The organism is Mesorhizobium sp. WSM4809, assembly GCF_055811655.1.
Genome location: NZ_JBVVQW010000006.1, coordinates 425152 through 479721, shown reverse-complemented (window position 1 = coordinate 479721; position 54570 = coordinate 425152). Strand labels below are relative to the sequence as shown.

General features: G+C 63.2%; 50 protein-coding genes and 1 pseudogene (1 of these 51 only partly in view). 30 read left to right on the top strand and 21 right to left on the bottom strand.

The genetic code is table 11. The annotated features are described in order from the left end of the window. The first annotated feature begins 377 nt into the window (after positions 1-377). The 8 genes from AC0L24_RS18885 to AC0L24_RS18850 all read left to right on the top strand — a co-directional run bounded on the left by AC0L24_RS18885 (position 378) and on the right by AC0L24_RS18850 (position 8220). Positions 378-881 carry an RrF2 family transcriptional regulator gene (locus tag AC0L24_RS18885; protein WP_473564048.1) on the top strand — a complete coding sequence of 168 codons (504 nt, stop codon included), beginning with the start codon at positions 378-380 and terminating at the stop codon, positions 879-881. Positions 882-923: 42 nt separating this feature from the next. Then, complete coding sequence (locus AC0L24_RS18880) at positions 924-1382, top strand: carboxymuconolactone decarboxylase family protein (RefSeq protein ID WP_127269912.1); 459 nt, start codon at positions 924-926, stop codon at positions 1380-1382. Positions 1383-1444: 62 nt separating this feature from the next. Beyond that, positions 1445-1822 carry a DoxX family protein gene (locus AC0L24_RS18875; RefSeq protein WP_127382848.1) on the top strand — a complete coding sequence of 126 codons (378 nt, stop codon included), beginning with the start codon at positions 1445-1447 and terminating at the stop codon, positions 1820-1822. 114 nt (positions 1823-1936) lie between these two features. Next, entirely contained in the window at positions 1937-2998 is a 1062-nt protein-coding gene (locus AC0L24_RS18870) for a glycosyltransferase family 4 protein (protein WP_127809957.1), read from the top strand. Between the two features lie 50 nt (positions 2999-3048). Continuing rightward, positions 3049-5211 carry an amylo-alpha-1,6-glucosidase gene (locus AC0L24_RS18865; RefSeq protein WP_127809958.1) on the top strand — a complete coding sequence of 721 codons (2163 nt, stop codon included), beginning with the start codon at positions 3049-3051 and terminating at the stop codon, positions 5209-5211. 139 nt (positions 5212-5350) lie between these two features. Next, positions 5351-7132, top strand: a complete 1782-nt coding sequence (locus AC0L24_RS18860; protein WP_127382850.1) for an alpha,alpha-trehalose-phosphate synthase (UDP-forming) — start codon at positions 5351-5353, stop codon at positions 7130-7132. Positions 7133-7185: 53 nt separating this feature from the next. Further along, positions 7186-7911, top strand: coding sequence for a trehalose-phosphatase (gene otsB, locus AC0L24_RS18855; protein WP_164873974.1), 726 nt, complete (start codon positions 7186-7188; stop codon positions 7909-7911). Positions 7912-7971: 60 nt separating this feature from the next. Then, positions 7972-8220: a hypothetical protein gene (locus AC0L24_RS18850; protein ID WP_127809960.1), complete on the top strand. Its 249-nt coding sequence runs from the start codon at positions 7972-7974 to the stop codon at positions 8218-8220. A gap of 30 nt (positions 8221-8250) precedes the next feature. Here AC0L24_RS18850 and AC0L24_RS18845 read toward each other — a convergent pair whose 3' ends face one another. Further along, the gene (locus AC0L24_RS18845) at positions 8251-8973 is read right to left on the bottom strand and encodes an SDR family oxidoreductase (RefSeq protein ID WP_127809961.1); all 723 of its coding nucleotides are present in this window, start codon (positions 8971-8973) and stop codon (positions 8251-8253) included. Beyond that, positions 8970-9815, bottom strand: coding sequence for an SDR family NAD(P)-dependent oxidoreductase (locus tag AC0L24_RS18840; protein WP_473564047.1), 846 nt, complete (start codon positions 9813-9815; stop codon positions 8970-8972). The genes AC0L24_RS18845 and AC0L24_RS18840 overlap by 4 nt, the downstream gene beginning before the upstream one ends. Before the next feature lie 103 nt (positions 9816-9918). Here AC0L24_RS18840 and AC0L24_RS18835 point away from each other — a divergent pair, with 103 nt between their 5' ends. Continuing rightward, complete coding sequence (locus AC0L24_RS18835) at positions 9919-10806, top strand: helix-turn-helix transcriptional regulator (RefSeq protein WP_127809963.1); 888 nt, start codon at positions 9919-9921, stop codon at positions 10804-10806. Between the two features lie 4 nt (positions 10807-10810). On the opposite strand, the gene AC0L24_RS18830 is transcribed toward AC0L24_RS18835, so the two are convergent. Next, positions 10811-11440: a TetR family transcriptional regulator C-terminal domain-containing protein gene (locus tag AC0L24_RS18830; RefSeq protein WP_127331170.1), complete on the bottom strand. Its 630-nt coding sequence runs from the start codon at positions 11438-11440 to the stop codon at positions 10811-10813. Positions 11441-11667: 227 nt separating this feature from the next. Between AC0L24_RS18830 and aptA the strand changes: the two genes are divergently transcribed. From aptA to hydA, 4 genes are all read left to right on the top strand, one after another. Beyond that, complete coding sequence (gene aptA, locus AC0L24_RS18825) at positions 11668-12996, top strand: omega-aminotransferase AptA (protein WP_127398930.1); 1329 nt, start codon at positions 11668-11670, stop codon at positions 12994-12996. Between the two features lie 139 nt (positions 12997-13135). Then, positions 13136-13555: a DUF559 domain-containing protein gene (locus AC0L24_RS18820; protein ID WP_292634670.1), complete on the top strand. Its 420-nt coding sequence runs from the start codon at positions 13136-13138 to the stop codon at positions 13553-13555. A gap of 3 nt (positions 13556-13558) precedes the next feature. Then, on the top strand, positions 13559-14809 hold the full coding sequence (locus AC0L24_RS18815; protein ID WP_127809965.1) for a Zn-dependent hydrolase: 1251 nt from the start codon (positions 13559-13561) through the stop codon (positions 14807-14809). 61 nt (positions 14810-14870) lie between these two features. Further along, entirely contained in the window at positions 14871-16322 is a 1452-nt protein-coding gene (gene hydA, locus AC0L24_RS18810; RefSeq protein WP_127321629.1) for a dihydropyrimidinase, read from the top strand. A gap of 326 nt (positions 16323-16648) precedes the next feature. Here hydA and AC0L24_RS18805 read toward each other — a convergent pair whose 3' ends face one another. Then, the gene (locus AC0L24_RS18805) at positions 16649-17053 is read right to left on the bottom strand and encodes a cupin domain-containing protein (RefSeq protein ID WP_127270638.1); all 405 of its coding nucleotides are present in this window, start codon (positions 17051-17053) and stop codon (positions 16649-16651) included. Positions 17054-17210: 157 nt separating this feature from the next. On the opposite strand from AC0L24_RS18805, the gene AC0L24_RS18800 reads away from it, so the two are divergent. The 4 genes from AC0L24_RS18800 to AC0L24_RS18785 all read left to right on the top strand — a co-directional run bounded on the left by AC0L24_RS18800 (position 17211) and on the right by AC0L24_RS18785 (position 21453). After that, positions 17211-18002, top strand: coding sequence for an ABC transporter ATP-binding protein (locus AC0L24_RS18800; protein ID WP_127272369.1), 792 nt, complete (start codon positions 17211-17213; stop codon positions 18000-18002). Between the two features lie 409 nt (positions 18003-18411). After that, on the top strand, positions 18412-19290 hold the full coding sequence (locus AC0L24_RS18795) for an ABC transporter permease (RefSeq protein ID WP_127809966.1): 879 nt from the start codon (positions 18412-18414) through the stop codon (positions 19288-19290). Next, entirely contained in the window at positions 19287-20441 is a 1155-nt protein-coding gene (locus AC0L24_RS18790) for an ABC transporter permease (RefSeq protein ID WP_127809967.1), read from the top strand. Before AC0L24_RS18795 ends, AC0L24_RS18790 begins: the two co-directional genes overlap by 4 nt. A 40-nt stretch (positions 20442-20481) precedes the next feature. Beyond that, complete coding sequence (locus AC0L24_RS18785) at positions 20482-21453, top strand: ABC transporter substrate-binding protein (protein ID WP_013894623.1); 972 nt, start codon at positions 20482-20484, stop codon at positions 21451-21453. A gap of 45 nt (positions 21454-21498) precedes the next feature. On the opposite strand, the gene AC0L24_RS18780 is transcribed toward AC0L24_RS18785, so the two are convergent. Beyond that, positions 21499-21957, bottom strand: coding sequence for an Lrp/AsnC family transcriptional regulator (locus tag AC0L24_RS18780; RefSeq protein ID WP_127809968.1), 459 nt, complete (start codon positions 21955-21957; stop codon positions 21499-21501). Positions 21958-22082: 125 nt separating this feature from the next. Between AC0L24_RS18780 and AC0L24_RS18775 the strand changes: the two genes are divergently transcribed. Next, positions 22083-23366: a cystathionine gamma-synthase family protein gene (locus tag AC0L24_RS18775; protein WP_127809969.1), complete on the top strand. Its 1284-nt coding sequence runs from the start codon at positions 22083-22085 to the stop codon at positions 23364-23366. Positions 23367-23504: 138 nt separating this feature from the next. Further along, on the top strand, positions 23505-23948 hold the full coding sequence (locus tag AC0L24_RS18770; protein ID WP_473564046.1) for a CHRD domain-containing protein: 444 nt from the start codon (positions 23505-23507) through the stop codon (positions 23946-23948). 52 nt (positions 23949-24000) lie between these two features. Here the strand turns inward: AC0L24_RS18770 and AC0L24_RS18765 are convergent, their stop codons facing one another. From AC0L24_RS18765 to AC0L24_RS18755, 3 genes are all read right to left on the bottom strand, one after another. Next, positions 24001-25650, bottom strand: a complete 1650-nt coding sequence (locus AC0L24_RS18765; protein WP_473564045.1) for a thiamine pyrophosphate-binding protein — start codon at positions 25648-25650, stop codon at positions 24001-24003. Beyond that, the gene (locus tag AC0L24_RS18760) at positions 25647-26822 is read right to left on the bottom strand and encodes a CaiB/BaiF CoA transferase family protein (protein WP_127272545.1); all 1176 of its coding nucleotides are present in this window, start codon (positions 26820-26822) and stop codon (positions 25647-25649) included. Before AC0L24_RS18760 ends, AC0L24_RS18765 begins: the two co-directional genes overlap by 4 nt. Before the next feature lie 99 nt (positions 26823-26921). Further along, entirely contained in the window at positions 26922-27854 is a 933-nt protein-coding gene (locus AC0L24_RS18755; protein ID WP_127809971.1) for an alpha/beta fold hydrolase, read from the bottom strand. Positions 27855-28036: 182 nt separating this feature from the next. On the opposite strand from AC0L24_RS18755, the gene AC0L24_RS18750 reads away from it, so the two are divergent. Together AC0L24_RS18750 and AC0L24_RS18745 are read left to right on the top strand one after the other, a co-directional pair. Then, entirely contained in the window at positions 28037-29044 is a 1008-nt protein-coding gene (locus tag AC0L24_RS18750; protein ID WP_127809972.1) for a ribonuclease T2 family protein, read from the top strand. Positions 29045-29124: 80 nt separating this feature from the next. After that, entirely contained in the window at positions 29125-29736 is a 612-nt protein-coding gene (locus AC0L24_RS18745; RefSeq protein WP_127809973.1) for a hypothetical protein, read from the top strand. 4 nt (positions 29737-29740) lie between these two features. Here the strand turns inward: AC0L24_RS18745 and AC0L24_RS18740 are convergent, their stop codons facing one another. Beyond that, positions 29741-31027 (bottom strand): GGDEF domain-containing protein, encoded by a 1287-nt coding sequence (locus AC0L24_RS18740; RefSeq protein ID WP_473564054.1) that lies wholly within the window; start codon positions 31025-31027, stop codon positions 29741-29743. Between the two features lie 274 nt (positions 31028-31301). Between AC0L24_RS18740 and ettA the strand changes: the two genes are divergently transcribed. From ettA to AC0L24_RS18720, 4 genes are all read left to right on the top strand, one after another. Further along, positions 31302-32951 (top strand): energy-dependent translational throttle protein EttA, encoded by a 1650-nt coding sequence (ettA, locus tag AC0L24_RS18735; RefSeq protein ID WP_027034974.1) that lies wholly within the window; start codon positions 31302-31304, stop codon positions 32949-32951. A gap of 42 nt (positions 32952-32993) precedes the next feature. Next, complete coding sequence (tam, locus tag AC0L24_RS18730; RefSeq protein ID WP_127398949.1) at positions 32994-33761, top strand: trans-aconitate 2-methyltransferase; 768 nt, start codon at positions 32994-32996, stop codon at positions 33759-33761. Positions 33762-33947: 186 nt separating this feature from the next. After that, on the top strand, positions 33948-35069 hold the full coding sequence (locus AC0L24_RS18725) for a beta-ketoacyl-ACP synthase III (protein ID WP_473564044.1): 1122 nt from the start codon (positions 33948-33950) through the stop codon (positions 35067-35069). A gap of 273 nt (positions 35070-35342) precedes the next feature. Then, entirely contained in the window at positions 35343-35960 is a 618-nt protein-coding gene (locus tag AC0L24_RS18720; protein WP_127809974.1) for an MOSC domain-containing protein, read from the top strand. 56 nt (positions 35961-36016) lie between these two features. On the opposite strand, the gene AC0L24_RS18715 is transcribed toward AC0L24_RS18720, so the two are convergent. After that, positions 36017-36862 carry an SDR family oxidoreductase gene (locus tag AC0L24_RS18715; protein ID WP_127272444.1) on the bottom strand — a complete coding sequence of 282 codons (846 nt, stop codon included), beginning with the start codon at positions 36860-36862 and terminating at the stop codon, positions 36017-36019. A 132-nt stretch (positions 36863-36994) separates the two neighbouring features. Next, positions 36995-37957, bottom strand: a complete 963-nt coding sequence (locus tag AC0L24_RS18710) for a D-amino acid aminotransferase (RefSeq protein ID WP_473564043.1) — start codon at positions 37955-37957, stop codon at positions 36995-36997. 150 nt (positions 37958-38107) lie between these two features. On the opposite strand from AC0L24_RS18710, the gene AC0L24_RS18705 reads away from it, so the two are divergent. Beyond that, positions 38108-38611, top strand: a complete 504-nt coding sequence (locus tag AC0L24_RS18705) for a hypothetical protein (RefSeq protein ID WP_128288481.1) — start codon at positions 38108-38110, stop codon at positions 38609-38611. Between the two features lie 6 nt (positions 38612-38617). Here the strand turns inward: AC0L24_RS18705 and AC0L24_RS18700 are convergent, their stop codons facing one another. Next, positions 38618-38932, bottom strand: coding sequence for a DUF2293 domain-containing protein (locus AC0L24_RS18700; RefSeq protein WP_127322835.1), 315 nt, complete (start codon positions 38930-38932; stop codon positions 38618-38620). Beyond that, positions 38929-39468, bottom strand: coding sequence for a tRNA (N6-threonylcarbamoyladenosine(37)-N6)-methyltransferase TrmO (gene tsaA, locus AC0L24_RS18695; protein ID WP_128288480.1), 540 nt, complete (start codon positions 39466-39468; stop codon positions 38929-38931). The genes AC0L24_RS18700 and tsaA overlap by 4 nt, the downstream gene beginning before the upstream one ends. Positions 39469-39590: 122 nt before the next feature. On the opposite strand from tsaA, the gene AC0L24_RS18690 reads away from it, so the two are divergent. Both AC0L24_RS18690 and metF read left to right on the top strand, forming a co-directional pair. After that, positions 39591-40598: an ArsR/SmtB family transcription factor gene (locus AC0L24_RS18690; RefSeq protein WP_023813166.1), complete on the top strand. Its 1008-nt coding sequence runs from the start codon at positions 39591-39593 to the stop codon at positions 40596-40598. After that, positions 40598-41515: a methylenetetrahydrofolate reductase [NAD(P)H] gene (metF, locus tag AC0L24_RS18685; RefSeq protein ID WP_023813165.1), complete on the top strand. Its 918-nt coding sequence runs from the start codon at positions 40598-40600 to the stop codon at positions 41513-41515. The genes AC0L24_RS18690 and metF overlap by 1 nt, the downstream gene beginning before the upstream one ends. 474 nt (positions 41516-41989) lie before the next feature. On the opposite strand, the gene AC0L24_RS18680 is transcribed toward metF, so the two are convergent. Then, positions 41990-42907, bottom strand: coding sequence for a DMT family transporter (locus AC0L24_RS18680; protein WP_128288479.1), 918 nt, complete (start codon positions 42905-42907; stop codon positions 41990-41992). A gap of 200 nt (positions 42908-43107) precedes the next feature. Between AC0L24_RS18680 and AC0L24_RS18675 the strand changes: the two genes are divergently transcribed. Next, positions 43108-44328, top strand: a complete 1221-nt coding sequence (locus AC0L24_RS18675) for an alanine racemase (RefSeq protein WP_013530936.1) — start codon at positions 43108-43110, stop codon at positions 44326-44328. Positions 44329-44492: 164 nt separating this feature from the next. Here the strand turns inward: AC0L24_RS18675 and AC0L24_RS18670 are convergent, their stop codons facing one another. Further along, positions 44493-45674: a lytic murein transglycosylase gene (locus tag AC0L24_RS18670; protein ID WP_127809978.1), complete on the bottom strand. Its 1182-nt coding sequence runs from the start codon at positions 45672-45674 to the stop codon at positions 44493-44495. Between the two features lie 240 nt (positions 45675-45914). Further along, on the bottom strand, positions 45915-46715 hold the full coding sequence (locus tag AC0L24_RS18665; protein WP_127809979.1) for a glycoside hydrolase family 25 protein: 801 nt from the start codon (positions 46713-46715) through the stop codon (positions 45915-45917). Between the two features lie 228 nt (positions 46716-46943). Between AC0L24_RS18665 and AC0L24_RS18660 the strand changes: the two genes are divergently transcribed. Next, positions 46944-48323 carry a serine hydrolase domain-containing protein gene (locus AC0L24_RS18660; protein WP_127809980.1) on the top strand — a complete coding sequence of 460 codons (1380 nt, stop codon included), beginning with the start codon at positions 46944-46946 and terminating at the stop codon, positions 48321-48323. Positions 48324-48340: 17 nt separating this feature from the next. On the opposite strand, the gene AC0L24_RS18655 is transcribed toward AC0L24_RS18660, so the two are convergent. From AC0L24_RS18655 to AC0L24_RS18635, 5 genes and pseudogenes are all read right to left on the bottom strand, one after another. Continuing rightward, positions 48341-48649, bottom strand: coding sequence for a HigA family addiction module antitoxin (locus AC0L24_RS18655; RefSeq protein WP_023813159.1), 309 nt, complete (start codon positions 48647-48649; stop codon positions 48341-48343). Positions 48650-48658: 9 nt separating this feature from the next. After that, positions 48659-48954: pseudogene (locus AC0L24_RS18650) on the bottom strand (type II toxin-antitoxin system RelE/ParE family toxin). A gap of 107 nt (positions 48955-49061) precedes the next feature. Beyond that, the gene (locus tag AC0L24_RS18645) at positions 49062-49727 is read right to left on the bottom strand and encodes a class I SAM-dependent methyltransferase (protein WP_127809981.1); all 666 of its coding nucleotides are present in this window, start codon (positions 49725-49727) and stop codon (positions 49062-49064) included. Then, positions 49724-51022, bottom strand: a complete 1299-nt coding sequence (locus tag AC0L24_RS18640) for a BtaA family protein (RefSeq protein ID WP_473564042.1) — start codon at positions 51020-51022, stop codon at positions 49724-49726. The genes AC0L24_RS18645 and AC0L24_RS18640 overlap by 4 nt, the downstream gene beginning before the upstream one ends. Before the next feature lie 31 nt (positions 51023-51053). Further along, positions 51054-54570 carry the 3' portion of a hydantoinase B/oxoprolinase family protein gene (locus tag AC0L24_RS18635; RefSeq protein ID WP_473564041.1) on the bottom strand. Its footprint extends 434 nt past the window's final position, so the window shows 3517 of its 3951 coding nt (coding positions 435-3951); its start codon lies beyond the right edge, outside the window — the gene reads right to left on this strand; the stop codon is at positions 51054-51056.

Genomic DNA, 54570 nt, shown 5'->3' with positions numbered 1-54570 from the left:
GTTCGCCGCAGCGCCGCGCCAACCCAACCGCTTGGCGCTGCCGCGAACCCATCATAAGGGGGAAAACTGTTACCTATGTATCCGGTTCAAACTGTTACCCATCTATCGGCTGGACACCGGCAGGCGGATGAGGGGCAGCGCGACCTTTGGGATGATCTGCCCACCAGTCGCCCGCACCTCATATCAAAGTTGGCGCCGCCCCTCATTGCCCTGCCGGGCATTTCTCCCCGTATAGTGACGGGGAGAAAGACGCTGTCATCGCCGATTTCGCCAATCACCAACGTATTCCTTTTTCGAAAGCGGACGGCTCTGCATTTTCCTATTGCCGATAAGAATTATCCACGATACTATGTATCCACGATATAGGAGCCGATCCAATGAAGCTGGGCGAGGGCGTTGAGGCAGCCATCCATTGCGCTGCCACGCTGGCGAGTGTGGAGGGGAACAGCACCATGCCTGGCGCTGCTCTCGCCGAGGCCTTTGGCCTGTCGGCTAGCTATCTGCTGAAGCATCTCAACATGCTGAGCGCCGCGCGCATCCTGGAATCGGTGCCCGGGCCTGCCGGTGGCTATCGGCTGGCACGGCCGGCCGAGCGCATCACGCTGCTCGACATCGTGCTGGCCGTCGAGGGCCGCGAGCCGGCCTTCCGTTGCGGCGAGATCCGCCAGCGCAGTCCGGTGAAGCTCGATGCTTCAGCCTATGTCAAACCCTGCGGCATCAACGCGGCGATGCTGAAGGCCGAGCGCGCCTATCGCGCCGCGCTCGCCGAGACCAAGCTGTCCGATATCGTGGCCACCTATGCGGCAGAAGGCGATCCCAGGTCGCTTGCCGCGAGCTGCGCCTTCGTCGAGCGCCACCAGCGGCCGCAGAAATCCAGTTAACCCCGCCGACCCAAACCCAGGCAGATTTGAAAGGACAAGAAGATGAAACAGAGGCTGCAATTTTTCGCCAAGGCGCCGGAGATCATGAAGGCCGTGTCGGCGCTCAACAAGGCGGTGGACGAATGCGGGCTCGAGGTGAGCCTGCTGCACCTGATCAAGCTCAGAGCGTCGCAGATCAATGGCTGCTCGTACTGCGTCGAGATGCATAGCCGCGAGGCGAGGCGCGACGGCGAGACCGAGCAGCGGCTCTACCTGGTTTCAGCCTGGAAGGAATCGCCGCTGTTTTCCGAGCGCGAACGCGCCGCCTTGGCCTGGACCGAGGCCGTCACCCTGATCGCCAACAATGGCGTGCCGGACGAGCTCTATGCAAAGACGCTCGAGCATTTCTCGGAAGAGGAATTGGTCAAGCTGTCCGTTGCGCTCGGCATGATCAACACCTGGAACCGGCTGTGCATTCCGTTCCAGGCCATTCACCCGATGCCGGCGGCCAAGGCCGCCTGATTGTCCATTTATGTTGGGAGCGCCGTCGAAAGACGGCGCTCCACTTTCCAAGGGAGCGTTTGATGCCTGCCGATTTGCCTTCGACCTTGTTGTTTCTCGCTCGCCTGTTGCTCGGCGGCGCCTTCGTCTTCGCCGGCCTGCGCAACATCCAGAACGCGGCCTTCCTGACCCATATGATGGCCGCGCGCGGTGTGCCGCAGGCAAGATTGGCGCTGTGGCTCGGCATCGTGCTTCAGATCGCCGCCGGCGTGCTGGTCATCGCAGGATTGTGGACGGCACTCGCGGCCGCGGTGCTGCTGCTGTTCCTCATCGTCGCCACGCCGATGTTCCACAATTTCTGGGACCATCAGGGTCCGGACCGTGCGTCCCGCATCAATGGCTTCGTCGGCAATGTCGCCCTGAGCGGTGGCTTTCTGACCCTGATCGCGCAATCCGTTTGACGCACAGTTGCATGCCGACTGCGGCCTCTGGTGCCGACGGCTCGATCATAAAATCGGAACCAATCGAGGCGTTGACGCATTTCACACCTGCATGCCCAGCATCCAGGATGGAATATGAAAATCGCCCATGTCGCGCCGCTTTATGAATCGGTGCCGCCAAGGCTCTATGGCGGCACCGAGCGCATCGTCTCGTATCTAACCGAAGCGCTGGTCGATCTGGGCCATGAGGTGACGCTGTTCGCCAGTGGCGACAGCCAGACTTCCGCGACGCTGGTAGCCAGCCGGGAACGCGCGCTGCGCCTCGATCCGCGTCCGCTCAAATCCGAGATCGCTGCGCATCTTTCGATGCTTGCGCAGGTGAGGGACCGGGCGTCGGAGTTCGATGTCATCCACTTCCACCTCAGCCATTTCCTGCACTTTTCCTTCTTCGAGGATCTCGCCGACCGCACGGTGACGACGCCGCATGGCAGGCTGGATTATGTGGACCTGGCGCCGGCCTATGAACGGTTTCCGCGTTTTCCCCTGATTTCCATTTCGCACAGCCAGAAGGCGGGCCTTGCCAAGGCCAATTGGCTGGCGACGATCCATCACGGGCTGCCGACCACTCTCTACGAACCGACTTTCGAGACGACGGCGGAAGAACCCTACCTTGCCTTCCTCGGCCGGTTCTCACGCGACAAGCGCCCGGACCGCGCCATCGAGATCGCCTTGCGGTCGGGGCTCAAGCTGAAGCTTGCGGCAAAGATCGGCGACGACGACCGCGCCTATTTCCACGAGGTGGTCGAACCGTTGATCGACGGCGATCGCATCGTCTATGTCGGCGAGATCGAGGAGGACCAGAAGGTGGAATTTCTCGGCAAGGCGGCCGGCCTGCTGTTCCCGATCGACTGGCCGGAGCCGTTCGGGCTCGCCGCCATCGAGGCCATGGCCTGCGGGACGCCGGTGATCGCCTGGAATTGCGGTGCGCTGCCCGAGATCATCGATCAAGGCGTGACCGGTTTCATCGCTGACACGCTGGATGGCGCGGTCGCCGCGGTGCCTGCTTTGCTGCAGCTCGACAGGCGCAAGGTGAGGGCCGTTTTTGAAAAGCGTTTTTCCGCTCGAAGAATGGCCGGCGACTATCTGGCCGCCTATGCGCGCCTGATCGGCGTCCCGACCGAGGCGAAGGCGTCTTGAGCAACGACGTGCTCGAGCCACGACAACGAAACAACAGGGATCTTTGACGAATGGCCCAACTCGATGAGCGCCAGCTCGATCCCGCGGTTGCGCTTGCATCGCTCGACGCCACCGCCCCTCGCGAGCCGCATCGGCTGTTTGCGCTCAAGCAGGGCGATTGCTTCGCGGTTGCCGACGCCTATGGCGACATACGCGGAGCCGGCGACGGTTTCTTTCGCGACGACACACGGGTTCTTTCCGAGTTCCGGCTGACCGTCGGCGGCAGGCAGACATCGCTGCTTGGCGCCTCACTCAGCCAGGACAATGTGCTGTTCACCACCAATTTGACCAATCTGCCGATACAGAGCGCCGGCGGACGCGACATCCCGCAGGGAGCCATCCACATCGAACGCGTCAGGCTGCTCTGGCAGGACAGGCTGTTCGAACGCATCACCCTTTCCAATTACAGCCGGGAACATTCGACGATCAGCGTCTCCCTGCACTATTCCGCCGATTTCCGCGACATGTTCGAAGTGCGGGGGTCGACACGGCTGAAGCGCGGGCTGGCCCATGCCGCCGAGACAGACGCGACGTCGGTCCTGCTGCGCTATGACGGGCTCGACGGCCTGGCCCGCCTCTCTGCGATATCGTTCTCGCAGGCGCCGGACCAACTGACAGCCAACCGTGCCGATTTCCTGATCGCCGTGACCAAGCGCAGCAGGAAGGTGCTTTATGTCGAGGTCGGTCCCGAGGTGGCCGACAAGCCCGACCGCGACCGGTTCCGCGCCGCTGCCGCCCGCGCCCGCTTTGGCATGCGGGCCAAACGTCGTCATGGCGCGACGGTGCGCAGCTCGGGCCGTGTCTTCAACGATTGGGTCGAGCGCGCCCGCGCCGATGTCGCGCTGCTGACCACCGAACTGGCGACCGGCCCCTATCCCTATGCCGGCATCCCATGGTTCTCGACGGCGTTCGGTCGTGACGGCGTCATCTCGGCGCTGCAGATGCTGTGGCTCAATCCCGGCCTGGCGCGGGGCGTGTTGGCCTTTCTGGCCCAGCATCAGGCGACCGAGACATCGCCGTTCAGCGATTCGCAGCCGGGCAAGATCATGCACGAGACCCGCAAAGGCGAAATGGTGGCGCTGCGGGAGCTTCCCTTCGGCCGCTACTACGGTGGCGTCGATACGACACCGCTCTACATCTATCTTGCTTGCGCCTACGCCGATCGTACCGGTGACATGGCATTCATCGACGGCCTGTGGCCTTCGCTGTGCGCGGCGGCCGAATGGACGGAGGAGGCGGGCCAGGAGACCGGATTCGTGACTTACCAGCGAGCGGCCGAGTCCGGCCTCGCAAACCAGGGATGGAAGGACAGTTTCGATTCGGTCTTCCATGCCGATGGCCGCATTCCCAAGGGCCCGATAGCCCTGGTCGAAGTGCAGGGCTATGTCTTTGCCGCCTTCCGCGGGCTGGCCAAGCTTGCCCGCCGCCGTGGCGAGGACGACAAAGCCGATCACTGGGAGGACCGCGCCGAGGCGATGCGGGTGGCGGTGGAACGCGATTTCTGGCTTGACGATCTCGGCTTCTATGCCCTCGCGATCGACGGTGCCGGCGAGCCCTGCAAGGTGCGGACCTCGAATGCCGGGCATCTGCTCTTTGTCGGATTGCCTGAGCCGGCGCGGGCACAGATGGTCGCCGACCAGCTGCTTTCCGCCTCCTTCCATTCCGGCTGGGGGCTGAGGACGCTTGCCGACGATGCGGTGTTCTTTAACCCGATGTCGTACCACAATGGCGCGATCTGGCCGCACGACACCGCCATATGCGGTGCCGGCCTGGCGCATTATGGCGAGCGTGAAAGCGTGGTTCGCCTGATGAGCGGCACATTCGAATCCGCGGTCCATTTCAACATGCGGCTGCCCGAACTGTTCTGCGGGTTTACACGCGCGCCGGGCGAAGCACCCATCGCCTATCCCGTCGCTTGCCTGCCGCAAGCGTGGTCGGCGGGATCCGCCTTCATGCTGATGCAGGCCTGCCTTGGCCTGGAGATCGACGGCTGGGATGGCGAAATCCGCGTCACCCGCCCGAGACTGCCGATCGGCATCGATACGCTGACACTGCGGCACCTGGGCGTCGGCGACCGGGTCGTCGATCTCACCTTCCAGCGCGTCGGTGACCGGGTCGTCGCTTTCCTTGCCGACCGCCATGAAGGGCTGGTGCCGCTCATCGTAAGGACATGATCCGAACAAAATTGCCGGAACCGATCCGAGCTTTGTGCGTTGCAAAAATAGGTCCGAACGCTGACCACGTGGTCGGCGGACCATTTCAAACGGGAACACGAACAAACGGTCGCCGACGGCCGGGGTGAGTTGACATTCAATGACAAACTACGGTGCGGACCTGCTCTGGGTTCTGATCTTCGCGAGCCTCGGTTTTTCCGCTCTTGCCGTTTTCCTCTCCATATCGCGGCACCGTCGCCGTCATCCACCCGCGGTCGCACATACGGCAGGTGAAGATGTGGCCGCGGAAGCCGCGCGCAAGGTGATACGGGAGTTCGAAAAGAATGGCCAATCGGCCGATGCCGCGCTGGTGACCTGGTCGCCCGAAACATTGCGCAAGATCCTGGCCGACGATCTGCCCGATGCGCAGGTCATCGTGGTGTCCAATCGCGAACCGTACATCCACAATGTGAAGGGCGACGGCGTCGAGTTGCTCGTCCCGGCCAGCGGACTGGTGTCGGCGCTCGAGCCCATTACCCGCGCCTGTGCCGGCACCTGGATCGCCTATGGCGGCGGAACGGCGGACCGCCTCACCGTCGACAACCACGATCGTGTGCAGGTGCCGCCTGGCAACCCGTCCTACACGCTGCGCCGAGTCTGGCTGACGGAGGAAGAGCACCAGGGCTATTATCTCGGTTTCGCCAATGAGGGCCTTTGGCCGCTTTGCCATATCGCCTTCACCCGGCCGATTTTTCGCGCTTCGGACTGGGCTGCCTATGAAGCCGTCAACCGCAAGTTTGCCGATACGGTGGTTGCCGAGGCCCGCAACGAGCGGCCGATCGTGCTGGTCCAGGACTACCATTTCGCGCTGCTGCCGCGCATGATCCGCGAGCGCCTGCCGGAGGCGATCGTCATCACTTTCTGGCATATCCCGTGGCCGAACTCGGAAGTGTACAGCATCTGTCCCTGGCGTGAACGCATCCTCGAAGGGCTGCTCGGCAGTTCGATCATCGGCTTCCACACCCAGTTCCACGCCAACAATTTCACCGAAAGCGTCGATCGCTTCCTGGAAAGCCGCATCGAGCGGGCCGATGCGGCCATCTCCTACGGCGGACGGACCACATTGGTGCACGCCTATCCCATCTCGATAGAATGGCCGGCGGACCTGCTGGCGAAACTTCCCGATGTCGACGATTGCCGCGCTCGCATGCGCGAGAGGTTCGGCCTTAAAGCTGATGTGAAGCTGGCCGTCGGGGTCGAGCGCCTCGATTACACCAAAGGCATTCTTGATCGGTTTCACGCTTTGAACGAATTGTTCAAGCGACAGCCTGAATGGATCGGAAAACTTGTCTTCCTGCAGGTCGCGGCACCCAGCCGCGGCACGCTGCCGGCCTACAAATTGCTCCATGACGAGTGCCACCGTTATGCCGAAGAGCTCAACCGGCGTTATGGCAGCGAGGGCTACAGGCCGGTGATCATGGTGGCCGAACATCACTCGCAGGAACAGGTTTACGAGATCTATCGGGCCGCCGACATATGCATGGTCACCAGCCTGCATGACGGCATGAACCTCGTCGCAAAGGAATTCGTCGCCGCGCGCGACGACGAGCAGGGTGTTTTGATGCTCAGCACATTCGCCGGCGCCTCGCGCGAATTGCTGGAGGCGCTGATCGTCAACCCTTACGATGCCGCCATGATGAGCGGAGCGCTGTTGCAGGCATTGACCATGGCGCCCGAAGAACAGCGCGAGCGCATGCGACCCATGCGCGAGACGATCCGCAACAACAACGTCTATCGCTGGGCCGGCAGCATGCTTCTGGATGCGGCGCGTTTGCGCAAGCGCGGAGACCTCGATCGGGTAACCGGTGCCGCCGGCGACCCGCCGCCCAGCGTCGACAATGTCGTCTCCATCTTTGAGCGCAGACGGATGGCGATGTCATGAGCGATACGCTGCAGAAGATGATCGGCGAGACCCTGCAAAAGCCGCAGGCCGTCATGGAGAAACCGCAGCCTGTGCTGGCCGGCGAATGGGCATTGTTCCTCGACATCGACGGCACGTTGCTGGAACATGCCGAGCACCCGGACGCAGTCTCGGTCAGCGACGAGCTTCGCTCCTTGCTGCAAGGCCTGGACCGCAAGCTGAACGGGGCGTTGGCGTTCATCACGGGCCGGTCCGTTTCGGCCGTCGATCATCTGTTTCAGCCTTTGAAACTGCGCGCCGCCGGGCTCTATGGCCTGGAACATCGGCTCCTGCCGGACGACGACGTCGAGATCGCGGACGAGCCGGCGGATATCGCAGCCCTTGCCGACGAGATCGAGGCCGAGCTCGGTCGTGGGGCGTATATCGAGCGCAAGGGACGGGTGCTGGCCATCCACACGCGCGCCGCCCCGCATCTGCTTCCGCGCGCGACGCAGCTCGTCGAGCAGGCGCTGGCCGGCCTGCCAAAGGGCTACCGGGTGGTTGCCGGCAACGCCGGAGTGGAATTGCTGCCGCTGGAGGCGGCCAAGGGTGCCGCGATCCGGCGTTTCATGGAGATTGCGCCATTCGCAGGTCGCCGCCCGGTCTTCCTGGGCGACGACACGTCGGACGAAAACGGCTTCGAAACGATCAATGATGCCGGCGGCATATCGATACGGGTCAAACCACCGGCGCAAACGACCGCGCAGTACGGGCTGGCCGGCGTTGCCGAGACGCTGGCCTGGCTGAGAGGTCAACTCTAGGTGCAGCCGACGCAACCGTGATCGCGCCTCCTGGAAAGGACAAGGAAAGGAACGGTTTCGATGGGACGCTTTGCACAATTGGTTCGAGAGATCACCCCGAACTGGCTTCACGCTCGCTCCTCCCGCCATGAGATCGCCGACGTTTCACCGTCCGACGCGGACTACAGCTGGCAAGAGGCGATCGACAACAAGATGTATGGGGCGGATACATCTGACTATTCCCATGTGCCGGAAAAGCCTGTTTCGGCAACACCGGCAGGCGACAGGCCCGCGGACGAGAACGACCGCGTTCCAAAGAAGGCCAATTAAGGTCCCGTCGGAGCCCGATAGTCGCTGTTCCTATGCCGCAAATCTCAGGCCGCCGTCGCAGGTCAGCACCTGGCCGGTCATGAAGCCGTTGGAGACGAGGAAGGCGATTGCGTCGGCCACGTCTTCGGCCCGACCGACGCGGCCGACCGGGGTCTTGCCGGCATAGTCGGCAAAGATCGTTTGCCTCTGCTCTTCGGCCAGAAAATCCCACCAGGGCGTGTCGATGACGCCCGGCGCCACGACATTAACGCGCAGCGGCTTCAGTTCCAGGGCCAGGATCGGCACCACAGTCAACAGCATGCCGTTGATGGCGGCGATACCGGCGACGCCGGGCGTCGCGAGTTGCGCCGACACCGCCGAGATAAAGGTGACCGATCCGACCTTGTTCAGCGTCGGCAAGGCGGCCTGCAGGCAGGACAGCTGCGGGCGGACCTTTTCCTCGACGCCGCTGCCGATGTCGCTCAGGTCAAGCGTCGGGAAGGGGCCGAGGCCCTTGCCGCCGCTGGCCGCCAGCACCAGATGGTCGAAAGGACCGAGGCTCTGGAAAAACTGGCGGACCTCATCCGGCTTCGCGGTGTCGAAAGCAGCCTTCCCGGCAGCGCTGCCAAGGCTTTTCCAAGCGCTCTTCAGTTTGTCCTCGTTGCGCCCGGTGATGGTCACCTTCATGCCCGGGCCAAGCAGTTTTCGCGCCGTCGCCAGGCCGATGCCGGACGAGCCGCCGATGATGACGGTGTGTTCGATTGTCTTGGTCATGAATGGTCTTCCTTCGATGTGGGGGAGGCCGTGCCGATGAGATCAAGGCTCAAGGCTCGCAGACGTTGCCTTGCCTTGGCGTCATAGGCCTGGGTATCGGCGCGGGATTCCCGCAGGCCGTCGAAATAGAGGCCGCTTTTCCCGTCGAGCGCGGGTAAGGCGGCGAGGTTGAGGATGGCCTCGGCACCGGTCTCGACCGAGCTCCACGGCGTCACGCCTGCTTGCCGGACCATGGTGGTGTTCAAATAGCTCGCCGGATGCAGCGCGTTGACGGTGACGCCGGTGCCTTTCAGCTGCTCCGCAAGGTCGACGGTGAACAGGATCTGCGCCAGCTTGCTCTGGCAATAGGCACGCACGCCGTCATAGGAGCGGGTCAGCATGACATCGCTGAAATCGATCGCCTGCTGCCCCGCAGAGGCGACATTGACGATGCGGGCCGGCGCACTCGCCTTCAGCAACGACAGAAGCTCCGATGTCAGCAGGAAACCGGCGAGGTAGTTGACCGCGAAGCGCAGTTCGTAGCCGTCGGCGCTGACCTGCCTTTTGGCACCTTGGCCCGCTGTGCCGATTCCGGCATTGTTGACGAGGATGTCGAGCCGATCCGTCCGGGCGCGCACGGCTCCGGCAAGCCGGCGCACTTCGGCCAGCGACGAGAGGTCGGCGACCAGAAGCTCCGCCCTGCCGCCGGTCGCTTCGATCCCGGTGACAACAGCCTTGCCGCGCGTCGCATCGCGGCCATGCACCAGCACACGGGCGCCCGCGGCGCCGAGCCGTTGCGCGACGACCCGGCCGACGCCATCGGTAGAGCCGGTGATGAGGATCGTCTTGTCTTTGAGTTCCATGTTCAGAGCCTCCGTTCTGTTGCTCTGAACCGAAGATGGGACAGTTGGCGCGGGCCAAACAGTTCAAACTTTATCCTGGTATCAATACTGCTATAATACTCGCATGGAGTCCCAACCCCACGCTGCCCCCACACATTCGGCTGAAGACAGCCGCCGGCGCGAACTCGGCGCCTTCCTGCGCTCGCGCCGCGAAAGGCTGACGCCCTCGGCCACCGGCATCGCCACCGGTCTCAGGCGGCGTACGCCGGGCTTGCGCCGCGAGGAGGTGGCGATGATCGCCGGTGTCGGCACCACCTGGTACACATGGCTGGAGCAGGGGCGGGAGGTCAGGCCCTCGGTCGAGGTGCTGACGGCACTTGCCGAAGCACTGCGCCTCGACGCCGCCGAAAAACAGCATCTGTTCATCCTCGCCGACCGCCAGCAGCCGGAGCGCCGTGCCGTGGCGCCGGAAAAAGTCGACGGCCCCTTGCTGCACATGCTGCAGAGCCTGGTGCTGCAGCCGGCCTATGTTGTCGGGCGGCGCTGGGATGTGCTGGCCTGGAACCCGGCTGCCGTCGCGGTGTTCGGCGACTATGGCTTGCTGGAGGGTGACGCCCGCAACATCGTCCACATGGTGTTCACGAGCCCGCACCACCGGCGCCTGCTGGTCGACTGGGAGCAACTGGCGCGCACCGTGCTGGCCTCCTTCCGGGCCGCGAGTGCGCGTTATGTCGGCGATCCGGATTTCGAGCGGCTGATCGAGTTGATGACGCGTTCGAGCCCCGAATTTCGCGCCTGGTGGCCGCAGCGCGACGTCGCGCACCGGTTGTCGGGGGTGAAGCATGTCCGGCACCCGAGCGCGGGCGCCATGATCTTCGAGCATATGAGCCTGTCGATCGGCGATGGCTCCGACATGAAGCTGATCGTCTACACGCCGCTCGCCGAGCAGAACTCGGTCGCCAAGCTGCAGACATTGCTGGACGCGCTGCCGGTTGAGCGGCGCAGCGCCTGAAGCGTCAGGTCTTCGGCTTCAGCCCATCCAAGAACAATTGTTCGAGAAACCTTGCCGCATCCTCGAAGCGGCCGTCGCCGCCGCGGTTCGGCCCGAGCACGGCCCGGACCTGGACGTCGAAATCGGCGTAGTGCTGCGTCGTCGCCCAGATCGAGAAGATCAGGTGCCACGGATCGGTCTTGGCGATCTTGCCGGCGCGCATCCAGCCCTTGATGACGGTCGCCTTCTCGTCGACCAGCGTTTTCAGTTCGCCCGCCAGCAGCGGCATGATGCGCGGCGCGCCTTGCAGGATCTCGTTGGCGAACAGCCGGCTCTCGCGCGGAAAGTCGCGTGCCATCTCCAGCTTGCGCCTGATGTAGCTGCGCAATTCGGTCAAGGGGTCGCCGATGTCATCGAGTTCACGCAGCGGCGCCAGCCAGGTGTCGAGCAGGCGCTGCATCAGCGTCTCGTGGATGTCTTCCTTGCGGCGGAAATAATAGAGCAGGTTCGGCTTCGACATGCCGGCGGCTTCGGCGATCTGGTCAATGGTCGAGCCACGAAAACCGTTGGTCGAGAAAACCTCGAGCGCCGCCTCCAGGATGAGTTCGCGCTTTTCCTGCTGGATGCGGGTGCGACGAGGGGCGTCCGTGGTCACCGTTGCCAGCCCTCGCGTTGAGGGTCATCTGGACCAATTCTCTGGACCAGTTTTTCCCTAGCCTGTGGAACGCACTTCAGGTGCCGCATTTCCGCTAGTAATCCCTTGACCGCCGACAGGGCGGTGCTAACGTTTGTCCAATCGGTCAAAAATTTGCGTAGCATGAAAACGCGGCAAAGACCAAGCGTTGGGCGCACCGAAACAGATTACAAGGGGAAGTCCTGGTCATGTCCAACCGGCTGAAAGTCACGCCGAACGATCTCAGCGCATTTTGGATGCCGTTCACGGCAAACCGGCAGTTCAAGCAGGCGCCGCGCATGATGGTGTCCGCCAAGGACATGCATTACACGACCAGCGACGGCCGCAAGGTTCTCGACGGCACCGCCGGCCTGTGGTGCGTCAATGCCGGCCACTGCCGTCCCAAGATCACCGAGGCGATCCAGCAGCAGGCCGCCGAGCTCGACTATGCGCCCGCCTTCCAGATGGGCCACCCGATCGTGTTCGAACTGGCCAACCGCCTGGTCGACCTCGCGCCCAAGGGCATGGACCATGTCTTCTTCACCAATTCCGGCTCGGAATCGGTCGAGACCGCGCTCAAGATGGCCATCGCCTATCATCGTGTGAAGGGCGAGGGCTCGCGCACCCGGCTGATCGGTCGCGAGCGCGGCTATCACGGCGTCAATTTCGGCGGCATCTCGGTCGGCGGCATCGTCACCAACCGCAAGATGTTCGGCACGCTGCTCGGCGGCGTCGACCATATGCCGCACACGCATCTGCCGGAAAAGAACGCCTTCACCAAGGGCGTACCGGAGTATGGCGCGGAACTCGCCAACGAACTGGAGCGCATCGTCGCCCTGCATGACGCTTCGACCATCGCCGCCGTCATCGTCGAGCCGGTCGCAGGCTCCACCGGCGTCATCCTGCCGCCGAAGGGCTATCTCGAGAAGCTGCGTGAAATCTGCACCAAGCATGGCATCCTGTTGATCTTCGACGAGGTCATCACCGGCTTCGGTCGTCTTGGTACGCCGTTCGCCGCCGATTATTTCGGTGTCACGCCAGACATCATGACCACCGCCAAGGGCGTCTCCAACGGCGTCATCCCGATGGGCGCGGTGTTCGTCAAGAAGGAGATCCACGACGCCTTCATGACCGGCCCCGAGCACATGATCGAGTTCTTCCACGGCTACACCTATTCGGGCAACCCGATCGCCTGCGCGGCCGCACTCGGCACGCTCGACACCTACAAGGAAGAGGGCCTGCTGACCCGCGGCGAGGAGCTGGCGCCGTACTGGGAAGACGCGCTGCATTCGCTGAAAGGCGAGCCGAACGTCATCGATATCAGGAACATCGGCCTGATCGGCGCGATCGAGCTGGCGCCGATCGCCGGCCAGCCGACCAAGCGGGCCTTCTCGGCCTTCGTCAAGGCGTTCGAGCGCGGCGCGCTGATCCGCACCACCGGCGACATCATCGCGCTGTCGCCGCCGCTGATCATCACCAAGGGCCAGATCAACGAATTGATCGACCATGTCAGAGAAGTCTTGCGAGCCATAGATTGACGAACTGGACGCGGATATCCCTCCCCCTCGAGGGGAGGGTGGCCGCGAAGCGGTCGGGTGGGGTCGGTGCGACTGGGTGCCGACCTGATCTTTTGCTGCGTGGCCGCGTCTGATGCCCCGTACCCGCGTGAGCTTCGAAATGCGCCAGAAGGCGCGCGCGCTTCGAGTTCACGCGACCAAGGGCGAATCCCTCCTGTGGTATGAACTGTGGGAGTTGAAATCGGGAGGCATCAAGTTTCGCCGTCAGTGCCCGATTGGGCCTTATATCGTTGACTTCGTTTGCTTGGCGGTGAAGCTGATCGTTGAGGTCGACGGTGATCTGCACGAACACGAGAAGGGTAAACGGCACGATGCTGTTCGTGATGCCTATCTGCGCTCTCTCGGGTTTCACGTCTTCCGTGTTGACGAGCCCGATGTCATAAACAGCGCGTGGCATGTCGCGCAGATGGTCAAGGGGAAGGTTGAGCATATGTCAGCCGACCCCACCCGACCGCTTCGCGGCCACCCTCCCCTCGAGGGGGAGGGGGACGCCGGCGCCCCGCAATCGATGAGGTTTTAGAGCATGGCCGCACCCGGCGAGAATCTGCGAATCAATTCAGATCGTTTGTGGGATTCCATCATGGAGATGGCGAAGATTGGCCCCGGCATCGCCGGCGGCAACAATCGCCAGACGGTGACCGACGAAGACGGCGAAGGGCGGCATCTGTTCAAGCGCTGGTGCGATGCGGCCGGGCTCGAAATGGGCGTCGATGGAATGGGCACGATGTTCGCCCGCCGCGAAGGCACCGATCCCAGCCTGCCGCCGGTCTATGTCGGCAGCCATCTCGATACGCAGCCGACCGGCGGCAAGTACGACGGCGTGCTCGGCGTGCTGGGCGGGCTTGAAGTGGTGCGCTCGCTCAACGATCTCGGCATCAAGACCAAACATCCGATCGTCGTCACCAACTGGACGAACGAGGAGGGCTCGCGCTTTGCGCCGGCTATGATGGCGTCCGGCGTGTTCGCCGGCGTGCTCGACCAGGCCGATGTGTACGGGCATGTCGACAAGCAGGGCAAGAAATTCGGTGAGGAGCTCGAGCGTATCGGTTGGAAAGGCACTGAGAAGGTCGGTGACCGCAAGATCCACGCCTTCTTCGAACTGCATATCGAACAGGGTCCGATCCTCGAGGACGAAGATATCGACATCGGGGTCGTCACTCATGGCCAGGGCCTTAAATGGCTGCAGGTGACGCTGACAGGCAAGGAAGCCCACACCGGCTCGACCCCGATGCCCAAGCGCCGCAATGCCGGGCTCGGCATGGCGCGGGTGATCGAACTGGTGCACGAGATCGCCATGGACTACCAGCCCGATGCCGTCGGCGCGGTCGGCCACATGGAGGTCTATCCCAACTCGCGCAACATCATCGCCGGACGCACCGTCTTCACCGTCGACATCCGCTCGCCGGAAAAGGAAGTGCTGGACGCTATGGATGGCCGCATCCGTGAAGGCATCGACACGATCTGCGACGCGCTCGACATCCGCTACGAGATCGAGCAGGTCGGCGCTTTCGATCCGGTCACCTTCGACGCGGGTTGCGTCAAGGCGATCCGCGATGCCGCCGAACGTCTCGGCTATTCCCACCGCAACATCGTCTCCGGCGCCGGCCATGACGCCTGCTGGATCAACCGCGTCGCGCCCACCGCCATGGTGATGTGCCCCTGCGTCGACGGCTTGAGCCACAACGAGGCCGAGGAGATCACCAAGGAATGGGCTTCGGCAGGTGCCGACGTTTTGTTCCACGCGGTGGTGGAGACGGCTGTCATCGTGGAGTGAGCTTAGATCTACCTTCCAAACGACGCTCGTAAGAAGCGCGGCAAGAACAAGGGAACAGCTAATGACCAAAGTCATCCGAAACGGCACCATCGTCACCGCCGACCGCACCTGGAAGGCCGATGTGCTGATGCAGCACGGCAAGATCGTCGCCATCGGCTCGGGCCTGCATGGCGACCATGAGTTCGACGCCACCGGCTGCTACATCATGCCGGGCGGCATCGACCCGCACACCCATCTCGAAATGCCGTTCATGGGCACCTATTCGGCCGATGATTTCGAATCCGGCACGCGCGCGGCGCTCTCCGGCGGCACGACGATGGTGGTCGATTTCTGCCTGCCGGCGCCGCAGCAGTCGCTGCTCGAAGCCTTGCAGATGTGGGACAACAAGACCTCGAAGGCGTCGTGCGACTATTCCTTCCACATGGCGATCACCTGGTGGGGCAAGCAGGTGTTCGACGAGATGGCCACGGTCGTCGACAAGGGCATCACCTCGTTCAAGCATTTCATGGCCTACAAGGGCGCGCTGATGGTCGACGACGACGAGATGTATGCGTCGTTCCAGCGCTGCGCCGATCTCGGCGCGCTGCCGCTGGTGCATGCCGAGAATGGCGATGTGGTTGCCGCGCTGTCGCAGAAGCTGCTGGCTGCCGGCAACAACGGCCCCGAGGGCCACGCCTATTCACGGCCGCCCGAAGTGGAAGGCGAGGCGACCAACCGCGCCATCATGATCGCCGACATGGCCGGCGTGCCGCTCTATGTCGTGCATGTCTCCTGCGAGCAGAGCCACGAAGCGATCCGTCGGGCGCGCCAGAAGGGCATGCGGGTGTTCGGCGAGCCGCTGATCCAGCACCTGACGCTGGACGAGAGCGAGTATTTCGACAAGGACTGGGACCATGCGGCGCGCCGCGTGATGAGCCCGCCCTTCCGGAACAAATTGCACCAGGATTCGCTGTGGGCGGGCCTGCAGGCGGGCTCGCTGCAGGTGGTGGCGACCGATCATTGCGCTTTCACCACCAAGCAGAAGCGTAACGGCGTCGGCGATTTCACCAAGATCCCGAACGGCACCGGCGGGCTTGAAGACCGCATGCCGGTGCTGTGGACGACGGGCGTCAACACCGGCCGGCTGACGATGAACGAGTTCGTCGCGGTGACCTCGACCAACATCGCCAAGATCCTCAACATGTATCCGAAGAAGGGCGCCATCGTAGAGGGCGCCGACGCCGACATCGTCGTCTGGGATCCCAAGCGCAAGAAAAAGATCACCTCGAAGAAGCAGCAGTCCGTCATCGACTACAACGTGTTCGAAGGGTTCGAGGTGACCGGTCTGCCGCGGTTCGTGTTCTCGCGTGGCGAACTGTCGATCCAGGAGGCCGAAATCAAGGCCAAGCCCGGGCATGGAGAATTCGTCGGCCGCGAGCCGAATGCGGCGGTCAACCGGGCGCTGTCGACGTGGAAGGAAATCTCCGCGCCGCGCAAGGTGGAACGCACCGGCATCCCGGCGACCGGGGTTTGAGCTTGCGCGGCTCGAAGAACGCCAAGAAACGGATGATTGCCGACAAACACGGCGCCGCCTTTGGGGATGTGTCGCAGTGCCTAATTGCCGAACTCGGCGTCGCCCCTCATCCGCCTGCCGGCACCTTCTCCCCGTATACTGACGGGGAGAAGGGAGATGAACGCAACCTCGCCGCCCTTTTTTGTAACGTCGGAGATTGGCGAAATCCTCCGCGAAATCGTCCTTCTCCCCGTCACTATACGGGGAGAAGTGCCCGGCAGGGCGATGAGGGGCAGCGCAAACCTCGGGCAATTGACCGGTGGGATCCTAGCCCGTCGATGCCGGCTTCAGGCGACCAGTGCATCCAGTTCCGGGAGCAGGACGACGCTTTCCTGTTCGTTGGGATCGGTGCGCGCAATGACGGCCGAAGACGGAGCGCTGCTCAGATTGGCCGGCAGATGCGGCACGCCGGCGGGAATATAGAAAAGGTCACCGGCCTTGACGACGATATGATGCTCGAGCCGGTCGCCGTACCAGGTGTGGACTTCGCCGGAGAGCACATAGATCGCCGTCTCGTGGCTCTCATGCATATGTGCCTTGGCGCGGGCGCCGGGCGGCATGGTGAGCATGTGCATGCAGATGCCGGAGGCGCCGACGGTCTCGGCGGCGATGCCGGCGAAATAGGTCAATCCCTGCTTGCCTTCATAAGTGCTTTCAGGGCGGATAAGATGACAAGTGGGTTTGGGCGACATCGGGGAAACTCCGGGCGTCGATCGAGTGGGACAAGGTCAGTGGGACAGGGCCAAATGGGACAGGGCCAAATGGGACAGGGTAAGTGGAAAACAACATCGCGATAAAAGCAATCGGATTCCAGCCGCCGCAGGGACGGAAACAGGCAGGCGGCAGCCGATGACGGGGACTTCGCCAGCCGTCGTCGCGGCAAGCAAACTCGGACTGACCTTCCAGACCAATGACGGGCCGGTGCAGGCGTTGTCAAACGTCGATCTCACCATCGGCAAGGGGGAGTTCGTCTCCTTCATCGGCCCTTCGGGCTGCGGCAAGACCACGCTGCTGCGCGTCATCGCCGATCTGGAGAAGCCAACCTCGGGGACGATTTCCGTCAATGGCATGACAGCAGAGCAGGCGCGCGAGAAACGCGCCTATGGCTATGTTTTCCAGGCCGCCGCGCTGTTTCCGTGGCGGACGATCGAGCGCAATGTCGGGCTGCCGCTGGAGATCATGGGCCTGTCCAAGGCGGAGCAAGGCGAGCGTATCAAGCGCACGCTCGAGCTCGTCAACCTCTCTGGCTTCGAGAAGAAATATCCCTGGCAGCTCTCGGGCGGCATGCAGCAGCGCGCCTCGATTGCCCGTGCGCTGGCCTTCGATGCCGACCTGCTGCTGATGGACGAGCCGTTCGGCGCGCTGGACGAGATCGTGCGCGACCATCTCAACGAGCAATTGCTGGAATTGTGGGGACGCACCAACAAGACCATCTGCTTCGTCACCCACTCCATTCCGGAGGCCGTCTATCTGTCGACGCGCATCGTCGTCATGTCACCGCGGCCGGGCCGCGTCAGCGACATCATCGAATCGACACTGCCGAGAGAGCGGCCGCTCGACATCCGCGAGACGCCGGAGTTTCTGGCAATCGCGGCGCGCGTGCGCGACGGGCTGCGGGCAGGGCACAGCTATGATGATTGAGGGAGCAAACGACGGGCTCCCTCCTCTCCCCAACGGGGAGAGGGTGGCCGGAGCGAAGCGGAGGTCGGGTGAGGAGGCGGCCCACCGTGCCTTCGTCATCCCAGGGCACCGCGAGGCGGCGTGCGCAGGGGGAGCGGCCCACCACGCCTTCGTCATCCTAGGGCGAAGCAAGCGCGAAGCAGCTTGCGCAGACCCTAGGATCCATGCCGTGACGCCGGCCGAAAGGCCAAAGCGGCTGAGAATGCGCAGGGAGGCGCAGGGAGCCTTTTTCCGCACCGTTGTGGAGCACAGAGGTAACGGCATGGATCCTAGGGTCTGCGCCGCGTCGCTTCGCTCCTTGCTCCGCCCTAGGATGACGAAAGATGGGTGTCGTCGCCCTCTCTTGTTGGCGGGAAAAGGGGCCCGCTAGATGGACACCTTCCGCGACAAACTCATCCCCGTCACCTCGATCCTCGCTGGGGTGGTCGTGCTCTGGTATGTCTTCGCTGTCATCCTCAACGCGCCGTTCCAGCGCGATCTCGACCGTCGCGCCGGTGAGACCTCCACGTTCAGCGAACTCGTCGGCAAGACGCTGTCGCAGCCGAAGCCGACATTGCCGGCGCCGCATCAGGTGGCGGTGAATTTCTTCGAGAACACCTTCCTGCGGCCTATCACCTCGAACCGCAGCCTGGTCTACAATGCCTGGGTGACGCTGTCGTCGACGCTGCTCGGCTTTGCCTTCGGCACCGCGCTCGGCATCATCATCGCTGTCGGCATTGTCCATGTGGCGACGCTCGACCGCAGCCTGATGCCGTGGATCATCGCCTCGCAGACCATTCCCATCCTGGCGGTGGCGCCGATGATCATCGTCGTGCTGGGGGCGATCGGCATCAGCGGTCTGATCCCGAAGGCGATGATCTCGACCTATCTGTCATTCTTCCCGGTGACCGTCGGCATGGTGAAGGGGCTGCGCTCACCCGAGATCATGCATCTCGACCTGATGCACACCTACAATGCCAGTCGTGCGCAAACCTTCTGGAGATTGCGCGTGCCGGCCTCGGTGCCGTTCCTGTTCACCTCGATGAAGGTGGCGGTGGCGGCAAGCCTGGTCGGCGCCATCGTCGGCGAACTGCCGACCGGTGCGGTCGCCGGCATCGGCGCCAAGCTGCTCGCCGGCGCCTATTACAGCCAGTCCATCGACATCTGGTCGGCGTTGGTTGCTGGGTCTGTGGTGGCAGCACTTCTCGTCATGGTTGTCGGCATTGCCGGGCGCCTCGTCGACCGCGCCATGGGCGGGAGGCCGGCATGAACTGGCTGAAACCCTCCTGGCAGGCGGTGTTGGCGATCGTGCTGTGCCTGATCGCGGTCGCGCTCGGCCCGATCGCCGCGCCGAAAGTCGACGCGCTGGCGCAGCCCGCAGGGACGTTGATGTATCCCTATGCGGCGACGAACTGGCTGATCTTCGGCGTGCTGCTTCTCGCTGCTTTGATCTCGATGGCCAGAATACCGTCCGTCGTCGAAGCCGTTGTGCTTTTCATCGGCGCGCATCTGGCCGCCTGGCTGCTGATTGGCGGCATCACCGGCTTCGAGGGCCTGGCACGGGCGCCCTATTTCCTGCTGCTCACGGGTGCCTGGCTGCTTGGCTGGCGCTGCGTCGCCGTCCTGTCGGGCCTTCGCCCGATGGCAAGCTGGGCTCGCACCGCGCTGCGCCTGATCATCCCGGCCATCTTCGGCGCCTGGATACTGATCATCTGGGAAGCGGTGACGCGTGGCGCCGGCATTCCCTTCATCCTGTTGCCGCCGCCAAGCGCAATCGGCGCGCGCATCGCCGGTTCGCTGCCGGTGCTCGGCGCGGATGTCCGGCAGACCATCTTCAAGGCGGTGATCTTCGGCTATGTGGTGGGCAGCGGCGCCGGCTTCATCACCGCGATCCTCGCCGACCGTGTGCCGTTCCTGCGGCGCGGCCTCTTGCCTATCGGCAACATGGTCTCGGCGCTGCCGATCATCGGCGTCGCCCCGATCATGGTGATGTGGTTCGGCTTCGACTGGCAGTCCAAGGCGGCTGTTGTCATCATCATGACTTTCTTCCCGATGCTGGTGAACACGGTCGCCGGTCTGGCCGCCTCCGGCCATATGGAGCGCGACCTGATGCGCACCTATGCGTCGGGCTACTGGCCGACGCTGCTGAAGCTTAGGCTGCCGGCCGCTGCTCCCTTCATCTTCAACGCGCTGAAGATCAACTCGACGCTGGCGCTGATCGGCGCCATCGTCGCCGAGTTCTTCGGCACGCCCGTCGTCGGCATGGGCTTCCGCATCTCGACCGAGGTCGGGCGGATGAACATCGACATGGTCTGGGCCGAAATCGCAGTTGCAGCACTTGCGGGTTCGGTCTTTTATGGCGTGGTCGCTCTTGTCGAAAGAGCCGTCACGTTTTGGCATCCCTCTGTCCGTGGTGGATAGGGGCGGTGGGTTTAGGGCACTAACTTCAGAGGGTAAAAAAATGAAAAGACTGATTATTCCCGTTCTGGCCGGCGCGATGTCGCTCGCCGCGTTCCAGGCAATGGCCGCCGACAAGGTGACGTTGCAGCTGAAATGGGTCACGCAGGCTCAGTTTGCCGGCTACTATGTCGCCAAGGCCAAGGGTTTCTATGAGGCCGAAGGTCTCGACGTCGACATCAAGCCGGGCGGTCCCGATATCGCGCCCGAGCAGGTGATCGCCGGCGGCGGCGCCGATGTCATCGTCGACTGGATGGGCGGTGCGCTGGCCGCCCGCGAAAAGGGTGTGCCGCTGGTCAACATCGCCCAGCCGTTCAAGAAGGCAGGCATGGAGCTGGTCTGCCCGAAGGACGGCCCGATCAAGACCGAAGCCGACTTCAAGGGTCACACGCTCGGTGTCTGGTTCTTCGGCAACGAATATCCGTTCTACGCCTGGATGAACAAGCTCGGCCTCAAGACCGACGGCGGCCCGGACGGCGTCACCGTCTTGAAGCAGAGCTTCGACGTGCAACCGCTGATCCAGAAGCAGGCGGATTGTATCTCGGTCATGACCTACAACGAGTACTGGCAGTTGATCGACGCCGGCTACAAGCCCGAACAGCTGACCGTGTTCAACTACTCGGCCATGGGCAACGACCTGCTTGAGGACGGGCTCTATGCGTCGGAAGACAAGCTCAAGGACCCGGCCTTCGAAGACAAGATGGTGCGGTTCGTGCGCGCCTCGATGAAGGGCTGGAAATACGCCATCGACAACAATGACGAAGCCGCTGGCATCGTCATGGACGGCGGTGGCCAGGACGAGAACCACCAGAAGCGCATGATGAGCGAAGTCGCCAAGCTGATCGACAATGCCGACGGCAAGCTCGACCCGGCTACCTACGAGCGCACCGCCAAGGCGTTGCTCGACCAGAAGATCATCACCAAGGAGCCGACTGGCGCCTACACCACCGCCATCACCGACAAGGCGGTCAAGTAAGCCTACTGCGCATGATCTTGAGACGCGGCGCCACCGGCAGAAATGTCAGAGGCGCCGTTCCTTTATGGTGTTCATGACGAGGCTGGTCTCGATCGAGGCGACGCATTTCAGCCGCGCGATCTTTTCCTTGATGAAGCGCTCGTATTGTTCGAGGCTTCCCGTCACTACTTTCAGCACATAGTCGCGCGAACCGGTGACGAGGTGGCATTCCAGCACCTCGTCCCAGCCGCGGATCGCGTCCTCGAACATGACGATCTCGTCCTCGTTCTGGCGGCTGAGCCGGATGGTGGCGATGGCGACCATGTTCCAGCCGAAGGCTGAGGGATCGACCAGCGTGGTGTAGCCCCTGATGACACCGGTTTCCTCCAGCCGCCGCACCCGCCTCAGGCAGGGCGACGGCGACAGGCCGATCCGCTCGGCAAGCTCATTGTTGGTGATGCGGGCGTCGGCCTGCAGTTCACGCAGGATTTTCAGGTCGAAATCGTCGGCTATCTTCTGCTGCACTTTCGGTCTCTCCGGGCAATTTGTTGCGGGAATGCAGCCATGCGAGCCCAAAAATATCAAGGACCGGCGGAACGGGATCGCATAAATTGCCGTTCACTATTTCACTCGAACAGGCAGGAAAGATCATGACCGCGCCACGCCCGTCGAAAACCCATATCGGCAACCACAAGCTCCACCCGGAGACGCTGATGCTGAGCTATGGCTTCGATCCGCAGCTTTCGGAGGGTGCGGTCAAGCCGCCGGTGTTCCTGACCTCGACCTTCGTGTTCAAGTCGGCGGAAGAAGGACGCGACTTCTTCGACTACACCTCCGGCCGCAAGGAGCCGCCGAGCGGCACGGCGTCGGGCCTGGTCTATTCGCGCTTCAACCATCCCAACAGCGAGATCGTCGAGGACCGGCTGGCGATCTATGAGGGGGCGGATGCCTGCATCCTGTTTTCATCCGGCATGTCGGCGATCGCCACCACGCTACTCGCCTATATCAGGCCGGGCGACGTCATCCTTCATTCGCAGCCGCTTTACGGCGGCACGGAGACGCTTCTGACGCGCACGCTCTCCGGCTTCGGTATCGGCGCGGTCGGTTTCGCGGATGGCGTCGATGAGACAGCGGTGCGCACGGCCGCCGACGCGGCCGTCGCGAAAGGCCGCGTGTCAGTCATCCTGATCGAGACGCCGTCAAATCCGACCAACAGCCTGGTCGACGTCGCGCTGATGCGCAAGATCGCCGACGAGATTGGCGCGAGCCAAGGGTCGACGCCGATCGTTATCTGCGACAACACGCTGCTCGGCCCGGTGTTCCAGCGGCCGATCGAACACGGCGCCGATGTCTCTGTTTATTCGCTGACCAAATATGTCGGCGGCCATTCCGACCTGATCGCGGGCGCCGCCATGGGCAGCAAGGCGGTCACCAAGCCGATCAAGGCGCTGCGCGGCGCGATCGGCACGCAGCTCGACCCGCATTCCTGCTGGATGCTTGGCCGCTCACTGGAGACGCTGTCGATCCGCATGGAGCGGGCCAACGACAATGCGCGCCTGGTCGCCGAATTCCTGCGCGACCATGCCAAGGTCGAGAAGGTGCATTACCTTCCGTTCCTGGGCGAGGAAACGCCGGCTGGCCGCACCTACAGGGCGCAATGCACTGGTGCCGGCTCGACCTTCTCCTTCGATATCAAGGGCGGCGAGAAGGCGGCTTTCGCCTTTCTCAACAACCTGCAGATCTTCAAGCTGGCGGTGAGCCTGGGCGGAACGGAATCCTTGGCCAGCCACCCCGCGGCCATGACCCATTCGGGCATACCGTTCGAGGTGCGCGAACGCATCGGCGTGCTGGAGACCACGGTCAGGCTGTCGATCGGCGTGGAGCACCCGGATGATCTGATCGCCGACCTGACCCAGGCGCTGGCAGCCGTCTGACGCCGCCGGTATCGCGCGGTCCATTAGTCTGCACGTAAGTGTTACTCGCGCGCAGCCATTCGCTCTTATAAGCGTTGTGCCGATGCATTCGCGCGCCGGGGAGCCGTGGCTGGATGTCATCAGCAAACGGAGATTCTCATGCGTATCCAATCCTTGGCGCCCATGCTTTCGGCACTGGCCATCTCGGCCTCCTTCCTTACGGCGGCGCCGGCCCTGGCCGAGACGGTGAAGCTGAAAGCGACGCTCGACGGCGCCCAGCAGAACCCGCCGGTGACCACAAAAGGCAAGGGCACCGCAGCTCTTACCTTCGACACGGCCACGAAGAAACTCAGCTGGAACGTCAAATATTCCGGCCTCAGCGGGCCGGCGACCGCCGGGCATATTCACGGCCCAGCCGCGATGGGTGAAAACGCCGGGGTAGCGATCCCGTTCAAGGGCAAGCTCAAGAGCCCGATCAAAGGGTCGGCCGTGCTGACCGACGCGCAGGCCGCCGACCTGATGGGCGGCAAGGACTATGTCAACGTGCACACGGCAGCCAACAAGGACGGCGAAATCCGCGGACAGATCGAGACCGCCAAGTAGCGCAAGCCGCATGACAAAAAGGGGCGGGCGACCGCCTCTTTTTTTGTTTGGACTACGCCTTGTCGCGTATCTGCGTCATCGTCTTGGTCGGCGTGATCGCTTCGGGGTCGAGGCGGATTTCCACGATCGCCGGCTTGCCGCTGGCGCGGGCACGTTCGAAGGCGGGAGCGAAATCGGCGGTCTTGTCGACCGTTTCGCCATGGCCGCCATAGGCGCGGGCGAGGGCCGCGAAATCGGGGTTCTTAAGATCGGTGGCGACGACGCGGCCGGGATATTCGCGCTCCTGATGCATGCGGATGGTGCCGTAGATGCCATTGTTGACGACGACCACAATGATAGGCAGGTCATACTGCACGGCGGTGGCGAATTCCTGCCCGTTCATCAGGAAGCAGCCGTCGCCGGCGAAGGCGACCACGGTGCGCTCCGGGAACAGCTCCTTGGCGGCGACGGCCGCAGGCGTGCCATAGCCCATCGAGCCTGACGTCGGCGCACCTTGAGTGGCGAAGCGGCGGAAGCGGTGGAAACGATGCACCCAGGTGGCGTAATTGCCGGCGCCGTTGGTAAGGATGGCGTCGTCGGGCAACATCTTTTCCAGGTAGTTCATGATCGGCCCCATCTGGACCGAGCCGGGGCCGCCTTCCGGTGGCGTCGACCAGTCCAGATAGGCGGCATGCAGCTTTGGCGTCTCGGCTGCCCAAGTCGGCTCCGAGGCCGGCTTGCGCCTGGCGAAAGCGTCGATGAAGGCGGACGGCGAGGCGTTGATCGCCAGTGTCGGCCGGTAGACGCGGCCGAGTTCGCCGGCGTCGGCATGGATATGCACCAGCGTCTGGTTGGGGTAGGGGCTTTTCAGCAGCGTGTAGTCCGAGGAGGGCATTTCGCCCATGCGGCCGCCGATCAGCAGCACGAGATCGGCCTGCTTGATCGCTGTCGCCAGCTTCGGATTGATGCCGATGCCGACATCGCCGGCATAGTTCGGATGCAGATGATCGAACAGCATCTGGCGGCGGAAGGAGCAGCCGACCGGCAGGGACCAGGCCTCGGCGATCGTGCGCATTTGTGCAACCGCCTCGGCATCCCAGCGCGTGCCGCCGAGGATGACGAACGGCCGCTTGGCCTTAGCCAGCAGCTTTTCCAGCGCATCGAGCTCCGCTTCGCCGGCCCGAGTTTCCACCGGCGTGTGCGGCAAGGCGATGGGCGCCTCGACGATGCTGGTCAGCATGTCTTCCGGCAGTGAAATGACCACCGGGCCGGGGCGGCCCGACGTCGCCACCGCGAAGGCGCGGGTGACGAATTCGGGGATGCGCGAGGCGTCGTCGATCTCGACCACCCATTTGGCGATGTCGCCAAAGAACCTCTTATAGTCCACCTCCTGGAACGCCTCGCGCTCCTTGGCGTGGCTGGCGACCTGGCCGATGAACAGGATGACGGGTATCGAATCCTGCATGGCGATGTGGATGCCGGCCGAGGCGTTGGTGGCGCCGGGGCCGCGGGTGACGAAGCAGATGCCGGGCTTGCCGGTCAGGCGGCCGTGGCAGTCGGCCATCATCGCGGCACCGCCTTCCTGGCGGCAGACGATGGTGCGGATCGCTGAATCGTGCAGCGCGTCGAGCACCGCCAGATAGGATTCACCCGGCACGCAATAGATGCGGTCGGTGCCATTGGCTTCGAGCGCGTCGACGATGAGTTGTCCGCCGGTCTTCATTGTCCAGACTTCTCCAGTTCGGCAAGGATTTCTTGCGTGTGCTCGCCCAGGCGCGGCGAGGGGCGCTCATAGACCAGCGGCGTGCCGGACATCACCATCGGCGCACGCACCGAAGGCAGAAGATTGCCATGGCCGTCGTCGAGATCGAGCCGCATGCCGCGCGCGATGGTCTGCGGGTCGGCGAACATCTGGCCGATCGTGTTGATCGGGCTCGCCGGCACGCCGGCCGCTTCCAGCTTGGCCAGCAGCGGATCGCGGTCAAAAATCTTCAGCGCCTCGATCATGCGCTCGCGCAACTTGACCCGGTTGGCGACCCGGGCGGGATTGGTGGCGAAGTCGGGATTGGCAGGCAGGTCGTCCAGTCCGACAGCGGCGCAGAATTTGGCGAACTGGCCGTCATTGCCGACCGCCAGGATGATGTGCCCATCCCGGACCGGCACAACCTCATACGGGGCGATGTTCATGTGTGCGTTGCCCATCTGCACCGGCGATTGGCCGGAGACGAGATAGTTCAAATTCTGGTTGCCGAGGGCCGAGATCTGGGTGTCGAAAAGCGCCATGTCGACGTGCTGGCCTTCGCCGGTCTGCTCGGCATGGCGCAGTGCTGCCTGGATGGCGATGACCGAATAAAGGCCGGTGAAGATGTCGGAGATGGCGACGCCGGCCTTTTGCGGCTCGCGGCCGACCTCGCCGGTGATCGACATCATGCCGGCCATGGCCTGGATGATGAAGTCGTAGCCGGCGCGCGGCGCATAGGGTCCGTCCTGGCCGAAGCCGGTGATCGAGCAATAGACGAGGCGCGGGTTGATCTGGCGCAGGCTGTCATAGTCGAGGCCGTATTTCTTCAGGCCGCCGAGCTTGAAGTTCTCGATCAGCACGTCCGAGGTGGCGACCAGCCGGCGCACGGTCTCGGCGCCTTCCGGTGTCGAGAAATCGATGGCGATGGAGCGCTTGCCGCGATTGCAGGAATGATAATAGGCGGCCGACAGGTTCTCGCCGTCCTTGCCCATGACGAAGGGTGGCCCCCATTTGCGGGTGTCGTCGCCGCCATCGGGGCTTTCGACCTTGATGACATCGGCGCCGAGATCGGCAAGCAACTGCCCGGCCCATGGCCCGGCAAGGATGCGGGCGAGTTCGACGACGCGGACGCCTTTCAGCGGGGGCTCAGCCATGAATCACCGTGATTGCCGCAATCACCGTGATTGCTGCGAAACCAGAGCCTCTATCAAGCCCTGCAACGGCTGTCACGGCTCTTGCAATGGGCCAATCCGTCACGCTTTGAGGACTTCGTCGGCCCAAATGGCGAAATCATCCATGATGATGTCGCGATTCACCTCGTTCAGGCTTTCGTGGCGGGTGTCGGCGTAAACCTTTGAAACCAGATTCGAAAAGCCCATGGCGCGCATGCGGCTGGCAAGATGCGTGATCCCTTTGCCATAATCCGAGGCGGGATCCTTTTCGCCACCGACGATGCTGACGGGCAGGTCGCGTCGGATACCGGCAAAGCCGGCATCCTTGCCGCCGTTCAGCGCCATGCCGACGACGTCGCGCCACATCGATACCGAGGCATCCCAGCCGCAGAGCGGATCGGCAATGTATTTCGCCACTTCCGCCTCATCTCGCGACAGCCAGTCGAACAATGTGCGGTGATTGGGCACCGCTTTGCCCCAGGCCTGGAAGGTGAGCTTCGGCAACAGACGCGATGGCACGTCGGAGCCGAGCCGCATTCTCTCCCAGGCAAGGACGCCCAGCGCCACCTGCCCGAGCAGGCCTTGGGAGAAATTGCCGTTCCAGATCGCGGCGGCATGGACGCGTGGCGAATGACTTAAAAGGAAATTCAACGCCACGGATGCGCCCATCGAATGACCAAACAGGATGACCGGTCTGTTTGGCTGTTCGCTGGCGATGAGGTCATGGATGGCGCCGACGTCGGCGATCACCTTGGCCGGGCCGTCCCTGTCGGCGAACCTGCCGAGCGGCGTGTTGGGCGCCTTGGTCGCGCCATGGCCGCGATGATCGTGGACATAGACGTGGAAGCCGCGGGAGCCAAGATAATCGGCAAAGCGGGCATAGCGCGCTGCGTGCTCGGCCAGCCCGTGATTGATCTGGACGACGGCGCGTGCCCGGCCATCGGCCTGCCTGACGAAAAGATTGAGATCGGCACCGGTCGGCGAGGCAACCACGCGCTGCTGGCTGAATGACATGCCGCCTGGTCCCGCCCTTGCATTATCGTCGTTGGCTTTGTTTGCGCCGGCCCACATTATGCGTCAATCCGGCAAACCCGCTTTTCGCGACGATGTTTCTTGCGTTTGGCCAGCAAAATATCGCAATTCTGACATGGAGACAGCTTCAGTCTGTCGCCCACTTGTCCAGCCGGGGATTTTCCATGCGTAGTGCTGTCATTTTCGGATTGGCCATGCTGGCGGCGTCGCTGGCCGGGGCGGCGCGTGCCGACGTCAACATGAGCGGCAGCTTTGTCGCCGACGCTGCCTGTCCGGCAACGCAAGCCATCAAGAACGGCAAGAACCCCGGCAATGTCTCGACCGATGCCGGGAAGAGCTACCAGCTGCTTGCTGGCAACAAGGATGCGCCGACGCACTACCTTATCCTGGTTCCGGGCGCCGATCCGGAGCGCCGCTGGGTGAAGGTCAGTTGCGGCCACGTTTCCGGCAGCAGCGCGGCGACCGTGCCGGCCGCACCTGACGACCAAGGCAAGCCGGCGGCGTCGGGAAAACCCGAATACGTCTTCGCGCTGAGCTGGCAGCCGGCGTTTTGCGAGACAAAGTCGAACAAGACGGAATGCAAGGCGCAGAACGCCGGTGATTTCGACGCGACGCATTTCACCTTGCATGGATTGTGGCCGCAGCCGAACGGCAATTTCTATTGCCAGGCGACGGCGAGCGACAAGGCCAACGACAATCCGGCCCACTGGAAAGACCTGCCGCCGGTCAATCTGGACGCCAACACCCGCACGGAGCTCGATCAGGTGATGCCTGGAACGGCCTCCCACCTCGAGCGGCATGAATGGATCAAGCACGGCACCTGCTACGGCAAGAGCCAGCAGGACTATTTCTCCGACGCGCTCAATTTAATGCGTGCGGTGAACAGCTCGCCGGTGCGCGATCTCTTTGCCAAGAACATCGGTGGAAAGCTGACGGCGGACCAGATCCGCGGCGCTTTCGACAGCGCCTTCGGCGCGGGGGCAGGTGACCGGGTGCGCGTGTCCTGCGTCATCGATCCGTCGAGCGGCAGGCGGCTGATCGGCGAACTGACGCTCGGTCTCGCCGGTCCGATCGGCCCGAACAGCGCGCTCAAGGATCTGCTGCTGGCTTCGGTGCCGACCAACAAGGCCGGTTGCCCGACAGGCAATGTCGACGCGATCGGCTTCCAGTAACTCTCAACAGAGGTACCGGACTGTCGCCCTGCCGTGCCCTGGTGCTATGCTGCGAGCGCATCATTCTGGCGGGGGCGGCAATGGATGACATGACGAGCAGCGCGCTGGCGCGGCTGGCTTTCTGGGCCAAGGGCATGGTCTCGATAAACGATGCCCGCATGGAATGGCCGGGCTTTTCGTATACCGACGCCGAATGGGCACGCATGCGAACGCTCTCCGAACCGATCGGCGTCGGCACGTACCAGCTGTTCACGATCGTCAATGCGGTGATCTTCATCATTATCGCGGCGATCGGCATTTTCGGCGCCTTCCTGCCGCTGGCGACGTTGCTGTTTCCGGTGCCGGCGGACACCAGCGCGTTGAAATTCTCCTCGCTGCTGGCCGCTTGCGCTTTCTTGATCATCGGGCTCGGCCTGCCGATCTCGATGCGTCTTTCGGCCATGCTGGTCGGCGGCAAGACGATGCGAGCAGCATTTGTTTCCGCGCCCGGCGACGAGGCGTTGGCGTCGAAAGTCTCGTGGCAGATCAACCGCATCATGCTGATCCTATGCGGCCTGCTGGTGCCGGGCATCCTGCTGTTCATTGCCTACGATATCGAGGCCGGGCCGATTATCACGGCGCTGAAATGGCTGGCGATCGCGCTGATGGCGGTTTCAACCGTGACGGGCTTTCGACGGCAGAGGAAGTCGTAACGAACTAAATCTGTGCGGATTTGGTCCACGCAGCGGCCGTGTCGGCTTCGTGGCCGCCCGGCTCGCCGACGACGCGATCGCGGCCGGTCGACTTCGCCTTGTAGAGACGCTGGTCGGCAAGCGCGAACAGGTCGGCTAGGCAGCGCGTGGTTTCGCTGACGCTGGAAACGCCGGCGCTGACGGTGAGCTCGAAGCGGCTGGTGGCGGCCGAGCCCTTGACCGCGTGGCGAATGCTTTCGCCGAACAGCCTGGCGACCGAGTGCGGACGAGAACTGAGGATGGCGAATTCCTCGCCGCCGATGCGGAACACCTGGTCCTCAGCGCTTGCCGCCTCGCCAAGCAGGGCAGCGACCGACTTCAACACCTTGTCGCCTTCGGCATGGCCGAAACGGTCGTTGATCGACTTGAAATGGTCGACATCGATGATCAGCAGGCTGAGCGGCCTGGCGGTGCGCAGGCTGGTCTGGACGGCGGCTTCACCGTCGGCGTCGAAGCGCCCGCGGTGCAGCAGGCCGGTCAGGCCGTCGCGGCCGACATGTTCCACCAGCGCTTCGTAGCGTTCGCGATAGGTCAGCGTATCGAAGATATCGGTCAGTCCGCGCGGCGCCGTGACCTGGCGCTCCTCGAACCATTTGAGATAGGCGACAAGCATGGTGCTGAAGGTCACCGCCGCCGCCATCTTGGCGAACCAGCCGCCGAAAAAGACGGCCATCGGCGCGCCGGCAACGAAATGCAGGGCGGTGAAAAAACCGGCCTGGTCGAAGGTCAGCACGCAAGCGACGGAAATCAGGATGCGCGCGAACGGCGCCTTGCGAAGATACCGACCAAGCTTTTCGTACAGCAGGATGATCAGGATGGCATCGACGAACAGCAGCGTCGTGCCCCATACCATCAGCCAGCCCATCTGGTCGATGAAGCCGATGTCTGGAAGCCTCCCGTCGGGAAGTGCCGCGATGGTGTGCAGGCGCAGCAGCAGCACCAGCCCGATCATCAGCGCATTGCCGAGCAGCAGGCCGTAGATCGGCTGACGCACGGTTGCAGCGTCCTCCTTCATATAGAGCAGCAAAAGCATGACCAGCTTGCCGGAAAACAGCACCGCCGAGCCAGGCGAGACCATGCCGAACGGCAGAGCGACGTAAAAGACGCTGGCGAGATAGGTCTCGAGGAAGTGCATGACACCGAGCGCGCAGACGAATACGCCGAGGCCGATACGCCGTCTGAAGCGGAAAAGCGTCACCATGACGCTGAAGTAGACGACCGCTTCGGCAAGGAGCAGGAAACTGTTCAGCAATGCCGTCGACCCGATCTCTTTCTCGAAATCGCGGATAGTGAGCGATTCCACTCCGACCCTGTTTTGACGCCGAAGAGTTAACCGGAGATTTCAGCACGCTTCGTGCTGGTGGAAAACTTCGGCGATTGGCGGACACTTCCGCGTGTGACCGGGCAGGTATGGCAAAAGCGATTGCCGTTCGCCGCCGCATCGCCTACATAGCGGCCAACCTCCACTCAATTCGACAGATCCAGTCAGTTTTCTGGGCCAGTCAGTTTTTTCAGGGAAAGCGCGCGTGGCACGCCAGTTCATCTATCACATGGCCGGCCTCAACAAGGCCTATGGCACCAAGAAGGTGCTCGAGAATGTCCATCTCTCCTTTTATCCCGACGCCAAGATCGGCATCCTCGGCCCCAACGGTTCGGGCAAGTCGACGATCCTCAAGATCATGGCCGGGCTCGACAAGGAGTGGAACGGCGAAGCCTGGCTGGCCGAAGGCGCCACTGTCGGCTACCTGGCGCAGGAGCCGGCGCTCGATCCGGACAAGACCGTGTTCGAAAATATCATGGAAGGCGTCGCCGCCAAGACCGCCGTCATCGAACGCTATAACGAATTGATGATGAACTACTCCGACGAGACGGCCGACGAGTCGGCCAAGCTCCAGGACGAAATGGACCGGCTCAACCTTTGGGATCTCGAACAGCAGGTCGAGATGGCGATGGAAGCGCTGGGCTGCCCGCCCAAGGATTCGGAGGTCACCAAGCTTTCGGGCGGCGAACGCCGCCGCGTCGCACTTTGCCAGCTTCTGCTGCGCCAGCCCGACCTTCTGCTGCTCGACGAACCGACCAACCATCTCGACGCCGAGACCACGGCGTGGCTGGAAAAGCATCTGCGTGCCTATCCGGGCGCCGTGATGATCATCACCCACGACCGCTACTTCCTCGACAATGTCACCGGCTGGATCCTCGAACTCGATCGCGGCCGCGGCATTCCCTATGAGGGCAACTACACCAAATACCTCGAAGCCAAGGCCAAGCGCCTCAAGCAGGAAGGCCGCGAGGACGATGCCCGCCAGCGCGCCATCGGCCGCGAGCGCGAATGGATCCAGTCGAGCCCGAAGGCTCGCCAGACCAAGTCCAAGGCGCGTATCCAGGCGTTCCAGGATCTTTTGGATGCAGCCGACAAGCGGCGTCCGAGCGATACGCAGATCGTCATTCCGCATGGCGAGCGGCTCGGCAATGTGGTGATCGAGGCGGAAGGCCTGTCGAAGGGCTTTGGCGACACGCTGCTCATCGACGGCCTGGAATTCAAGCTGCCGCCCGGCGGCATCGTCGGCGTCATCGGCCCGAACGGCGCCGGCAAGACGACGCTGTTTCGCATGATCACCGGCCAGGAAAAGCCGGATGCGGGCTCGGTCCGCGTCGGCGAAACGGTCAAGCTCGGCTATGTCGACCAGAGCCGCGATGCGCTCGATCCGTCAAAGACGGTGTGGGAAGAGATTTCCGGCGGCGCCGAAGTGGTCAAGCTCGGCAAGTTCGAGGCCAACACGCGCGCCTATTGCGCGTCGTTCAACTTCCGTGGCGGCGACCAGCAGCAGAAGGTCGGCAATCTGTCCGGCGGCCAGCGCAACCGCGTGCATCTGGCCAAGATGTTGAAGACCGGCGGCAATGTGCTGCTGCTCGACGAACCGACCAACGATCTCGACACCGAAACGCTGGCGGCACTCGAAGACGCGCTGGAAAACTTCGGCGGCTGCGCCGTCATCATCTCGCACGATCGTATGTTCCTTGATCGCCTGGCGACGCACATCCTCGCCTTCGAGGGCGACAGCCATGTCGAATGGTTCGAAGGCAATTTCGAGGATTACGAGCAGGACAAGATCCGTCGCCTCGGGCCTGATGCCGTCAACCCGCACCGCATGACCTACAAGAGGCTGACGCGGTAAGGGGTTTTAGGGCGGCGATCTCAACCAGCATGAGGAGCTCAAATGGCTGATTGGTCCGCCGCCCAATATCTGAAATTCGAAGACGAGCGCACGCGGCCCGCGCGGGATTTGGTCGCGCAGGTGCCGGTGGACTTCCCGCGCCGGGTCGTCGACATCGGCTGCGGGCCTGGCAACTCGACCGAACTGCTTGTCGAGCGCTGGCCGGATGCCCAGGTGAGCGGCTTCGACACTTCGCCCGACATGATCGAGAAGGCGAGGGCGCGCCTGCCCGAGGTCACCTTTGATCTCGCCGATGCCTCCGAATGGCAGCCGGCGGAGCCGGTCGACGTGATCTTCGCCAATGCTGTGTTCCAATGGCTGCCTACCCATCCGGCGGTGTTCCAGCGGCTGATGGGCTTCCTCGCCCCAGGCGGTGCGCTTGCCGTCCAGATGCCCGACAATCTGGGCGAGGACTCCCACCGCCTGATGCGGGAGACCGCCGCCGAAATGCCATTTGCCGAAAAGCTCAAGGGCGCGGCACGCGGGCCGTTGCCGCCGGTGTCGTTCTACTATGACCTGCTGTCGCCGCTCAGCGACCGGCTTGATATCTGGCACACCATCTACAACCATCCGCTTGCCGACGCGCAGGCGATCGTCGAATGGGTGAAATCGACGGGCCTGAAGCCGTTCCTCGATCCGCTGGATGCCGAGGAGAGGGCGATGTTCCTCGAATGTTACACGGCCAAGATCGCCAAGGCCTATCCAAAGACGGCTGATGGCAAGGTGCTCTTGCCCTTTCCGCGCATTTTCATTGTCGCAAAACGAGCTTGATTATCCATGTCGCGCGGCGCCTTAGGGCCGCTTGGCTTTGGCTGTGGCCATGTCGAGGGATCGGCTTCAGTCGGCCCAGATCTTTGGTTTAAGCCGGCGTAAACCGCCTCGGTGAGAAAACTGTTGCGCCGGAGCGTTCCGGCGCCCACATGAAGCCGCAGCGCCTGCGGATGGGACGGACTGGACATGCATCGCGTCATCATCAGCGGCATCGGCGTTGAAATCCCCGAACCCACAATCACCAATGAAGAACTGGTCGCCAGCTTCAATGCCTGGGTCGACCTGGAAAACGCGCGTCGCCAGGATACTGGCGAGCCGCCGCTGCCGAAATCGGACAGCGACTTCATCGTCCACGCCTCGGGCGTGCGCACCCGTCATGTGATCGAGCGCGAGGGCATCCTCGACCCGACTCGGATGGCGCCGCGCATTCCCGCACGGCCCGACGATGCGCTGTCGCTGGAGGCCGAGTTCGGCATAGCCTCGGCGAAGAAGGCCCTCGACCATGCCGGGCTGCAGCCGTCGGATATAGACCTGGTGATCTGCTCGGCCTCGCATCACCAGCGGCCCTATCCGGCGATCGCCATCGAAATGCAGGAGGCGCTGGGGACGAAGGGCGCGGGCTTTGACATGGGGCTTGGCTGTTCTTCGGCGGCGGCCGCCTTGCACATAGCCGTCAATTTGGTGCGGTCGGGCGCGCACAAGCGCATTCTGGTGACGACGCCCGAGATCATCACCGGCCATCTCAATTTTCGCGACCGGCAGACGCATTTCATCTTCGGCGACGCTTCGGTGTCGATGGTGGTCGAAGGGCTGGCCAAGGGCGACAAGCGGCCGGGGCGCTTCGAAGTGCTCGACACGCGCGTCTGGACGCAGAGGTCGAACAACATCCGCACCAATCTGGGCTATCACACCCGCACCGCCCAGGATGATCCTTACATGATCAATCTGGAAGGCAATCTGATCAAGCAGGTCGGCAACAAGGTGTTCAAGGAAGTCACCGTTGCCGGGCAGAAATTCATCGTCGAATTCCTGGCCGAGCACGGGCTGACGCCGCAGGCGATCAGGCGCTTCTGGCTGCATCAGGCCAATGCACGCATGAATGCGATGATCCTGAAACTGTCGTTCGGCCACGAGGTCGACCACGACCGCGCGCCGATGGTGCTGGAGCGGCTGGGCAACACGGCGGGCGCCGGCGCCATCGTCGCGCTGTCGGAAAACCACGCCGACATGAAGCCTGGCGATTTCGGCCTGATCTGCGCCTTTGGCGCGGGGTATTCGATAGGCGGTGCGCTGCTGCGGATGCTCTAGCTATGTCGATATTCAGGTGAGGCCGCCCGGCGAATGGCTACGCTTCCCCGCGTCGCGGTAGGGCTGAACTCACGTACCCAAAAGTACGCTCCGTTCCTGTGCTCGGAATACACTTTGGCGCTCAATACGCCTTGTTGCGTTAGGCTGGTGCGAACGGCACTCGCCTGGCGATCGCCATCCCATCGGTGACGTTGATCGGACGATCAGCACTTTCGACTGGACGCCGCGAAGTCCGCCCGGCTAATTCGCTGGATGACGAGAGAAAAGAACGCCATGCTGGATCTCTTCCCCGAGGCTGAAAAGCCGATCGAAATCATCCCCGCGCGAAAGCTTGCCGCCAAGGCGGCAGCGCTTTACGTGGCGCCGGCGGATCATTTTCAGACGCGCCCGGTGGACGAATTGCTGCTGGATTTCGATGGCATAGCAGGCGATTTTCATGCCGGACCGACACGCCGCGCGGGCGGGCGCGAGCCCTGGTATCCGCGCGGCACCGAAATGCGCAACGAACGGCAATTGTCCATAGTGGCAGCGGACGAACTGGCGGTTGTTGCCCAACGCATGGGCCTGGCCGAGATCAGGCCGGAGTGGATCGGCGCCAATCTTGTGATCGAAGGGGTGCCGAACCTCTCGATGCTGCCGGCCGGCACGCTGCTGTTCTTCAAGGGCGGCGTCACCATCAAGATTGACGCACAGAACGGACCTTGCCGCATCGCCGGCCGGTCGCTCGCCGAAAACGCCGGAATGGCCGACGTCGAAGCCGGCGCGCTGTTGTTCCCAAAAGTCGCGAAACGGCTGCGCGGCGTCGTCGCCTGGGTCGAGAAGCCCGGAACGGTCAGGGTCCGCGAAGAAATCTCGGTGCGCGTGCCGGAGCAGTGGATCTATTCGGCATAGCTGTGCGGCAACCAGAGGGCAGGAGCTACGCCGCCGTGGCGGCGTAGCCAAGCTCACTAGGCGTTAGCTTTGCGGTTCTTCTTGGCGCCTTGCGCCATAACGGAAACGTGGTCCCACTTGTCCCATGTGGCGAGTCGGTTGGCGTATTCCTGGCGTATCATCGGCAGGCCGCCGTCGCCGAAGAACACCCTGAGCGGTGGCTCGGCGGCGTCGACAATGGCCAGCATCGCCGGCCCGGTGGCCTCTGGATCGCCGGCAACGGAATTGGCGCGGCGCTCTGCCATCTTCGCACGGGCGGGCGCATAGGCCTCGATCGGCTGAGAGATCTTGGCCGACGGGCCGGCCCAGTCGGTGGAGAAGCCGCCCGGTTCGACCAGCGTCACATGGATGCCGAATTCCGCGACCTCGATGCTCAGCGACTGGCTGAAGGCCTCCAGCGCCCATTTCGAGGCGTGGTAGAGGCCGAGCGAGGCAAAGGCATTGACGCCGCCGATCGACGAAATCTGGATGATGTGGCCGGAACGCTGCGCCCGCATGATCGGCAGTGCGGCCTGAGTGACCCACAGCGCGCCGAAGACATTGGTTTCGATCTGGTCGCGAGCTTCCTGTTCGCTGACCTCCTCGATGGCGCCGAAATGGCCGTAGCCGGCATTGTTGACGACGACGTCGAGCCGGCCAAAACGCTTGTGCGCCTCGGCGACTGCGGCATCGACGGCTTTCTTGTCGGTGACGTCGAGCTTTATCGCGGCAATCCTGTCGCCGTATTTCTCGACGAGATCGGCGAGCGTGCCGGCATCGCGGGCGGTGGCCGCGACGCTGTCGCCGCGCGCGAGTGCAGCCTCGGCCCAGACGCGACCAAAGCCCTTCGACGATCCGGTGATGAACCAAACCTTTGATGTCATGATCTTGGAGTCCTTGCCCCTGCGGGCGTGATTTTGCGTGAAAGCGGAGGCTTCTCCGCTTTCGGGCATATACGGTCCGTCCTCTGATTTTCCAGAGGCGACCGGAATCTTTCGAAAAAGACGCCTGAATTATCAGGGATAATTCACCTGAGACGACCACGCCGGATCCTCGTGCTTCTCCCAATAGAGCGCCATCAGCCGGCTGGTGATCGGTCCGACCTTGCCGTTGGCGATCGCCGCGCCGTCGATCTCGGTCACCGGCATGATGCCGCCCGCGGTCGAGGTGATGAAGACCTCGTCGGCCTCGCGCAATGCAGTGACGCTGACATCGGCCGCGGTGGCGGCAAGACCTTGTTCGGCGCAGAGATCGAAGACGGTGCGGCGGGTTATGCCCGGCAGCACGCCAATGGAAGGCGTCGACAGCTTGCCGTCCCTGACGCAGAAGACGTTGAAGCCCGGACCCTCGGCGACATTGCCGTTGAAGTCGAGGATCAACGCGGTCTCGGCGCCGCGATCATAGGCATCGTAGAGGCCGCGCACCAGATCGAGCCAGTGGTAGTTCTTGATCGCCGGGTCGATCGAGGCCGGCGGAATGCGCATCTTGTCGCTGATGGCGACACGCAGGCCGCGCTGCAACTGCTCGGCATTGGCGACCGAGCCGAACGGCACGGCGAACGCCATGAAGCGGTTGACCGCCTGGCGCGGGTCGCGGCTGAAAGTCGGCGAGGCGCCGCGTGTGCACAGCATTTCGACATAGGCGGCGTGATGACCGGACAGCGCCACGCAATTGTGCAGGATTTCTGTCACGCTGTCGCGATCGAAGGGAATGGTCATGCGCAGCTTTTCCAGCCCGCCGAAGAAGCGCTCGAGATGCAAATCGAGGCGGAAGAAGCGGCCATTCCAGACATGCACGGTGTCGTAGGTGGCGTCGGAATGCAGAAAACCCCAGTCCAGCACCGAGATCTTGGCCTGCGACATCGGCAGGTATTGGCCATCGAGGAAGGTGACGCCCTCGGGATAGGAGTGCGGGTCGACATGGCGGTCGCCAACCACGGGCAGTTGCTTCTCGTCCTGTGTTGCCATTGTCCGGCTCATCGGGGCCTCCTGTCACGCAGGCGAGAGGCTAGCGGCGCTGGGCAGAAGGCATAGAGCCACCCGCCCGGCGTTGTTCGGCCTCCATGACGATCTGGCCGATACATTCGATCGCGATTGCCCTATCGTTCCGGGTCTGAAAGGGAGGGGAAAATGGGTAGGTTTGGGGCCGTCACAGCGGCAATGATGATGTTCGCCGCTGCGGGCGACGCCCGCGCCCAGTGCGCGCGCGAAGGCGAGGAATTGTGCCAGAGCGGCCAGACCTATCGCTGCGAGAAAACCGGCGGCGAATTGACGGCGACCTTCCAGAATGTGCCTTGCGCGGTGAACGTGCCGTCGCTGAGCGGCACCTGGGTAGGCAATGGCCACCAGAGCCCGGCTGGCGATGCCGGCGCCGACTGGGCGATTGCCATGACCATCAACGATGGCAGCGCGTCGATCGACTATCCGTCACTCGGCTGCGGCGGATCGCTGTCACAGACGTCCAGGGACGACATTTCAGCGGAATACCACGAGAGCATCACCTACGGTCAGGACAAGTGCATCGACGGCGGCAACATCACCGTAAGGTTTTACAAGGGCAATCTGTCCTGGATTTGGGTCGGCCACGCCGATGGCCAGCCCTACAATGCGGTCGCCGTGCTGAAGCGGAAGTAGCCGTGGTCATTCCTCCTCGTCGTCGGCGTCGAGCAGGCGGGTTGCGCGCCAGCGGGTGAGCACGATGTTGGTCTGCTCGATGACAAAGAAACGCGCCGAGTCGCGGTCATAGCCTTCGCTCAGCAGTTTTTCGTAATCGGTGTGCATGTGGCGGATATGGGCAATCGTCGCCAACCATACGGCGATGCCCGGCGGCAAGGTCTTCATGTGGACCGCGCCGGCGTCGCCGCGGATCTTCTCCATGTCGGCATAGGGCGCCAGCGGCAGAAGAGCGGTCAGCGCCTTGGCGATGGCGCGGCGGCGGCCGGTCGGCGCTGTCATCGCCGGGTCCGATCGGGCTCGTCGCGCCCTTCGATGGTCGCCTCGGCAATAGCGTCGGTCGAGGCGAAATAAGGTTTGATGTCGATGACCGGCGTGCCGTCGAGCACGTCAATGGCGTCGAGATCGATGCGGCCGGTGCGTTGGTCGAGCGCGACGAGCCGGACCACATGCAGCCCGATGGGGTTGGGGCGGGCAGGGGAGCGCAGCGAAAATACGCCTTTCGCTTCAGCGGCATGGCGCGGTTTCTGCACAATCAGGTCTCGCGGCGCATGATGCAGCCAGGACAGGATAATGACGTGGCTGGCGCGCTCCAGCCCCTGCAGGCCACTTCGGTAGGCTGCGTCGATGGTCAGCACCGCCTTCTGCCCGGTCTCGCGCGCGGCGCGCATGTTCTTCGGGCAGGTTTCGCGCGTCGTCCATGGCGAGGCAATGCGGCCGATGAAGACGATCCCGCCATCAGGCGGCATCAAGGCCGGATCGTTCTCCAGCCTCTGCTCGCCTTCGCGCGCCTCGAACATCTCACGCGTTTCAGTCATGGTCCACGTCTCTTAAAGCGCCACACAAACGGCATTTTCTTGTCCGCAAGCGACATTGCGCTTGCAAGGTCTCGAAAATCGACATAAACATATGTTTATATCTTTTCAAAGAGAATACGCTGATGCATGTCTCGCTCGACACTATGGTGGATACGTTAAAGGCGGCGGCCGAATCCAGCCGATTGCGCATACTGGCACTTCTGTCGCGCGGTGACCTCACCGTTTCCGATCTTACCGAAATTCTCGGCCAGTCGCAGCCGCGCGTTTCGCGGCACCTGAAGCTGCTTCTGGAGGCCGGACTGATCGGCCGCTATCAGGAAGGGTCGTGGGCCTTCTTCCGCCTGTCGGATGCGGATTCCGCGCGTGACTTCGTCATGGGGCTGGTTTCCGGCATTCGCGGCGCCGATCCGCAGGTCGAACGCGATCTTGAGCGCCTGGCCTCGGTCAAGCGCAAGCGGCAGGACCGGGCGGTCGCGTATTTTTCCGTGAATGCGGCAAGCTGGGACCATATCCGATCGCTGCATGTGCCGGACCGCGCCGTCGAAGCCGCAATGCTGAAACTGGTCGGCAAGCGGCCGTTCCAGTCGATGCTCGATCTCGGCACCGGCACCGGGCGGCTGCTTGAAATCTTCTCGCCGCTTTATCGGCGTGGTGTCGGCATCGACATGTCGCGCGAGATGCTGACCGTGGCGCGCGCCAATCTGGACAAGGCCGGCGTTTCGAATGCGCAGGTTCGGCAGGGCGACATCTTCGCGCCGCCGGTCGAGCGCGATGCCTTCGATCTCGTCACCATCCATCAGGTGCTGCACTACCTCGACGATCCCGCCCGTGCCATCCACGAGGCGGCGCGGCTTTTGCGTCCGGCCGGACGCCTGGTCATCGTCGATTTCGCGCCGCATGCGCTGGAATTCCTGCGTGAGGAGCACGCGCATATGCGGCTCGGCTTTTCCGACCGGCAGATCGCCGACTGGTTTTCGGAAGCCGGCCTCGATCTTGAAGACAGTCAGGAATTCGAGCCGCGCGGCGGCAACGAGGCCAGGCTCACCGTAAAACTCTGGCTTGGCCGCGACCGGCGCCTCTTGATCGCCGATCCTTCCAACGACACAAGGCAGATAAGGGAAACCGCCTGATGAACCAGTTCCGCTTTTCCCGCCGCCCCGACATTGGCGACAAGGTCAGGGTTTCCTTCGAATTCTTCCCGCCGAAGACCGACGAGATGGAAGCGAGGCTGTGGGAGACGGTGACAAGGCTGGAGCCGCTGAAGCCGAAATTCGTCTCGGTGACCTACGGCGCCGGCGGCTCGACGCGAGAGCGCACCGCGCGCACTGTAAAGCGCATCCTGACGGAAACCGGTATTCCTGCAGCGGCGCATCTGACCTGTGTCGGGGCAACGCGCGACGAGGTCGACGCGGTCATCCAGGATTACAAATCGATCGGCATCAACCGGTTCGTGGCGCTGCGCGGCGATCCGGCTTCCGGCGTCGGCGGACCGTATCGGCCGCATCCCGGTGGATACGAGAACGGCGCGGAGCTGGTCGCCGGGCTCAAAGCGATTGCTGATTTCGACATCTCCGTCGCGGCCTATCCGGAAAAACATCCGCAAAGCCCCGATTTCGCCACCGACATCGAGATGCTGAAGCGCAAGGTCGACAATGGCGCGACGCGTGCCATCACGCAGTTCTTTTTCGACAACGATCTCTACGAGCGCTATGTCGAGCGCGTCCGCCGCGCCGGCATCTACATCCCGATCGTGCCGGGTATCCAGCCGGTTCACAGTTTCAAGCAGGTCGCGAACTTTTCCGCGAGGGCGGGCGCGCATGTGCCCGGCTGGCTGGCGGAGCGTTTCGAAGGCCTCGACCGGGACCCGCAGACGCATGCGCTGGTGGCGTCGGCGGTGGCGGCCGAACAGGTGATGGACCTGGTCGAGCGCGGTGTCGGCGATTTCCACTTCTACACCATGAACCGCGCCGATCTGGTCTTTGCCATCTGTCATATGATCGGCATCCGCTCGCACGAGGCGGCGGCCGCCGGATCAGCTGCGGCATGAGAGTGGGTTGAACGACAAAAGGCCGGGAAAAACCCGGCCTTTTGAATTGGTTGGACTATTTGGGTGCTGGTCTTCCCCGCTTTGGCGGTCAGGGAAGGAAGCCCATAATAAGGGCTCCGATAAAGGCGAACGCAGCACAGATCATCAATGCGTTGATAGGCCTCGTAAGTCCCATGACATAGCCTCCTCTTAAAGAGCTATGTCACGGAGTCTAGGTTCATTTGTGCCACAGGCAAGCGGAAAATGTGCTGCATTGCGACGTGATTGTGAAATCCGCGACATGTCTTTTGCCGTTAGGCTTTGAAACTCCTAAGCAAAAACCAGCTTCAGGCCTGTGAATAAAATGTGGCCGACTCGTGTCGCTGCCGTGTCATGGCAGCGCTACCGCTGCGGAAGCCGAATTCAACTTTCGCGATGCGGGGGGCAATTGGGTGGTTAGAGCATCCTTTGCGCGTCCAGTGGACGCGCGGCGCTCTAACGTCGGCCGAACAGCCGCCCGTCAATGGTGACGAGGCCGAGCGCGATCAGCACCACGCCGCCGATTTCGAACAGCTCCAGCCGCTCGCCAAGGAACAGGAAGCCGAGCAGCATCGCGCTGGCCGGTACGACAAGCGTGACCAGCGAAGCGTTGGTCACGCCGGCCGAGGCGACGAGGTTGAAATAGAGGATGTAGGCGAAGGCAGTGGACAGAAGCGCCAGCGCCAGCACCGCCGTCCAGACCGGGGGCGAGGCCGAAAACAACCCGGATGGACCGTGGGTAAAGAGCACGATCGGGATCATGATGATGGTCGATGCCGTCAACTGTCCGGTGGCGATGATCGGCGAGGGCACGCCCGTGAAGCGGCGGGCGACCATCAGCGCGACGGCATAGGACAGCGACGCCCCGATCAGCGCGAATTTGGCCCAGACCGGGCCGCCGAGCCCGGCAAGCAGGCCGGGGCCGATCATGACAGCCGTGCCGGCGATGCCGAGCGCAATGCCGGCGAGCTTGTTCCAGGACAGCTTTTCGTCCGATGTCAGCGCGTTGGCGAGGATCAACGTCCAGAACGGCGTTGTCGCGTTGAGCACCGAGGCGATGCCGGCTCCGAGCTCCGTCTGGCCGGCGAAGATCAGCGAGAAGGGCACGACATTGTTGGTGAGCGCCAGCAGGAAGAACAGGCCGGCATGCGGAAGCGCGAGGCGAAAGGACGGGCCACGCAGACCGAGATAGATCTGCAGCGCAATCGCGGCGATGGCGACGCGAAACAGCACCAGCACCAGCGGGGGGAGTTCCGCCACCGCGATGCGCGCAAAGAAGAACGAGCCGCCCCAGATCGCGCCGAGCAGCAGGAGTTGCCCCCAATCCTTGAGCACCATCGGTCCGCGTGGTGCGGATGTCGCGGCCATTGCCATGTGAGTCGCCCTCCCAGACGTATGCCAGTCAGGCAGAAGCCATATCCGGTTCGGAGACAAGGGCCACCCGAAACGTGATTGATGGCAAACGCCTGCCGCCAAGACCTAGCGCCCCAGCGTCAGCCGTACGAGACACAGAATTGTTTTCATTAGCCGCTAGCTTGGATTAATTGTGCGCAGGCTAGATCAAGGATTCGTCGATGCAGCGATTCGAGAATGCCCGCGAGGCGGCACTGGCGCTTCGCCCGGACGATCCGGTCTATTGCTTCCGCCCGCAGGTGCTGATGGCGGATGCCAGGCAGTTCATGGGCATGTTCCCGGGCAAGACCGCCTATGCGGTCAAGACCAATGGCGAGCAGATCGTGCTGAAGACGCTGGTCGAAGCCGGCGTCAAGGCTTTCGACGTCGCGTCGCCGGGCGAGTTCGCCGCCGTGCGTGCCGTCTCTCCCGATGCCGAGATGCTCTACATGCATCCGGTCAAGGCGCAGTCGGATATCAAGCTGGCGCTGGAGAAATACGCCATCCGCGTCATTTCGCTGGATCATGAGGACGAGATCACCAAGCTGACGCGAGTGGTGCGGGCGCTCGACATCGATCCGGGCTCGATCAGCGTGTTCGTGCGGGTGCAGACCAAGGGCCATGCCGCTTACGAGTTGTCGAAGAAGTTCGGCGCCGGGCCGGCCTATGCCGTCGAACTGGCCGAGCGGCTGAACCGCACCGGCTACAAGGTTGGCCTGTGTTTCCATGTCGGCAGTCAGATCGAGGATCCCGACACCTATGAGCGGGCACTGGCTTCCGCCGATTGGGTGCGCAACCGGCTGACCTTCGATATTGCCGGGCTCGACGTCGGCGGCGGTTTCCCCGCCGAATACGGCCATGACCCCAACCGCAAGCAGATCGAGATGCCGTCGCTCGGCCAGATCATGTCGCGGCTTTCGGGCGATCTGAAAGAGTATCAGTTCGACCAGATGCCGCTGGTGGCCGAGCCGGGCCGCGTAATCGTGGCGCGCTGCCTGTCGCTGATCGTGCGGGTGCTGCTGCGCAAGGGAAAGCGGCTCTACATCAATGACGGCATCTGGGCGTCGCTGTCGGATTCATGGACCGGAAAGATCACGCTGCCGGCCCGCTTCATTCCTGATCCGGCGATCCGCTCGCGCAATGGCGAGGAAAAGAACATCGTGCCGTTCAAGGTCTGCGGGGCGACCTGCGATTCCGTCGACATCCTGTCGCGGCCATTCTGGCTGCCGGAAACGGTCGACACCGGCGACTGGATCGAGATCGGCCATATCGGCGCCTATTCGCTGTCGCTGCGGACCCGCTTCAACGGCTTTTACCCCGACACCTTCGTCGAGGTGACGACGCCGTTCGACGAGGGCGACGCGCCGCAGGGGTTTGCGAGTTTGGAGACAATGGCGGACTAAGTTTCTTCCTTCTCCCCTTGCGGGAGAAGGTGGCCTCGCGAAGCGAGGTCGGATGAGGGGTGGTCCAGGGAACGCCAACGCCTCACTCCGCTGGAACACCCCTCATCCGTCTCGGCGCTACGCGCCGATCCACCTTCTCCCACAAGGGGGAGAAGGAAGAGGAGCTACAATTTCCCCAAAAGCTCCGGCGTCGGCCAGCCATCCACCGGCAGGCCTAGCCGCATCTGCTCCTTGCGGATCGCCTCGCGGGTGTTGGTACCCAAAATGCCATCGACAGTGCCGACATCGTAGCCCCTGGCTTCGAGCTTGGTCTGCAGCGCCTTCATCTGCTCGTTGTTGAGGCCAGTCTCGGGATTGCGCGGATCGAACTGTTTTTCTCCCGCCAACCTGGCGGCGAGGTTGGCCGCGGTCAGCGCATAGGTGAAGGACTGGTTCCACTCGAGGTAGACGTCGAAATTGTCATAAGCGAGGAAGGCGGGCCCCTTACGGCCCATCGGTAGCGCCAAGCCTGCCTTGAGGCCGTTGTCGACCAGCGGCGCGCCGCTGGGGTAGGTGACGCCCCATTGCGCCCACTGCGACAGCGGCAGCTTGTTGGTGCGACCGGTCTGGTCCCACGGCATGTCTTCGGGCACGCGGACTTCCTGGATCCAGGGCTGGTCGCGTTTCCAGCCGCGCGACAGCACTTTGTTGGCGGTGGTCATGATCACATCGGGCACGCTGCCGCGCAGGTCGATCTTGCCGTCGCCGTCGCCGTCGACGCCGCGTGCCAGATAATCTGAGGGCAGGATCTGCGTCTGGCCGATCTCGCCGGCCCAGGCGCCCCTGACATCGGCCGGCAACACGCCGCGATCGATCAATTGCAGAAGCGGTATCAACTGAGGCCGAAACAGTTGCGGGCGTCGGCAATCATGCGACAGCGTCACCAGGGCGCTCAACGTGTGGAAGTCGCCCTGCACGGCGCCGAAATCGGTCTCCAGCGCCCAGAAGGCGGCGATGATCGGCGCCTGAACGCCGAACTGCTGGTCGGCGCGGGCGAAGACATCCGCGTATTTCTTCATGTTCGCCGCACCTTGCTTCAGGCGATAGGCCGAGATCATGCGGTTGGAAAACTCGACAAAGGTTTGGGTGAAGACGCCCTGGGCGCGGTCTCGTGCCAACACCTTGTCGTCGAAGGTTGCCGCTTCAAGGGCGTCGAGACCGACAGTGCCGACGCCGGCCGCCTTGGCTTCCGCGGCGACGCCCTGCTTCCAGGATTCGAAGTCGCCGCCGCATTCCTGCGCCATCGCCGGCAAGGCCGTGGCGCACAGGGTCAGCGCAGCCGCGAGGACTTTGGAACGCAGTCGCATCAGCTTCCTCTCGAAACGAATAGCGGGCAGTTGTTGTGCTCCCCCGGAGGCCCAACGCCCTGAATTGCCGGCGGTTGCACTCTTCACCGCTGGCTGTGTCGAAAAGCAGGCGGCAGGCCCTGTGTCAACGGTTCTTGTGCCGCAGCCCCTTATTCCGCCGGCTTCTGTGCCGTTGCACTGGCGACAACGGTGTTCTGCGGAGCTTCTTATCTCGGACGGACTCGCTGCCGTTGAACCGGTTCAATGGGTGTTCTGCCGCAGCCACTTGTTCCAGGTGGCTTCACTGCCGTTGAAGACGTTGATGTCGGCCTTGCCCGTCATGCCCGGAATGATCCCGGTTCCTGTGTACTGCCAGAATGTGAAGGGGTGGCTGCCGTATTTCTCACGTGGATGGCCGGCGACAGAACGCAGCCAGTACGGATAGCCGCGAAACCCCGCCAGGCCGTTGTCGTCGAAGAAGTCGACCGAGGTGTAGATGATCGGCTTCTTGCCGTAGTGGCGTTCGACGATCTCGAGGAAGGTGGTCATCTCCGCGCGCACCGTGGCGGCGTCGGGACGCAGCCTGCAGGTCGGCGATTGTGGGTTCCATTCCATGTCGAGGACCGGCGGCATCGCCGAGCGATCGACGGGGACGTTGCGGATGAACCAGCGCGCCTGCACGGCAGCCGGGGTGCAGAAATAGTAGAAGTGATAGGCGGCGCGGGGAACGCCCGCAGCTTTGGTCCGGGTCCAATGCTCGTTGAAGTATTCATCGAAGCGATCGCCGCCCTCGGTCGCCTTGATGAAGGCGAAGGAGATGCCGCTGGCCTTGGCCGCCGGCCAGTCGACCGAGGTCTGGTATTTGGAAACATCGGTGCCGTGGACGGCATAGTTCCACGGCGCGCCGCTCTCCCATTCATGCGGCTTGGAATCGGCAAAGCGCGGCGCCCGGACAGTGACCGTCGGGCTGCTCGACGCCGACGGCGACAGTGGCGAGAGATCGTCTACTGTCGAGCACGCGCCAAGCAGCGCTAGCATAATGAGGCCCGCAAGACGGCGCATCGCAATTCCCGAGCCGGATTCAGCCGGTCGCTGATGGGTCTATACCTGATGGCCGGCTTGTGATTGGGCCCCCTCCGAGCGATCGCCCCACAGCATCGCTCAGCATATCCTGTGATCGCCGATCATGGTTGATAATCCGTTGATGGCGCTCGACAAGCATTGTGATTTGCGGAAGCAATGGCGGCAAATCGATGACATAAGGGGTCGCGCAGGGCCCGGAGGAAATAAATGCGGATCGTCGTCAAGATCGTCAGATGGCTGCTTGGTCTGATCGTGCTGGCGGTCGCCGCGCTGTTTGCGTGGCTATACATCGCGCCGCCCGAATTGATCCGCGTCGGTTCCGGCTATTCGGCCAAGATCGTCTGCTCGAATGTCTTCATCGCCGGCCGGGACGCCAATGAGGTGCTGGCCGTCGACGTGCAGGCGCCCGGGCATCCCCTGCTGCGGTTAATGCGTGTTTCGGTGGACAAGAACAGGGGAACGGTGTCTGCCGGCCTGTTCGGGTTCCTCGGCAAGAGCGTCGCTGTCGCCCGCGACGGGCTTGGCTGCGCTTCGGTTCCGGACGGCGATGTCGGCAAGGCGCGGCGGACCGCGACCCAGGCGGAGCCGTCGGCAGCCACCATGGGCGACCTGTGGCCGGAAGGCGAGCGGGTCGAGGCATCGCAGGATCCGGTGATTGCCAAACTGCTGGACGATGCGGCGCTGAACGGCACCGGCATGCGGGCGGTGGTGGTGGTCAAGAATGGCCGTGTCGTCGCCGAGCGCTATGGCGATGGCTTTTCCGCCAGAACGCCGCTGCTCGGCTGGTCGATGACCAAGACGGTGAACGCCGCCATCGTCGGTACGTTGGTCAAGGACGGCAAGATGGCTTTCGACGACAAAAACCTGTTCGCGCCGTGGAAGGCGGACGGCCGCGCCGCCATCAGCCTTGCCGAGATGATGGCGATGTCGAGCGGGCTGGAGTTCAACGAGGATTATGGTGACGTCGCCGACGTCACGCGCATGCTCTATCTCGAGCCGGACATGGCGGGCTTTGCCGAATCCAAGCCGCTGGCTGCAGAGGTCGGCAAACAGTTTTCCTATTCGAGCGGCACGGCGGTGATGCTGTCGCGGCTCTGGCAGGACGCGGTCGGCGACAAGGCCAAGGCGCTGACATGGCCGCGCAACGCCCTGTTCGAGCCGCTTGGCATGCATAGCGCGGTGCTCGAGACCGACGAGCAGGGCACCTTCGTCGGCTCGTCCTATCTTTACGCGACCGCGCATGACTGGGCGCGCTTCGGCCAATTCCTGCTGCAGGGCGGGGTGTGGAACGGCAACCAGATCCTGCCAACCGGTTTCGTCGACTGGATGCGCGAGCCGGCATCCGCCTCGAAGGTCTATGGCAAGGGTCAGTTGTGGATCGAGGCCCCGGGCGATGAGGAAAACCCCGGCGCCGGCGTCGCGGCAGGCCTGCCCAAGGACACGTACTGGATGGAAGGCCATGACGGGCAGACAGTTGCCATCATTCCCTCGGAGCAGTTGGTGGTGGTGCGGCTGGGGCTGACGCCGGCCAAACTCGGCTACCGGCCGCAGACGATGGTGGGGGCGTTGATCAAGGCGCTGCATTAGCGCGGCGCAAACTCTTGCTATGCAGCTGTCGCCAATGGCTTGGCGCGGTCAACTCGCGCCCGCTCGTCGGGCGAGTTCATGACCTGCCAAAGATCGCTGCGGCGCTGGACGTTCAACCAGAAGTCCGGGCTGTTGCCGAACACCCGCGCCAGAATAAGCGCGGTCGCCGCTGTCACGTTGCGGCGGTCGTTGCACAATTCGTTCACATGCTTGCGCTGGACCCCCATCGCCTCGGCCAAAGCCGCCTGCGTCAGGCCAAGCGGCTGCATGAATTCTTCCGTGAGAATTTCGCCAACCGTTGCCGGCTTGCGTGCGGTCATCAACATGTTCTCACCTCATCTATAGCTGTAGTCGTCGAGATAGATGTCCGACGCCTCACCGCGGCCGCCGTCCCAGCGGAAGATCAGCCGCCATTGCTTGTTGACGCGTATTGAATGGAAGCCTTCGAGAATACCGCGCAGCTTCTCGAAATGATTGCTGGGCGGCACACGCAAATCCTGATCGATCATCGCGTCGTCAATCATCTGGAGCTTGCGGCACAAACGGCTTTCGAGATCGGACGGAATGTTGCGAGAATGGGTGTCTTCCACGAAGAGGCCCGCAGCCATTCATCCCTGAAGCCGATGATCACCACATGCTTCCATGCATGTGAGATGTACCGCTCTCGGGGTCATAAGGCAACGTTGATCCAACGGATCGTGGCTGCTTCGCCTTTATGTGCCTTTCCCACGGCAATATTCAGGAAGTGATCTTGATAACCGCCAGCCAGGCATAGCCGCGATAAAGCGTACGGAAACGGAAGCTTGCGCTGGTTCGCCGAGATTCCGATTCCAGCACTTCGCGCAACGATTCACGCGGCGCGACGTGGAATTTTTTCAGCCAGCCGCGCAGCAAGGTCCGGAACCAGCCGGGCAGGCCTTCCTGCTGGCCGAAATCGATGATGTGCAGCGAACCGTTCGGCGACAGGGCGGCAAGCGCTGCCGACACAGTTTTTTCCCAACCGGGGATCATCGACAGCGAATAGGACACGAAGACACGGTCGATGCGTTCGACACCGAAGAGTGCACGGGCATCGAAATCGGTGGCATCGCCCCTTGCCAGCACGACGCGGCCGGACAGGCCCTCGCGGTCGATCGCCTTTCCGGCCGTTTCCAGCATTTCGGCCGAGATATCGAGGCCGTAGAAGCGGGCATCGGGGTAGCGGCGGGCAGCCAGGATGATGTTGCGGCCGGTGCCGCAGCCGAGCTCCAGCACGGTACCACCGACAGGCACGTCGAGCCCGTCGATCAGCCGGTCGCGGCCGAGAAGGTAGTATTTGCGGGTCAGGTCGTAGATGTGGCGCTGCCAGCGGTAGACGCCGTCCATCAATTCGGCATGGTTGGCAGGCAGCTCGGTGGCGCTCATGCCGCGCGCTTCACGTAGAGGTGGAAGCCACCATAGATGGCCGAGCGGTCGCGGGCTGAAAATTCGCGCGAAGCCTGGTCCCGATAATCCCACTGGTCGAGCAGCGAGCTGGAGACACGGCCCGGCAACAGGCTGGGTTCGGCGGCGGTGCGGAAGATGACGCGGGCGCCGGCCGATGCGGTGCGAGTGATTTCCGCCCACAGCGCGTTGAGCTGATCATCGGTCATCCAGTCCTGCGCATCGAGCAGGATGAAGCGGTCGACGGAGCCTGCATCCTTGCCGGCGAGGAATTCGATCAGATTGGCATGGTGGATGGCGACGCGGTCGACATTGCCGCGGATGGCCTCGTAATTCTGTTTTTCGAGATAGGCGGGCAGGGCGGCCTCGCCGGGGTTCGGATAGCGCCGGGCGAAGGCCTGCCAGGCGAAGTAGTTGTTCTCAAGCGGAAAATCGCAAGCGAGTTTTTCCAGCCGGGCTTTCAGCACGCTGGCCATGGTGCCGTCGCCAGAAGTGATCAGCGAATCGTACTGCGCCGGCGGGATGCCGAGGCCGAATAGCGAGGCCTTGCGCGACGTCGCCCATTTCAAAAGCTTCTTGTCGAAGACCGGCGCCAGCTCCTCGTTGAAGAAGCGGCGCTGCTCGCTGATGTTTTTGGCCTGCATGATGGCGGCTGGATTGACGCCGAAGAACTTTGCCGTGCGATGGCCCATGGCGATGAACAGGCCGAGCAGGCCGGTCTGGTAAAAATTGCGGTCGAACACAGTGATGCGCCTGATACCGCGCCAGTTGCGGCGCTCCCAGTAGTGACGGCTGACAGGATCGAGATGCGGCGCGATGAAACGGTCATACGCTTTCGAATTGTGGCTGGTGTCGGCGGCGCCGAAGAAGCGGAACAGGTCGCCCTGCGATGGCAGGCGGCGCACCGCCTCCAGCTTCATGCGGTTCAGCGCGATGTGCGCGGTGTTGAGGTCGACGGCGTCGACCCGGGCCGGCGAGCGCGTGAGGTAGGCCAGAATGTTGCAGCCGCCGGAGGCGATGGTGACGACGCGGTGGCCCTGGCCAAGCTGCATCGCCTCCATGTCGACATCGGGGTCTTCCCAGATCTGGGGATAGACGAGGCCGGAGAACAGGAAGGCGAACAGCCGCTCCGAAATGCCGGCCTTCGACAGCGGGCGGTTCTGGTAGACGGCCTTTCCAACTTCCTTGCCGCGGCGAAAAACCAGGTCTGCGGAAACGTCCGTCATGGCAAGATGATTCCCCATTTGCTTTGCCGCAAGCGGGTAGCGCAGGGTCATGACAGGCCGGTGACAGCCGGTTGAGGCCCTCTTACAGCTTGCCAAATCCCCCGGGCGTCGGTGTCGTCAGAATGACGGCGTCGCCGGCCTGAAGCACGGTCTGGTCGCAGGCTTTCAGCAGGTCGATCGTGCCGTCCTTGCGGCGGACCTCGGTCGAGCCGACCTCGCCATCGCCGCCACCGTCCAGCCCTTGCGGGGGCCGATTGCGGTGCGAAGACAGGATCGCGCATTCCATCTTCTCGAGGAAGCGGATGGTGCGCCTGGTGCCGTCGCCGGCGCTCCATTTGCCCTTGCCGCCGGATCCTTCCCGAATGTGGAAATCCTCGAGCAGAACGGGAAAGCGCAGCTCCAGCACTTCGGGATCGGTGAGGCGCGAATTGGTCATGTGGGTGTGGACGCCGGAGGTGCCGGCAAAGCCGCGGCCGGAATTCATCTGGCCGGCCGGCGAGCCGGAGCAGATCGTCTCGTAATATTGGTAGGTCTTGTTGCCGAAGGTCAGGTTGTTCATCGTGCCTTGCGCGTTGGCCATGGCGCCCATGGCGCCGAACAGCGCGTTGGTGACATGCTGCGAGGTCTCGACATTGCCGGCGACGACGGCAGCGGGGTAGGCGGGTTTCAGCATGCAGCTGTCGGGAATGATGATGTTGATGGGCCGCAGGCACCCGGCATTCATCGGGATCATGTCCTCGACCATGACGCGGAAAGCATAGAGCACGGCCGCTCGGGCGACGGGTTCCGGCGCGTTGAAATTGTTCTTCATGACCGGTGATGTGCCGGTGAAGTCAACGGTCGCCTCGCGCTTTTGCCGGTCGACCGTGATCTTCACCTTGATGATTTGGCCGGTGTCGGTCGGGTATTCGTACTGCGAACTGTCGGGCAGCCGCTCCAGCACGCGGCGCACGCTTTCGGCCGCATTGTCCTGGACATGGCCCATATAGGCCTCGACGACATCGAGGCCGAAATGCGCGACCATCTTGCGCAGTTCCGCGACGCCCTTTTCGTTGGCGGCGATCTGCGCCTTGAGGTCGGCGATGTTCTGGTGCGGATTGCGGGCTGGATAGCGGTGGTCGGTGAGCAGCGTTTCCAGCTCCTTCTCGCGGAATTTTCCGCGGTCGACGATGCGGAAATTGTCGAACAGCACGCCTTCCTCGTCGACCGTGGTGGCGAGCGGCGTCATCGATCCGGGTGCCGTGCCGCCGATATCGGCATGATGGCCGCGCGAGGCGGCCCAGAACAGGATTTCCTCCCCCCTCGAGGGGGAGGTGGCGGCGAAGCCGCAGGAAGGGGTCGGATCGACCGGGTTCGACGCTCTTGCGGTGCCTTCTGAGAGGACCCCACCCGGCCGCTGCGCGGCCACCCTCCCCTCGAGGGGGAGGGAAAACACCGGCGTCACCACGGTGATGTCGGGCAGATGCGTGCCGCCATTGTAGGGCGCGTTGAGGGCAAAGACGTCGCCGGGGTGGATGTCGCCGGAATTCAGCCGGATGATGGTTTCGACCGAGCGGTCCATCGAGCCCAGATGCACCGGCATGTGCGGCGCATTGGCGACCAGCGCGCCATGGCGATCGAAGACTGCACAGGAAAAATCCAGCCTTTCCTTGATGTTGACGGAATAGGCGGTGTTCTGCAGCGTCACGCCCATCTGCTCGGCGATCGACATGAACAGGTTGTTGAAGACCTCCAGCATGACCGGATCGGCCTCCGTGCCGAGCGCTGCCTGCCGGCGCTTTTTCTCGACACGGCGCAGGAGCACATGGTTCCTGGCGGTGATTTCGGCCAGCCAGCCCGGCTCGATGACGATCGTCTGGTTCGGCTCGATAATCAAGGCAGGTCCGGCAACCCTGTTTCCCGGCTTCAGCGCTTCGCGGCGGAAGATGGGTGAAGTGCGCCACTCTCCCTCGGTGAAGATTTCGCGGGTTTGCGAAGGGCTTACGGCAAGGTCTTCGGTTCGCGATTCAGTTTCGTCGCGCCCGGTGCCGCCGGTGTCGGTGCCTTCGACACCGACGGTCTCGACGATCATCGGCTTGTCGTCATAGACGAAACCGAACTGCGCCTTGTGGGCGATTTCAAAATCGCGCCTGGCCTGGAAAATCGAATCCGCCTCGAAATTCACCGGCAGTGTCGTGTCGGTGCCGTCATAGCGAATGTGCAGCACCGGCTTCGTGGCGACCGTATCCTTGCCGATGCCTTGCGCCGCGAGTTCGGCGACAACGGCTTTTCTCAAAATGGCAATGAGGTTGCCGATCTCCGTTCTGGACTCTTCGGCAAGCGGTTTCAGCAGCGCCTGCTGGCGCGAGGCAAAGACCGAGGACAGGCCGATGCCATAGGCCGACAGCAGGCCAGAGAAGGGATGGATCAGCACCGCCTCCATGCCGAGCGCGTCGGCGACCAGGCAAGCGTGCTGGCCGCCGGCGCCACCGAAGCAGTTGAGGAGATACTCGGTGACGTCGTAGCCGCGCTGCACGGAGATCTTCTTGATGGCATTGGCCATGTTCTCCACGGCGATGGTGACGAACCCTTCGGCGACAGTCTCGGGCGACCGCCCATCGCCGATTTCGGCGGCGAGTGCCGCAAATTTTGCTCGCACCGTCTCGACGTCGAGCGGCTCGTCCTGGCCGGGTCCAAAAATCGCCGGGAAGAAATCGGGCTGCAGCTTGCCAAGCATGACGTTGGCGTCGGTGACGGCGAGCGGGCCGCCGCGCCGGTAGGCTGCCGGGCCGGGATTGGCGCCAGCCGAATCCGGTCCGGCCCGGAAGCGGCCGGCCTCGTAATGCAGGATCGAGCCGCCGCCGGCGGCGACGGTATGAATGCGCATCATCGGCGCGCGGATGCGCACGCCGGCGACCTCGGTGTCGAAGGCGCGTTCGTATTCGCCGTCATAGTGGGCGACATCGGTGGAGGTGCCGCCCATATCGAAGCCGATGACCTTGTCGAAGCCGGCGAGCCTGGCTGTCTCGACCATGCCGACGACGCCGCCGGCCGGTCCTGACAGCAGCGCATCCTTGCCCTGGAACATGTCGGCGGCGGTGAGACCGCCCGACGACATCATGAACATGAGGCGAGGGCTTTCCCTCCCTCTCGAGGGGAGGATGGCGGCAAAGGCGCCGGGTGGGGTCGGATCGACCGGGCTCGACGTCGTGGCGGTGCCTTCCGAGAGGACCCCCTCTGCCCGCTTTGCCGACTGCCCTTCGCTATGGCTTCGGGCGTTCGTCGCTGAAAAAGCCAAATCGCTGGCTTTTTCTCGGCCTTCGGCCCATCGCTCCTCACCCCCCTCGAGGGGGGAGAGGACGCCGAGCTCTTGGCCAACCCTTTGCACATAGCGGGACAGGATCGGCGACAGGTAGGCATCGACCACCGCGGTGTCGCCGCGGCCGACCAGCTTGATCAGCGGCGAGACCTCATGGCTGACGGAGACTTGGGCGAAACCAAGTTTGCGGCAGACTTTTGCCACCGCCTTCTCGTGGTCGGGGTATTTCCAGGCGTGCATGAAGACGATGGCGACCGCATCGATGCCATCGGCCCTGGCCTGTTCGATCGCCGGCCGGCAG

Coding starts and splice junctions, on each gene's coding strand:
- AC0L24_RS18885 (WP_473564048.1), top strand. CDS start 378: ATGAAGCTGGGCGAGGGCGTTGAGGCAGCCATCCATTGCGCTGCCACG.
- AC0L24_RS18860 (WP_127382850.1), top strand. CDS start 5,351: ATGACAAACTACGGTGCGGACCTGCTCTGGGTTCTGATCTTCGCGAGC.
- AC0L24_RS18800 (WP_127272369.1), top strand. CDS start 17,211: ATGACGGGGACTTCGCCAGCCGTCGTCGCGGCAAGCAAACTCGGACTG.
- AC0L24_RS18790 (WP_127809967.1), top strand. CDS start 19,287: ATGAACTGGCTGAAACCCTCCTGGCAGGCGGTGTTGGCGATCGTGCTG.
- AC0L24_RS18675 (WP_013530936.1), top strand. CDS start 43,108: ATGCAGCGATTCGAGAATGCCCGCGAGGCGGCACTGGCGCTTCGCCCG.
- AC0L24_RS18880 (WP_127269912.1), top strand. CDS start 924: ATGAAACAGAGGCTGCAATTTTTCGCCAAGGCGCCGGAGATCATGAAG.
- AC0L24_RS18805 (WP_127270638.1), bottom strand. CDS start 17,053: ATGTCGCCCAAACCCACTTGTCATCTTATCCGCCCTGAAAGCACTTAT.
- tsaA (WP_128288480.1), bottom strand. CDS start 39,468: ATGACTGAAACGCGTGAGATGTTCGAGGCGCGCGAAGGCGAGCAGAGG.
- AC0L24_RS18865 (WP_127809958.1), top strand. CDS start 3,049: ATGGCCCAACTCGATGAGCGCCAGCTCGATCCCGCGGTTGCGCTTGCA.
- otsB (WP_164873974.1), top strand. CDS start 7,186: ATGGAGAAACCGCAGCCTGTGCTGGCCGGCGAATGGGCATTGTTCCTC.
- AC0L24_RS18795 (WP_127809966.1), top strand. CDS start 18,412: ATGGACACCTTCCGCGACAAACTCATCCCCGTCACCTCGATCCTCGCT.
- AC0L24_RS18670 (WP_127809978.1), bottom strand. CDS start 45,674: ATGCGACTGCGTTCCAAAGTCCTCGCGGCTGCGCTGACCCTGTGCGCC.
- AC0L24_RS18775 (WP_127809969.1), top strand. CDS start 22,083: ATGACCGCGCCACGCCCGTCGAAAACCCATATCGGCAACCACAAGCTC.
- aptA (WP_127398930.1), top strand. CDS start 11,668: ATGTCCAACCGGCTGAAAGTCACGCCGAACGATCTCAGCGCATTTTGG.
- AC0L24_RS18690 (WP_023813166.1), top strand. CDS start 39,591: ATGCATGTCTCGCTCGACACTATGGTGGATACGTTAAAGGCGGCGGCC.
- AC0L24_RS18770 (WP_473564046.1), top strand. CDS start 23,505: ATGCGTATCCAATCCTTGGCGCCCATGCTTTCGGCACTGGCCATCTCG.
- AC0L24_RS18640 (WP_473564042.1), bottom strand. CDS start 51,022: ATGACCCTGCGCTACCCGCTTGCGGCAAAGCAAATGGGGAATCATCTT.
- metF (WP_023813165.1), top strand. CDS start 40,598: ATGAACCAGTTCCGCTTTTCCCGCCGCCCCGACATTGGCGACAAGGTC.
- AC0L24_RS18765 (WP_473564045.1), bottom strand. CDS start 25,650: ATGAAGACCGGCGGACAACTCATCGTCGACGCGCTCGAAGCCAATGGC.
- AC0L24_RS18705 (WP_128288481.1), top strand. CDS start 38,108: ATGGGTAGGTTTGGGGCCGTCACAGCGGCAATGATGATGTTCGCCGCT.
- AC0L24_RS18750 (WP_127809972.1), top strand. CDS start 28,037: ATGCGTAGTGCTGTCATTTTCGGATTGGCCATGCTGGCGGCGTCGCTG.
- tam (WP_127398949.1), top strand. CDS start 32,994: ATGGCTGATTGGTCCGCCGCCCAATATCTGAAATTCGAAGACGAGCGC.
- hydA (WP_127321629.1), top strand. CDS start 14,871: ATGACCAAAGTCATCCGAAACGGCACCATCGTCACCGCCGACCGCACC.
- AC0L24_RS18665 (WP_127809979.1), bottom strand. CDS start 46,715: ATGCGCCGTCTTGCGGGCCTCATTATGCTAGCGCTGCTTGGCGCGTGC.
- AC0L24_RS18715 (WP_127272444.1), bottom strand. CDS start 36,862: ATGACATCAAAGGTTTGGTTCATCACCGGATCGTCGAAGGGCTTTGGT.
- AC0L24_RS18875 (WP_127382848.1), top strand. CDS start 1,445: ATGCCTGCCGATTTGCCTTCGACCTTGTTGTTTCTCGCTCGCCTGTTG.
- AC0L24_RS18755 (WP_127809971.1), bottom strand. CDS start 27,854: ATGTCATTCAGCCAGCAGCGCGTGGTTGCCTCGCCGACCGGTGCCGAT.
- AC0L24_RS18840 (WP_473564047.1), bottom strand. CDS start 9,815: ATGGAACTCAAAGACAAGACGATCCTCATCACCGGCTCTACCGATGGC.
- AC0L24_RS18720 (WP_127809974.1), top strand. CDS start 35,343: ATGCTGGATCTCTTCCCCGAGGCTGAAAAGCCGATCGAAATCATCCCC.
- AC0L24_RS18660 (WP_127809980.1), top strand. CDS start 46,944: ATGCGGATCGTCGTCAAGATCGTCAGATGGCTGCTTGGTCTGATCGTG.
- AC0L24_RS18680 (WP_128288479.1), bottom strand. CDS start 42,907: ATGGCAATGGCCGCGACATCCGCACCACGCGGACCGATGGTGCTCAAG.
- AC0L24_RS18785 (WP_013894623.1), top strand. CDS start 20,482: ATGAAAAGACTGATTATTCCCGTTCTGGCCGGCGCGATGTCGCTCGCC.
- AC0L24_RS18745 (WP_127809973.1), top strand. CDS start 29,125: ATGGATGACATGACGAGCAGCGCGCTGGCGCGGCTGGCTTTCTGGGCC.
- AC0L24_RS18655 (WP_023813159.1), bottom strand. CDS start 48,649: ATGTTGATGACCGCACGCAAGCCGGCAACGGTTGGCGAAATTCTCACG.
- AC0L24_RS18870 (WP_127809957.1), top strand. CDS start 1,937: ATGAAAATCGCCCATGTCGCGCCGCTTTATGAATCGGTGCCGCCAAGG.
- AC0L24_RS18820 (WP_292634670.1), top strand. CDS start 13,136: ATGCGCCAGAAGGCGCGCGCGCTTCGAGTTCACGCGACCAAGGGCGAA.
- AC0L24_RS18710 (WP_473564043.1), bottom strand. CDS start 37,957: ATGAGCCGGACAATGGCAACACAGGACGAGAAGCAACTGCCCGTGGTT.
- AC0L24_RS18845 (WP_127809961.1), bottom strand. CDS start 8,973: ATGACCAAGACAATCGAACACACCGTCATCATCGGCGGCTCGTCCGGC.
- AC0L24_RS18700 (WP_127322835.1), bottom strand. CDS start 38,932: ATGACAGCGCCGACCGGCCGCCGCCGCGCCATCGCCAAGGCGCTGACC.
- AC0L24_RS18760 (WP_127272545.1), bottom strand. CDS start 26,822: ATGGCTGAGCCCCCGCTGAAAGGCGTCCGCGTCGTCGAACTCGCCCGC.
- AC0L24_RS18835 (WP_127809963.1), top strand. CDS start 9,919: ATGGAGTCCCAACCCCACGCTGCCCCCACACATTCGGCTGAAGACAGC.
- AC0L24_RS18815 (WP_127809965.1), top strand. CDS start 13,559: ATGGCCGCACCCGGCGAGAATCTGCGAATCAATTCAGATCGTTTGTGG.
- AC0L24_RS18850 (WP_127809960.1), top strand. CDS start 7,972: ATGGGACGCTTTGCACAATTGGTTCGAGAGATCACCCCGAACTGGCTT.
- AC0L24_RS18645 (WP_127809981.1), bottom strand. CDS start 49,727: ATGAGCGCCACCGAGCTGCCTGCCAACCATGCCGAATTGATGGACGGC.
- AC0L24_RS18725 (WP_473564044.1), top strand. CDS start 33,948: ATGCATCGCGTCATCATCAGCGGCATCGGCGTTGAAATCCCCGAACCC.